This window comes from Actinomycetospora flava (assembly GCF_037400335.1).
GTDB lineage: Bacteria > Actinomycetota > Actinomycetes > Mycobacteriales > Pseudonocardiaceae > Actinomycetospora > Actinomycetospora flava.
This window is the reverse complement of record NZ_JBBEGM010000013.1, coordinates 164,929-222,499: the sequence shown is the minus strand read 5'-3', so window position 1 is coordinate 222,499 and position 57,571 is coordinate 164,929. Positions and strand designations below refer to the sequence as shown.

Here is a 57,571-nt window from a genome sequence, read left to right as displayed (position 1 = left end):
ACCACGTGGGTGGCAGACACGTACGACGACCTGCAGAGGTCGCCACAGAATGAGCAACACTTGACGGGCAGGACTCCGGCCGGAGCCCTGCCCGTTCGCATGTCCACAGGAGGTCCGTGATGTCGTCCGACCCGTCGGAGGGTGCCGGCGCTCGCGGAGGCGACGACGGCCCTCGCCGCGCGAGGACCACAGGTTCCTCCCGTGACGACGAGGGCTCGGGCGGCCGCGGGCCCACCGGTCGCGACCGCGGCGCGCCACGAGGCGGCGGCGACCGTCGCGGCGGCGGGCGCCCGTCGGACCGCAACCCCCGTGACGACCGCGGCGCGGACCGTCCCCGGGGCGGGTCCGACCGCCGCACGGGCGGTGACGGCGAGCGCGGTGACGGCCGCGGCGGACCGGGCCGGGCCGGCGGCAACGACCGTGGTGGCCCCCGTGGTGGTCCGCGGCGCAACGACAGCGGCGCGGGCGGGCGTCCGGGCGGACCTCCCCGCGACCGTGGCGGCGCCGCGGGCTCGCGCGGCGGCCGGTACGAGGATCGCGGCGGCTCGGGTCGTCGCGACGACCGCGGACCCCGTGACTCGCGTCCGCGGGACGGCGACCGGCGCGACGACCGGCCCACCGGCGACCGCCCCCGCGGTGACCGGCACGGCTTCGACCGGTCCCGCGACGACCGGCCCCGCGGCCAGAGCGACCGCCAGGGCGACCGCCGACAGGACGGCCGCCGTCAGGACGACCGGCGTCCCGACGACGGACCCCGAGGCGGCCGGCCCCGCGACGACCAGCGGGGCGGCGACCGCCCCCGCTCGGATCGGCCGCGTGACGACCGGCCCCGCTCCGACCGCCCGCGTGACGACCGGCCCCGAACCGACCGCCCGCGTGACGAGAGGCCGCGCAGCGACCGGCCGACCGGCGACCGCTCCGGAGGCGGCCGTCCCACCGGCGCGCGCCCGCAGGGCGGACGCCCGGGTGCTGGTCGTGACGGCAGCGGACGCGGTGACCGCGGTGACCGTGGTGATCGTGGCCGTCAGGGCCCGCCGCGCGAGGACCGCCCGCGCGACGACCGCCGACCCGACCGGCGTCGCGAGGACGCCGGCGAGCGGGTCGACCACTCGTCGGAGCCGGTCCTGCGTCATCAGGACGCCGCACCGCGCCCGGTGGCCCCGCCGCTGCCCGACGACATCACGCCCGACCTCCTCGACCAGGAGGCGCGCCGCGACCTGCGCGGTCTTCCCAAGGACCTGGCCGACGTGGTCGCGCGGCACCTCGTGGCGGTCGGCGAGCTCGTCGACGACGACCCCGAACAGGCCCTCGCCCACGCCCGCTTCGCCCGCCACCGGGCCAGCCGCGTCGCCATCGTGCGCGAGGCGTCGGGGCTCGCCGCGTACCACGCGGGGGAGTGGGCCGAGGCGCTGTCCGAGCTCCGCGCGAGCCGGCGGATGGGCGGCGACGGGCACCTGCCCGTGATGGCCGATGCCGAACGTGCGCTGGGCCGCCCCGAGCGCGCGATCGAGCTCTCCCGCAGCCCCGAGGCCCGCGACCTCACGACCGAGGACGCCGTCGAGCTCCTCATCGTCGTGTCGGGCGCGCGGCGCGACCTCGGCGAGAACGACGCTGCGGTCGTCGGGCTCCAGGTGCCCGAGCTCGACGCGTCCCGCGAGGACCCGTGGGTGCCGCGGCTCTTCTACGCCTACGCCGAGGCCCTCCAGGCCGCCGGGCGCACCGACGACGCGGTCCGCGCGTTCCTGGAGTCCGCCCGCACGGACCTCGAGGGCGAGACGGACGCCGAGGAGCGCGCGATCATGCTCGGTGTCGGCGACCTCGGCGACCTCGGCGCCGCCGAGGACGACACCGCGGACGACACCGAGGACGACACCGCGGACGAGTCCCAGGACGGGACGGCCGACGAGACCGCCGACCGCGACGTGCTCGACGACGAGATCGAGGCCGCCACCGAGTCGTCCGCCGAGGACGATGCCGCGGACACGTCCCCCGACGAGCCGCGCGAGGACGCGCCGTCGAGCGCCGTCGAGGCCCCGAGGTTCTCCGGGTGAGCGAGCACGACGCCCTGCTCGTCGACCTCGACGGCACGGTCTACCGCGGGCCGGACGCGATCGAGGGCGCGGTCGAGACGCTCGAGGCGGTGCGGGAGCGCGCGACCGTCTCCTACGTCACCAACAACGCCTCGCGCGGGCCCGACGAGGTCGCCGACCACCTGCGCCGGCTCGGGCTCACCCTCGACACCGACGCCGTCGTCACCAGCGCGCAGGCCGGGGCCGCGGTGGTCGCGGAGCACGTCGCGGCGGGGTCGAAGGTGCTGGTCGTGGGCACCGAGGCGCTCGCCGAGGAGATCCGCCTGGTGGGTCTCGAGCCGGTCCGGGCCGAGGACGACGAGCCGGTCGCCGTGGTGCAGGGCCACTCGCCGGAGACCGGCTGGCCGATCCTCGCCGAGGCGACGCTGGCGCTGCACCGGGGCGTGGTGTGGGTCGCCTGCAACGTCGACCCGACCCTGCCGAACGAGCGGGGCCTGCTCCCGGGCAACGGCTCGATGGTGGCCGCCCTCCGCGCGGCATCCGGGCGCGAGCCGCTGGTGGCCGGCAAGCCCGCGGCGCCCCTGCTGGAGCAGGCCATCGCACGGGTGGGCGCCGAGCGTCCGCTGGTCGTCGGCGACCGCCTCGACACCGACATCGCCGGCGCCCACAGCGTCGACGCCGAGAGCCTCCTCGTACTCACGGGCGTGTCGACCCCCACCGGGCTGCTCCCCGCGGAGGAGGGGCAGCGGCCGACCTACCTCGGCGCCGATCTGCGGGTCCTCGGCGGTGACCTCGCCGCGACCGCTGTGGCCGACGGCGACACCGCCGGGTTCACGGCGCGCCACGAGGACGGCCACCTCGTGCTGTCCGGGGACGGCGACGACGCCACGGCCGCCCTGCGCGCCCTCTGCCGCGTCGCGTGGGCGTCCGACGGCTGGCACGGCGTCCGCGGCGACGGCCCCGCGGCCGAGAAGATGATCAGTGCGCTCGGGCTAAGCAGCGGCTGACGGGTTAGCGTGGACGGCGACAGCATCCGGGCCGACGCCGGGGAGGACGCGCCATGACCGAGCACGGCGACGCGCTCGCCGGCCTGCGGGACGCCGTCGCGGCGCTCCCGCACGGCGGCGCCGGGGAGGACGCCGACTTCGACGCCGCCGAGCACGCGACGCGGTTCGAGGCGGTGCACGACGCGCTGGTCGCGGTGCTGGCCGACGTGGACCGGACCTGACCGCGGTGGCCCGGTCCACCGCCCGCCGGCTCCGCCTGGACGCCGAGCTGGTCCGACGCGGCCTCGCCCGCTCGCGCGAGCACGCCGCCGGGCTCATCGCCGAGGGCCGGGTGACGGTCGGGGGCACCGTGGCAAGCAAGCCCGCGACAGCCGTCGAGACCGCCGCCGCCGTGGTCGTGCGCGAGGACGTCGACGACCCCGGCTGGGCGTCGAGGGGTGCGGGCAAGCTGCTCGGCGCGCTCGAGGCCTTCGGCCCGCAGGGCCTCGGCGTCGACGGCCGGCGCTGCCTGGACGCGGGCGCCTCCACCGGCGGGTTCACCGACGTCCTGCTGCGCCGCGGGGCGCGCGAGGTCGTCGCCGTCGACGTCGGCTACGGGCAGCTGGTGTGGGCGCTGCAGACCGACCCGCGCGTCGCGGTGCACGACCGGGTCAACGTCCGCTCCCTGACCCCGGACGACATCGGCGGCCCGGTCGACCTCGTCGTCGCCGACCTGTCGTTCATCTCCCTGGGCCTGGTGCTCGACGCGCTCGTCGCGTGCACGGTCCCGGGCGGGGATCTGGTGCCGATGGTCAAGCCGCAGTTCGAGGTCGGCAAGGACCGGCTCGGCGCGGGCGGGGTCGTGCGCGACACGGCGCTGCGCGCGTCGGCCGTGATCGACGTCGTGGCGTCCGCGCGGGCGCGGGGCCTGGTGCTGCGCGACGTCGTCGCCAGCCCGCTGCCGGGCCCGTCGGGCAACGTCGAGTACTTCTGCTGGCTGCGACGCGCGAGCGGCGACGACGGCCCGCACGATGACGAGACGCTGGTGGCGCGAGCCGTGGAGGAAGGTCCGCAGTGAGGACCAGGGGACAGACAAGGGGACACCGGTGACCGACGGGCTCGTGGAGGCCGACGCGGCGGGCGTCGCGGACGGCGACGACCGCGGCACGCGCGACGCGCTCCTCGTCGTGCACACCGGCCGGGAGGCGACGCGGAAGGTCGCCTCGCAGGCGGCCCGCCGGCTCGCGGACGCCGGCTTCGCGCTGCGGATCCTCCCCGACGAGTACTCGACCGACGAGGGGCTGTTCGACGACCTCCCCGAGGCGCAGCGCCCGCGCACCGTCACGGCCGAGTCGGACGCCGCGCTCGGCATGGAGATCGTCCTCGTGCTCGGCGGCGACGGCACGCTGCTGCGGGCGGCCGAGCTCGCCCGCCACGCGCGGGTGCCGATGCTGGGGGTGAACCTCGGGCGCGTCGGGTTCCTCGCGGAGGCCGACCTCGACGACCTCGACGAGGTCCTCGACGCCGTCGTCGGGCGCACCTACCGCGTCGAGGAACGGATGACGGTCGACGTCGTCGCCCACCAGAACGGCACCGAGCTGGGCCGGACCTGGGCGCTCAACGAGGCGATCGTCGAGAAGATGAACTGGGCGCGGCTGCTCGACGTCGTGCTCGAGGTCGACGGCCGCCCGGTGTCCGAGTTCGCGTGTGACGGGGTGCTGTGCGCGACGCCGACCGGCTCGACGGCCTACGCGTTCTCGGCGGGCGGGCCGGTGGTGTGGCCCGAGGTGCAGGCGATGCTGCTGGTGCCGAGCAACGCGCACGCGCTGTTCGCGAAGCCGCTGGTGATCTCGCCGGACTCCTCGGTGGCGCTCGAGGTGTCGAGCCGCGGGGACGCCGGCGTGCTCGTGTGCGACGGCCGGCGCACCATCGAGCTGCCCCCGGGTTCGCGCGTCGAGGTGGTCCGCGGGCGCAACCCGGTGCTGCTGGCGCGCCTGCGGGTGCAGCCGTTCACCGACCGGCTGGTCCGCAAGTTCGGGCTGCCGGTGCAGGGGTGGCGCGGGCGCCAGCGCTGAGGCGCTCGACGGGTCGAGCTCCGCTTCGCTGCGTCTCCCACCCTCTCCCGTCGACCGCCCGTCACCGACCGTTCGACCATGTGTTCGATCGGATCGGCGTGTTCGGGCCCGGAGCGTCGGACCGGACCGTTACCGTGAGGCCCGTGCTCGCCGAGCTGAGGATCCAGGGTCTCGGGGTGATCGAGGACGCGACCCTCGATCTCCACCCCGGGCTGACGGTGGTCACCGGGGAGACCGGGGCCGGCAAGACGATGGTGGTCACGGGGCTGCACCTGCTGGGTGGCGGCCGCGCCGACTCCTCGCGTGTGCGCCGCGGCGCCACGCGCGCCATGGTCGAGGGCCGGTTCCTGCTGCCGTCCGCCGAGGCCGACGCCGAGACCGACGCCGACACCGACGACCCACCGGAGGCCGAGGACGACGCCGCGCCCCGCTCGGCGCTGCGCCTCGCCGCCGACGCGGGCGCCGCGCTCGACGACGACGGCAGCCTCATCGCCGCGCGCACCGTGTCCGCCGACGGGCGCTCGCGCGCCCACCTGGGCGGACGCTCGGTACCGATGGCCGTGCTGGGCGACGTCACCGACGCCGCGCTCGCCGTGCACGGCCAGCACGAGGCGCTGCGGCTCCTCCGCGCGGCCGAGCAGCGGGCGGTGCTCGACCGGTTCGCCGGCGCCGCGGTCGCCGAGCCGCTCGCCGCCTACCGAAGCACGCGCACGGCCTGGCGACGCGCGGTCACCGAGCTGACCCGCCGCCGTGAGCAGGCGCGCGAGATGAGCCGCGAGGCCGACATGCTGCGCCACGGGCTCACCGAGATCGAGGCCGTCGACCCGCGGCCCGGCGAGGACGCCGAGCTGGTGGCCGAGGCGCGCCGCCTCGCGGACGCCGACGACCTGCGCGCGACGGCGTCGGCCGCCCTCGCCGCGCTCGCGGGCCCACCCGACGGTGCGGGGGAGGACCCGGACGCTGTCGGGCTGCTGGGCGAGGCGCGCCGGCGGCTGCAGGGCAGCTCGGGTAGCCAGGACCCGGCGCTCGCCGGGCTCGACCCCCGCCTCGCCGAGGCCGCGGCCCTGCTCGGTGACGCCGCCGCCGAGCTCACCGACTACCTCGAGCGTCTCGAGGCCGACCCGCAGCGGCTCGAGCAGGTGCTCGAGCGCCAGGCCGCGCTCAAGGGGCTCACCCGCAAGTACGCCGCGGACGTCGACGGCGTGCTCGCGTGGGCCGACGACGCGCGCGAGAAGCTCACCGGTCTCGACACCTCCGACGAGGCGCTCGCCGCGCTGGCGGCCGAGGCCGAGCAGCTCGCGGGCGAGGTCGCCGGGCACGCCGCGGCGGTGTCGGCGGCCCGCCGCGAGGCCGCCGAGCGGTTCGGTGCCGCCGTGTCCGCCGAGCTCGACGGGCTGGCGATGGGGTCGGCGTCGGTCCAGCTCGCCGTGGGTGTGAAGGAGGCGGCCGCAGGCGACGCGGCCGGGCTGGACGTCGACGGCCGCCGGGTCGTCGCCGGCCCCGACGGCGTCGACGAGGTCGAGCTGCTGCTCACCCCGCACGCGGGCGCGCCGGCGCTCCCGGTGCACAAGGGCGCCTCGGGCGGCGAGCTCTCGCGGGTCATGCTCGCGGTCGAGGTCGTGCTCGCCGGCGCGGACACCACGCCGACGCTGGTGTTCGACGAGGTCGACGCCGGGGTCGGCGGGCGCGCCGCCGTCGAGGTCGGGCGCCGGCTCGCGCGCCTCGCCCGCACCCACCAGGTGGTCGTCGTGACCCACCTGGCGCAGGTCGCGGCGTATGCCGATCGTCACCTGGTGGTCGACAAGGGCGGGCTCGCCGACGCCGGCGACACCGACGGCGTCACGCGCAGTGCCGTCCGCACTCTCGGCGACGGCGACCGCACGATCGAGCTGGCGCGCATGCTCGCGGGCACCGAGGAGACCGAGACCGGCCGCGCCCACGCCGAGGAGCTGCTCGCCGCGGCCGCGGCGGACCGGACCGCCGGGGACGACGAGGCGGCGGCGCCGACACCGATCACGCGTGGTGCGACCACGCGGCGTAGCGGTGGCCGCCGGAGTCGCCGGGCCGGGTGACCGCGGCGCGTCGCCTCGGCGCGTCGGCTCCGTCCAGGGCGTCCCTCCGACGACCATCGAGGGCATGGGTACCGGCGGTCGCGGCACGGGTGCGGGGTGGCGGGCATGAAGTGGCCACGGGGACGCACGAAGGAGGCGCCGGCCGGCGTCGTCGGCACGGCACGGCTCGGCGGGCGCTCCGGCGGTGAGGTGTCCCCGGAGCTGCTGCGCCGGCTCGGCCGCGGCGACGTCGCGGTGATCGACCAGGTCGACCTGGACCGCGCGACCGCGCACGCGTTCGTCGACGCGGGCGTCGCCGGGGTCATCAACGTGTCGCCGTCGATCTCGGGGCGCTACCCGAACCTCGGGCCGGAGATCCTCACCGACGCCGGGGTGGCGCTCGTCGACGACGTCGGCGACGGCGTGCTGCGCCGGGTGCGCGACGGCGCCTCGGTCCGCCTCCACGACGGCGGCGTGTACCTCGGCGAGGACGAGGTCGCGCGCGGGTTCGAGCAGAACGCCGAGACCGTCGCCGACCAGCTCGCCGAGGCCCGCTCCGGGCTCGCCGCGCAGCTGGAGGCGTTCTCGGCGAACACCACGGAGTTCATGGGCCGCGAGCGGGCGATGCTGCTCGACGGCGTCGGCGTCCCCGGGCTCGAGACCGCGATGAACGACAGGACGGTGCTGGTCGTCGCCGGCGGGTCCGACCGCGTCGAGGAGCTGCGCCGCCTCAAGCACTTCGTCCGCGAGGAGCGCCCCGTGCTCGTCGGGGTCGGCGGCGGCGCCGCCGCCCTGCGGACCGCGGGGTTCACGCCGGCGGTGGTCGTCGGGACCGCGCTGGAGATCGACCCGGAGCTCGCGCGCAAGGCCGTCGACGTCGTCATCCCGGCGGACACCGACGGGCACATCGCCGGGCTGGCGCGCCTGCAGGACGCCGGCATCGACCCGGTCGGGTTCCCGTCGTCGGCGAACCCCGAGGACATGGCGCTGATCCTCGCGCAGCGTCACGGCGCCTCGCTGGTGGTCGCGTGCGGGTTCGACGCGACGCTGTCGGGGTTCCTCGACCGCGGGCGGTCGGGGAGCAACCCGTCGACGCTGCTCACGCGGCTGCGCCTGGGGCCGACGCTGGTCGACGCCTCGGCGGTGGCCGCGCTGCACCGCCACCGGGTCACCACCGGGGCGGTCCTGCTCCTGCTGCTGGCCGTGATGGCGGTCGGCGCGACGGCGCTGTTCGCGAGCGGACTCGCCGAGGCCATCGTGATGCTCGTGCGCGAGGGGTGGGCGGCCGCGCTGGCCGCCGCCCAGGGGGTCGGGGGATGATGTCGCTGCGTTACCACGTCGTGTCGATCGCGGCGGTGCTGCTGGCGCTCGCCCTGGGCGTCGTGCTGGGGGCCTCGGCCCTGTCCGGCCGGGTGCTCGGCGCCCTGACCTCGGACCGCGACCAGCTCGCCGGCGAGGTCGTCGCGATGCGGGGGGAGCGTGACGCGGCCGGCGCGCAGCTGCTGGCCACCGAGCGCCTCGTCGGCGCCGGCGCGCCGTCGACGATCGCGGGCGTGCTGCCCGACCGGGGTGTCGCGCTCGTCGCCGCCCCCGGCGCGGACCCGGCCGACCTCGACGCCGTGACCGACCTCGTCACCCGCGCGGGCGGGCACGTCACCGGCCAGGTCGCGCTGACCGACGCCGCCGTCGCCCCCGACCGCGCGGAGGCGCTGCGCGCGCTGGTCCCGCGGCTGCTGCCCGCCGGCGCGCAGCTGCCCACCACCACCGACACCGGCACCCTCACCGGCTCGCTGCTCGGGTCGCTGCTGGTCGCGCGGCCGAGCGGCGTGGGCGACCGCACCACGGGCCCCGAGGTCGCGACGGCGCTGCGCGCGCTCTCCGAGGCCGGGTACATCCGCGCGCCCGAGGGGCCGGGCGCGGCGCCGGGCGAGCTCGCGCTCGTCGTCACCGGCAGCGGCGCCGACCCGGCCCGCGACATCGTGCTGGCGCGGATCGCGGGGGAGATGGACCGGGTGGGCGCGGGCGCCGTGCTCGCCGGGCGCGCCGGGTCGGGGGCGGTCACCGCCGTGCGCACGGACCCGGCGCTGCGCACCGGTCTGTCGACGGTCGACGCCGTCGAGGGGCCGGCCTCGCGGGTCGCGACCGTGCTGGCGCTGCGTGAGCAGGCCGACGGGCGGACCGGCGTCTACGGCCCCGCCGCGGGCACGTTCACGCCCCAGCCCACCGCGGGCTGAGGGTCGCCCGGGTGGGTGGGGGGCGCGGTCCGTTACCCTGAAGCCCCGTGAGTGACGGAGTATCGCCGGCGGTGTCCTGATCATGCAGCCGGCGCGGACGACCAAGCACGTGTTCGTCACCGGAGGCGTCGCCTCCTCGCTCGGCAAGGGCCTCACGGCGTCGAGCCTCGGCCAGCTGCTCACCGCGCGCGGTCTGCGCGTGACGATGCAGAAGCTCGACCCGTACCTCAACGTCGACCCCGGGACGATGAACCCGTTCCAGCACGGCGAGGTCTTCGTCACCGAGGACGGCGCCGAGACCGACCTGGACATCGGGCACTACGAGCGGTTCCTCGACCGCGACCTCTCGGCGCGCGCGAACGTGACCACCGGGCAGGTCTACTCGAGCGTCATCGCCAAGGAGCGGCGCGGCGAGTACCTCGGCGACACGGTGCAGGTCATCCCGCACATCACCGACGAGATCAAGTCCCGCGTGCTGGCGATGCGCACGGACGACCCGGCGCCCGACGTGGTGATCACCGAGGTCGGCGGCACCGTCGGCGACATCGAGTCGCTGCCGTTCCTCGAGGCCGCGCGCCAGCTGCGCCACGAGGTCGGCCGGGACAACTGCTTCTTCCTGCACGTCTCGCTGGTGCCGTTCCTCGCGCCCTCGGGCGAGCTGAAGACGAAGCCGACCCAGCACTCGGTGGCCGCGCTGCGCAACATCGGTATCCAGCCCGACGGGCTGGTGCTGCGCGCCGACCGCGACATCCCCGAGGACATGACGCGCAAGATCAGCCTCATGTGCGACGTCGAGGAGGACGGCGTCGTCGCCTGCCCCGACGCGCGGTCGATCTACGACATCCCGAAGGTGCTGCACACCGAGGGCCTCGACGCCTACGTCGTGCGGCGGCTCGGGCTGCCGTTCCGCGACGTCGACTGGACCGTCTGGGGCGACCTGCTCGACCGCGTGCACCATCCCACCGAGACCGTCGAGATCGCGATCGTCGGCAAGTACGTCGACCTTCCCGACGCCTACCTCTCGGTCACCGAGGCCCTGCGCGCCGGCGGCTTCGCCCACCGCGCCCGCGTCGCCGTGCGCTGGGTGGGCTCCGACGAGTGCGAGACGCCCGCCGGCGCGGCCGCCGCGCTCGCGGGCGTCGACGGCATCCTCGTCCCGGGCGGCTTCGGCATCCGGGGCATCGAGGGCAAGGTCGGCGCGCTCGACCACGCGCACCGCCGCGACATCCCGGCGCTCGGGCTCTGCCTGGGCCTGCAGTGCATGGTCATCCACGCCGCGCGGTCCATGGCCGGCCTGGAGGGCGCCAACTCCGCCGAGTTCGACGAGGAGACGCCCCACCCGGTCATCTCGACCATGGCCGACCAGACCGACGTCGTCGCCGGTGAGCGCGACATGGGCGGCACGATGCGACTCGGCGCCTGGCCCGCGGTGCTCGCGCCGGAGACGATCACGCGCGCGGCGTACGGCACGGGCCGGATCACCGAGCGGCACCGCCACCGCTACGAGGTCAACAACGCCTACCGCGACCGTCTCGCCGAGGCGGGCCTGGTGTTCTCCGGGACCTCGCCCGACGGCGCGCTCGTCGAGTTCGTCGAGCTGCCACGCGACCGGCACCCGTTCTTCGTCGGCACCCAGGCGCACCCGGAGCTCAAGAGCCGCCCGACCCGGGCGCACCCGCTGTTCCGCGCGTTCGTCGCCGCGGCGCTGCGGCACGTCTCCTCCCAGCGTCTGGACCTGGAGACGAGCAACGGGACGGACCCGGTGGAGTCGGTGGAGGACGTGCTCGACGAGCCGGCCGGCGCGACCCCGTGACGGCGCCGCGCACGCCGGACTCGCTCGCCGACCCGCACCAGGGGCACCCGCCGCACGACTTCGCCGTCGTCGACACCGAGACCCTCTACGAGGGTCCGATCTTCGCGCTGCGCCGGGACAAGGTGCGGATGCCGGGCGGGCGGATCGCCGGGCGGGAGAAGGTCGAGCACTTCGGTGCCGTCGCGATCGCGGCGCTCGACGAGGACGACCGCCTCGTCATGATCTACCAGTACCGGCCCGCGCTCGGGCGGCGCATCTGGGAGATGCCGGCGGGCCTGCTCGACGAGGCCGGCGAGAACCCGGTGGTCGCGGCACAGCGCGAGCTCGTCGAGGAGGTCGGGATCGAGGCCGACGACTGGTCGACGCTGGTCGACATCGTCGGGTGCCCGGGCTTCGCCGACGAGTCGGTGCGCGTGTACCTCGCCCGCGGGCTGCGGTCGGTGGAGCGCCCGGCGAGCGGTGACGACGAGGAGGCGGACCTCGTCATCCGCCGGATCCCGCTCGACGACCTCATCACCGGCGCCATGTCCGGCGCGCTGGTCAACGGGCCGTGCGTGGCGGGCGTGTTCGCCGCCGCGGCGGTACGCGACGGCCGCTCCGCGGCGCGCCCGGTCGACGCGGAGTGGCTCGACCGCCCCGGCGAGTTCGCCGCGCGCCGGTCCGCGCGCCGCTGAGAGGCCCCTTCGGACCAGCGCGCTGGACCGGGTGCGCCCCAGAGTGACGAACGAACGGCGCTTTCGCTGCTTCGGAAGCAGCGAAAGCGCCTTTCGTTCGTCCGGGGCTGCGGCGTACGGCGGAGCGGACTAAGCGGTCCGGCCGATCAGGTCGGCGAGCAGGTCCAGGCTCGCGTCGACCCCCGGCGCGGCGTACATCGGGTCGACGAACACGTCGGTGAACCCCGTGCGCTCGACGAGGCGCCGGGTGCCGTCGGCGATCTCCGCCGCGCCGACCCCGGCGGCGACGTTGATCCGCAGCGCGGTGCCGACGTCGGCGGGGTCGCGGCCGGCCTCCTTCGCGGCGCCGTCGATGGTGGCGCGGAAGCTCAGCAGGGCGTTCGCCTGCCGGTCGAGGTCGATGCTGGGCAGGCGCCCGACCGGCAGCCAGCCGTCGGCGCGCTGCCCCACTCGGCGCAGCGCGGACTCGGTCCACGCCGAGAGGTAGACCGACGGGCGGGATGCCGGGGTCTCGACGTGCACGGCCGGCAGGGGGAACCGCGGACCCCGCAGCGGCGCCGGCGTGCCCGACCAGAGCGTGTCGAGGCCGTCGAGCAGCTCGTCGAGCCGGGCGCCGCGGGCGTCGAAGCCGAGCCCGGCGCCGGCGTACTCCTCGGGGGACCAGCCGATCCCGAGCCCGGCAAGCAGCCGTCCGGGCGCCAGCGCGCCGATGGTCGTCAGCGAGCGGGCGAGCACGGCGGGCGGGTAGAGCGGGCCGACGAGCACGCTGGTGCCGAGCGTCGCGCGCCTCGTGGCGGTGGCGGCGACGGCGAGCAGCGCGAACGGGTCGAGCGCGCGGCGGAACTCGACGGGGATGGTGTCGGTGCCCCCGTAGCCGACCTGCGGGTCGACGGCGGCGAGCAGCCGGTCGCCGACCCAGAGGCTCGCGGCGCCCGCCTCCTCGGCGCGGGCGGCGAACTCCCCGATCCTGGCCACCTCGTCGGCGGCGTCCCCGAACTGCGGCAGCGTGGTCCCGAGTCGCACGGTGATCAGTCTGTCCCTCCCGCGCGCGGCGGGCCGACGGGGGCGGTGCGCCCGGCTATGGTCCCGCCATGAAGGTGGGGGTGCCGCGGGAGGTCAAGGACCACGAGGACCGGGTCGCGCTGACGCCGATCGGCGTCACCGAGCTGGTCCGCCGGGGCCACGAGGTCCTGGTCGAGACCGGGGCCGGTGTCGGCTCGGCGATCACCGACGACGCGTTCCGCGACGCCGGGGCGACCGTGATCGACGCCGCCGACGAGGTCTGGGCCGCGAGCGACCTGCTGCTCAAGGTCAAGGAACCGGTCCCCGAGGAGTACCACCGCCTGCGTCGCGACCAGGTGCTGTTCACCTACCTGCACCTCGCGGCCTCGCGCGAGTGCACCCAGGCGCTGCTCGACGCGGGCGCCACCGCCGTCGCGTACGAGACCGTGCAGACCGAGGACGGCGCGCTGCCGCTGCTCGCGCCGATGAGCGAGATCGCCGGGCGCATGGCGCCGCAGGTCGGCGCGCACCACCTCGAGAACGCCCAGGGCGGGCGCGGCGTGCTGCTGGGCGGGGTGCCCGGCGTGCGGCCGGGGCGGGTCGCCGTGATCGGCGCGGGGACCTCCGGGCTCGCGGCCACGACGATCGCGGTCGGGCTGCGCGCGTCGGTGGAGGTGCTCGACGTCAACGTGCGCGCCCTGCGCCGGGTCGACGAGATCTTCTCCGGCAGCGTGCGCACGGTGCTGTCGAGCACCCCCGAGGTCGAGCGCGCCTGTCGCGAGGCGGACCTCGTCATCGGCGCCGTGCTCGTCCCGGGCGCGAAGGCGCCGGTGCTGGTGCCGAACGAGCTCGTGGCGCAGATGCGCAGCGGGTCGGTGCTCGTCGACCTGGCCGTCGACCAGGGCGGATGCTTCGCCGACACCCGCCCGACGACCCACGCCGAGCCGACGTACCGGGTGCACGACTCGATCTTCTACTGCGTCGCGAACGTCCCGGGCGCGGTGCCCACGACGTCCACGCGGGCGCTCACCGGCGTGACGCTGCCCTACGTGGTGGCGCTCGCCGACCGGGGGCTCGCGGACGCCGTGGCCGCCGACCCGGCGCTGGCGAAGGGCGTGAACGTCGTCGACGGGGAGCTGACGTCGGCGGCCGTCGGTGAGGCCCACGACCTGCCGGTGCGCCCGTTGGCGGAGGTGCTGCCCGGGTGACGGCGCCGGACGCGGCGGTCACGATCTACCTCGACCACCTGCTCGTGGAGCGGGGGACGGCGGAGAACACGCTCGCGTCCTACCGGCGCGACCTGCGCCGCTACCTCGAGCACCTCGAGGCGGCGGGCGTGCGGGACCTCGCCGACGTCACCGAACGGCACGTCGGCGACTTCCTCATCGGCCTGCGCACCGGCGCCGGCGGGCGCGCGCCGCTGGCGACGGCGTCGGCGACCCGGGCCGTCGTCGCCGTCCGGGGGCTGCACCGGTTCGCGCTGGCCGAGGGCATGGTCGCGGTCGACGTGGCGCGCGAGGTGCACCCGCCGGCCCCGCCGCGCCGGCTGCCCAAGGCGCTGGACGTCGCGACCGTCGGGCGGCTGCTGGAGTCCCGCGGCGGCGAGGCCGACGACCTCGCCGGCGTCCGCGACCGCGCGCTGCTCGAGCTGCTGTACTCCACCGGCGCGCGGATCTCCGAGGCCGTCGGGCTGGACGTCGACGACGTCGACACCACCCAGCGCGCGGTGCGTCTGGCCGGCAAGGGCGGCAAGCAGCGGATCGTGCCGATCGGGCGCCCGGCGCTCGCCGCGCTGGAGGCGTACCGGGTGCGGGGGCGGCCGGGGCTCGCGAGCCGGGGGCGGGGGACGCCGGCGCTGTTCCTCAACGCGCGGGGTGCGCGGCTGTCGCGGCAGAGCGCGTGGGCGTCGCTGCGCGAGGCCGCCGACCGCGCGGGCATTACCGGCGACATCTCCCCGCACACCCTGCGGCACTCGTTCGCGACGCACCTGCTCGACGGCGGCGCGGATCTGCGCGTCGTGCAGGAGCTGCTCGGCCACGCGTCGGTGACGACCACGCAGATCTACACCCAGGTCACCGTCGACACCCTGCGCGAGGTCTTCGCGATGGCCCACCCCCGCGCCCGTTCCCTGTGAGTGCTTTCCTGCCCTATAGGGCAGGAAAGCACTCACGTAGGAAGCGGTTCCAGGTGCAGGGGGAGGCCGTCGGCGGGGACGGGCAGCGAGGTGTTGTCCCAGCGCGGCTCGTAGCCCGGCGCGACGGTGATCCGATGGTTGCGCAGCAGCTCGTGCAGGATCGCCGTGACCTCCAGCGAGCCGAACAGCATGCCCAGGCACTTGTGCACGCCGCCGCCGAACGGGATCCAGGCGTCGCGGTGCGCCTTGTCCTCCCGGCGCGGCTCGGCGAAGCGCTCGGGGTCGAAGACGTCGGGGGCGGTCCAGATCGCCGGGTCGTGGTGGTTGGTCGCGCCGGCGGCCATGACGAGCTGCCCCGCGGGCACGAAGTGGCCCAGCAGCGCGGTGTCCTTCACGGTCCGGCGCATGACCACCGGCACCGGCGCGGCCAGGCGCAGCGACTCCTTGATGACGAGGTCGAGCGTGCCCAGCGACTGGAGGGCGGCGAGGTCCGGCGGGCCGTCCCCGAGCGCGAGGGACTCCGCGCGCGCCTTCTCCTGCCACTCCGGGTTCGCCGCGAGGTAGTAGGCCGCGGCCGCGCTGGTGATCGTCGAGGTGTCGTGGGCGGCCATCATCAGGAAGATCATGTGGTTGACGACGTCGTCGTCGGTGAACGCCTCGCCCTCCGGGGTCCGGGCGCGGCACAGCACCGAGAACAGGTCGTCGCCCTCGCCGGCCCGTTTCGCCGGCAACGCCGCGCGGAAGTAGCGCTCGAGCAGCGCGCGTCCCCGCAGACCCGCGCGGTAGCGGGTGCCGGGCAGGTCGTGGCGGACGATCGAGCTCGCGGCCTGCACGCAGTCCATGAACGCCTGGTTGACCGCCTCGGCCTCGGGCCCCGAGCGGTCGTCCATGAAGACGTGGGTGGCGACGTCGAGGGTCAGGCGCTTGAGCATCGGGTAGATGCGCAGCTGCTGCCCACGGGGCCAGGACGGGATCTCCTCGCGGAGCACGGGCACGGTGCGGTCGACGTAGCCCCGGATGCGCGGCGCGGTGAACGCCTCCTGCATGACGCGGCGGTGCACGCGGTGGTCGTCGCCGTCGAGCAGCATCAGCCCGCGGTGGAAGAAGTCGTCGACGAGGAAGCGCCAGCCGTCCTGGGAGTAGGCCTTGTCGGGGTTGGTCAGCACCTCGTGGGTGGCGTCGGGGCCGGCGGCGATGACGACGTGCTCGCCGACGAACCCGCACCACGACACCGGGCCGAGCGCGGCGTGACGGGCGCGGGTGAAGGCGCTGCCGTAGCGGATGTAGGACAGCGTGTGCCCGATGACCGGGGGACCGGCGTCGCCGGGGACGGGCTCCAGGCCCGACCCGGCGGGCGGAAGGGCCAGGGGCTCGGTCCGGCGCGGGCGGGTCTTCTCGAACAGACGGCGGTCGACGCCGGCCGGCATGGGCGTGAGGACGACGGACGACAGGCGCTCGCCCGTCGCGGTACGGACCAGGGACACGGCCACCTCCAGGACACCGGGACGTGCTGCGTCCGCACGCTAGACACGAATCAGGTTTGTGTCCACATACGAGACAGGGCGATCGGATGCGTCTACGCTCGCCGCGTGCCCGCCCGGACGTTCGCCGACCGCGCCCGCGGCCTCGTGCGCGACGAGGCCCTCGAGCGCGCGGCCGAGCTGCTCGTCGCCGGGGGCTGGCGCGGGCTGCGGCTGCAGGACGTCGCCGACGGCATCGGCGTGAGCCGCCAGACGCTCTACAACGAGTTCGCGAGCAAGCAGGGGCTGGCGGCGGCGCTCGTGCTGCGCCGCACCGAGGAGTTCCTGGCCCGCCTCGAGGCCGCGCTGGACGGCGAGGACGACCTGTACCGGGCCTGGGTCGAGGCCGTGCGCACCACGCTCGACACCGTCGCCCGCGACCCGCTGCTGCGCGTGCTGCTCACGGGCCAGGGCGCCGAGGAGCTGCTGCCCCTGCTGACCAGCGAGGCGGAACCGCTGATCACCGCGGCGCGCGACCGGGCGGCGGCGTTCCTGCAGCGCCGGCGCCCCGAGCTGGACGCGGGCACGGCGAGCGCGGCCGCCGAGATCGCCGCGCGCCTGACGATCAGCCACGTCGTGCTCCCGCTGCACGCGCCCGACGTCGTCGCCGACCAGATCGCGACCACGGTGATCCGCTACCTGGCCTCGCCTACCCCGCCAGGCCGAACGTGAGTGCTTTCCGCCCCCATAGGGGCGGAAAGCACTCACAGAGGGGTCAGGGGGCGCGGCCGACGAGGGCCACGCCGACGGCGCCGAGGGCGGCGACGACCGCGAAGGCGTAGAAGCCCCAGGGGTACGCGACACCGGCCTGGAGCAGGGCGCCGCCGAGGATCGGGCCGGCGATCGCGCCGAGCCGCCCGACGCCGCTGGCCGTCCCGAGCGCCGTGCCCCGGGCCTCCGCGGGGTAGAGCTGCGACACGTACGCGTAGACGAGCACCTGCGCGGAGAACACGAAGATGCCGGCGAGCAGCACGCTCACGTACACCCCGATCCCGGGCAGGCGGATCGACAGCAGCGCGAGGAACAGCGTCGCCGCGGCGAACCACGCGATCGTCGCCGGGCGCACGCCGGTCCGGTTGGCGACGGTGCCGGCGAGCAGGAGCCCGAGGATCGCCCCGATGTTGAGCACGAGCAGCAGGGCCAGCGCGGCACCGAGCTCGTAGCCGGCCGAGCGCATGATCTCGGGCAGCCAGGTGTTCAGGCCGTAGACGAGCAGCAGGCCCATGAACGACGCGATCCAGAACGCGATCGTCGGGCGCGCGAGGCCGTCGCGGAAGAGCGTCGCGAGCGGGTTGCGCCGTTCGCGGCGCCAGCTCGAGTCCTTCGCGCCCCGCCGCTGCAGGAACTGCGCGGACTCGGGCAGGCGCATGACGATCAGCGGCAAGAGGATCACGGCCGGGATCGCGCCGGCGACGAACATGGACTGCCACCCGAGCGACGGGATCAGCAGGATCCCGAGCAGCGCCGTCGCCACCGCGCCGACGTGGTAGCCGGTCATGAGGATCGTGGTGGCGCTGCTGCCCCGGCCCGCGGGGGCGTACTCCGCGACCAGCGCGAGCGCGACCGGCAGCACGCCGCCGAGCCCGAGCCCGGCGAGGAAGCGCAGCACGCCCAGCACCTCGGGGTTGGGTGCGAACGCGCACGCGAGCGTCAGCACCGAGAACCCGGCGACCGTCGCGATCATCGTCGCCCGGCGTCCGATGACATCGGCGATCGGCCCGACGGCCAGCGCGCCGACCATCACGCCGAGCAGCCCGACGGTGACCACCACCGAGGCCCCGGCCGGGTCGAGGTCCCAGCCCGGGTCGCGCAGCAGCACGGGCAGCACCACGCCCAGCACCACGAGGTCGAAGCCCTCCAGGGCCACGGCCGACCAGCACAACGGGCGTACCCAGCCCGCGTGGGCGGCGCGTGGCGTGGTGGCGGTCGAGGATTCGGTCGTCATCGTTCACGTCCTCATCGGTCGACGGGTCGGGTCGACGGTGAGCGCGGAGTATGCGAGTGGTCACACCATGGCGTCGCCACAGCTTCCGTTCACCGGGAGATCGTGACGGAAACGGGCAGCCGCTGTGGCCGTGGGTGACGAGAGCGTCTCGTGACCCACGACGCCCGGCGAGTCGCGCGACGGCGTGCCCGACGCGCCTCCTAGGCTGATCGCACGAGCACACGGCCGGGCACGCGAGGGAGGGACACGCGATGTCGAACCCGCAGCCGGTCCTCTGGTCACACGGCGAGCAGCCTCCCGAGGGCGGCGCGGACGGGGCGGTCGAGCCGTCCGGCGAGGTCCCCCCGGGCCGCCCGCGCCGGCACGTCCCGATCCCCGGGCCTCTCGACGGGCACGGTCCGGCGACGGTCCTCGCGATGTGCAACCAGAAGGGCGGCGTCGGCAAGACGACGTCCACGATCAACCTCGGCGCGGCGCTCGCCGAGTACGGCCGGCGGGTGCTGCTGGTCGACTTCGACCCGCAGGGCGCCCTGTCGGTGGGCCTCGGCGTGCAGCCCCACCAGCTCGAGACCACGATCTACAACCTGATCATGGAGAAGGGCGTCACGATCGACGACGTCATCCGCCCGACCACGGTCGAGGGGATGGACCTGCTCCCGTCGAACATCGACCTCTCGGCCGCCGAGGTCCAGCTGGTCACCGAGGTCGGTCGCGAGCAGACCCTCGGGCGCACGATCGGGCCGGTGCTCGACCGCTACGACTACGTCCTCGTCGACTGCCAGCCCTCGCTCGGTCTGCTGACGGTCAACGCGCTGGCCTGCGCGGACGGCGTGCTGATCCCGCTGGAGTGCGAGTTCTTCAGCCTGCGCGGGGTCGCCCTGCTGATGGACACGATCGAGAAGGTGCAGGACCGGCTGAACCCCAAGCTGGAGATCACCGGCATCCTGGCCACCATGTACGACCCGCGCACGCTGCACACGCGCGAGGTGATGACCCGCGTCGTCGAGGCGTTCGGCGAGCTCGTCTTCGACGCCGTCATCAACCGCACCGTGCGCTTCCCGGAGACCACCGTGGCCGGCGAGCCGATCACCCGGTGGGCCTCGCGCTCCACCGGCGCCGAGGCGTACCGCGCCCTGGCCCGCGAGGTCATCGCCCGGTGACGCTCGCGCCGGAGAGATCCGAGGCCCCGGAACGGTCCCGGTTCCAGGTCAGCCTGGACAACTTCACCGGGCCCTTCGACCTGCTGCTCCAGCTCATCGGCCGTCACGAGCTCGACGTCACGGAAGTGGCCCTGAGCCGGGTCACCGACGACTTCATCGCCTACACCGCCGCGCTGGGCGACGACGCCGACCTCGAGGAGACCACGGGCTTCCTCGTCGTGGCGGCGACCCTGCTCGACCTCAAGGCCGCCCGGCTGCTGCCCCAGGCCGAGGTGGAGGACGAGGACGACCTCGCGCTGCTCGAGGCGCGCGACGTCCTGTTCGCGCGCCTGCTGCAGTACCGCGCGTACCAGCAGGTCGCGGCGCTGTTCCGCGAGCTCGAGGGCGCGGCGCGCATGCGCTACCCGCGGGCGGTCACCCTCGAGCCGCGGTTCGCCGAGATGCTGCCGCCGGTCCAGCTGGGGGTCGACGCGGACGGCTTCGCCGAGCTCGCGGCCGCCGTCTTCCGGCCCAAGCCGCCCCCGACGGTCGGCCTGGACCACCTGCACGCCTCGACGGTGTCGGTGCCCGAGCAGATGACGATCCTTGCCGGGCGGCTCCGGGAGCGGGGCGACGCGACGTTCGCCGAGCTCGTCGCCGACTGCTCCGAGGGCATCGAGGTCGTGGGACGCTTCCTCGCGGTGCTCGAGCTGTACCGGGCCCGCGACGTCGCCCTCGACCAGCCCGAGGCGTTCGCCGAGCTGCGCGTCCGCTGGGCGCCCGGGGGTGACGCGGGCAGCGCCAGTGCGACCGGGGAGGACGAGTGAGCGACGGCGGGACCGACCCCCTCGAGGAGATCGAGGAGTCCCTCGCGTCCGACACCGAGCTCGTCGCGGCGCTCGAGGCGGTGCTGCTGGTGGTCGACGCGCCGGCGCCGACCGACCAGCTCGCCGACGTCCTCGGCCAGCCCGTCGCCCGCGTCAAGGAGGCGCTCGAGGGCCTGGCCGCCGAGTACACCGAGCGCGAGCGCGGCATGGAGCTGCGCGCCGGCGGCGAGGGCTGGCGGCTCTACAGCCGCGACCGCTTCGCCCCGTACGTCGAGCGCTTCGTCCTCGACGGGCAGCGCACCCGCCTGACCCGCGCCGCGCTGGAGACCCTCGCCGTCGTGGCCTACCGCCAGCCGGTGACCCGTTCGCGGGTCGCGGCCGTGCGCGGCGTCAACGTCGACGGCGTCATGCGCACCCTGGCCGCGCGCGGGCTGATCATCGAGGCGGGCACGGACGTCGGCGGCGGCACGCTCTACAGCACCACCGAGCTCTTCCTCGAGCGCCTGGGTCTGCAGTCGATCGACGAGCTCCCGCCGATCGCGCCCCTGCTGCCGGATGTGGACGACATCGATGAGTGAGATCCGCCGGACCACCGGTGGCGCCACCCGGGGCACGGTCGCCGACGGCGTCGCCTCCTTCCTCGGCGTGCCCTACGCCGCCGCACCCGTGGGGGCGCGGCGCTTCGCACGCCCCGAGCCCGCAAGCTGGGACGGCGAGCGTGACGCCACGCGCCACGGCCCGACCGCGCCGCAGCTGCGCCCACGCCCGGGCATGCCGGACATCAGCCCGGTCACCGGACCCGGCTGGGTCGCCGGCGACGACTACCTGACCGCGGACGTGCGCACGCCGGACACCGGCGACGGCCGGCTCCCGATCATGGTCTTCGTCCACGGCGGCGCGTTCACCGCCGGCACGTCCCGGGCCACCGCCTACGACGGCACCCGGCTCGCACAGCAGGGCGCGGTCGTCGTCGCGATCAACTACCGGCTCGGCGTGCCCGGCTTCGCCGCGATCCCCGGGGTCGTCGCCAACCGCGGGCTGCACGACCAGATCGCCGCGCTGCGCTGGGTCCGCGACAACGCCGCGGCGTTCGGCGGCGACCCCGACCGCATCACGGTGTTCGGCGAGTCCGCCGGTGCCCTGAGCATCGCCGACCTGCTCGCCGCCGCCCCGGCCGGCCTGTTCCGGCGCGCGATCGTGCAGAGCGGCGGCGGGTCGCACGTGCTCGCCCCGGCCCAGGCCGCGGTGACGACGCGGGCGCTCGCCGACGGCCTCGGCGTCGACCCGGCCGGGCTGGTCGACGTGCCGGACGACGCGCTCGTCGGCGCGGTGGGCGCGCTCGCGGTGAGCCCGCCGGACCTCGCCGTGCAGGGCCTGCGCGACCCGTTGATGGGTCTCTCCCCGCTGGCGCCGGTGATCGACGGCGACCTGCTCGACGGCCAGCCGGTCGACGCGCTCGCCGCCGGCGCGGCCGCCGACGTCGACCTGCTCGTGGGCGTCAACGCCGAGGAGATGGCGCTGTACTCGATGGTCGGCGCCGCGCTCGGGCTGCCCGCGCCCGGCGAGGACGAGGTCCGCGCCGTGGTCGCGCGCCTGCACCCCGACCCCGACCGGGTGCTCGCCGCGTACCGCGATGCGCAGCGCGGCACGACCCCCGCCGGGCTGCACGACGCGATCCGCACCGACGTCATGTTCGCCGTGCCCACCCGCCGTCTCGCCGACGCCCACACCGGACGGACCTGGCGCTACGAGTTCGCGTGGGGCTCCGGCGACGGCGTCGGGGCCTGCCACGGGCGCGAGCTGCCGTTCGTGTTCGACGCCGTCGACCGCATCGACACCGGCGCGTTCGCCGTCCCCGACACCGAGGAGACCCGCGCGCTCGCCGCGCGAATGCGCACGGCGTGGGTGGCGTTCGCCTGCGACGGCGACCCGGGCTGGCCGTCCTACGCGGCCGCGGCCCCGACGACGCGGCGCTTCGACGCCGTCGACGACCTCGTCGACACCCCGGACGGGCCGGAGCGGGCGCTCTGGGACGGGCTGCGCTAGACGGGCGCCACCTCGCCGAACCGCACCGCGAGCTCGGTCAGGAACGCGTCGGCGAGGCGCTCGACGGCGTCCGCGTCCGGCGAGATGCGCGCACCCGGCGCCAGGCCCAGCACCGAGCGCTCGGGCTCGTACCTGATGACCTTGTTCGGGGTCAGCACCCCGTCGTGGTCGAGCAGCGACTCGGCGAGCAGCTCCAGCTCGGTTACCGGGTTCGTGTCCTTGCCCGACTCCGCGCGGATGCGGTGCACGAAGCGGCGGTCGAGCGCGAGCAGCAGCGCGGTCGCGAGCGCGGGGTCGTCGTGCACCCGCAGCGCCGCGACCTCCGCGCGCACCGCGGTGCGTGCCCGGTCGATCTCCTCGGCGGTGAACGTCTTGCGTCCGAGCATCGTGCGGCCCTCCTCGTTCGGCGTCCTCACCGTGTGGTCGCGCCACGGCCCGCGAATGTGACGAGAAGGCCTGCGTAGGCTGGAGAAGGCGATCGAGCGAGGGAGCGGTGTGAGCGGGTCCGAGGGCGGCGGAGAAGGGGTCCGCCTGCAGAAGGTGCTGGCCGAGGCGGGAGTGGCGTCGCGGCGGCAGGCGGAGATCCTCATGCGGGACGGCCGCGTGGAGGTCGACGGCAAGGTCGTCAAGGAGATGGGCATCCGCGTCGACCCGGACACGGCGGTCATCCGCGTCGACGGGTCCCGGATCGTCACCGACCAGGAGACCGTCCACCTCGCGCTGAACAAGCCCGAGGGGATGCTCTCGACGATGTGGGACGACCAGGGCCGGCGCTGCGTCGGCGACGTCGTCCTCGAGAAGGCCGAGGGGCAGCGGCTGTTCCACGTCGGGCGGCTCGACGCGGCCACCGAGGGACTGCTGCTGCTGACCAACGACGGCGAGCTCGCCAACCGGCTGATGCACCCGTCGTACGAGGTGCCCAAGACCTACCTCGCCGAGATCAGGACCCCGATCGCGAAGGACCTGGGGCGCCGGCTGCGCGAGGGCGTCGAGCTCGACGACGGCCCGGTCGCCGTCGACAGCTTCAAGGTGATCGACCGGTCGGGCGCGCGGGTGATGGTGGAGGTCGTGCTCCACGAGGGCCGCAAGCACATCGTGCGGCGCATGCTCGAGGCCGTCGACAAGCCGGTGCAGCGGCTCGTGCGCACCGCCGTCGGCGACGTCCGGCTCGGCGAGCAGCGTCCGGGCACGCTGCGCAAGCTCGGCCGTGACGAGGTGGCCTCGCTGTACCACGCCGTGGGCCTCTGACCGGCGGTCGAGCCGCGCGAGCGCGTGGCGCTACGGACATCCAGCGTCAGCGACGCCACGTCGCTGACATTTCGCGCGCCGTCCAGGGCACAATGGTCTTCCGAACGCACGATGGTCGACGTTCGGGAGGCACACGGGTCATGGACGGGACGCTGCGCGGGGTGGTCGCCGTCGACGGGCCCTCCGGGACGGGCAAGTCGACCACGGCGCGCGGGCTCGCGATCCGGCTCGGCGCCCGCTACCTCGACACCGGCGCCATGTACCGGGCGGTCACGCTCGCGGTGCTGCGCTCCGGGCTCCCGCTCGACGTCGCCACCACCAGCGCGGACGGCAGCGACGACGTCGCCGCGGTCGCCCTCGGGGCGCGCGTGACCGTGTCGACCGATCCCGCCGAGCCCCGCGTGCGCCTCGACGGCGAGGACGTCGCCGCCGAGATCCGCGGGTCGGCGGTCACCGGCGCGGTGTCCGCGGTGTCGGCGCTGACCGCGGTGCGCCACCACCTCGTCGACGAGCAGCGGCGCATCGCCGCCGAGGCACTCGAGGACGGCGCCGGGATCGTGGTCGAGGGCCGCGACATCGGCACGGTCGTGCTCCCGGACGCCGGGCTGAAGGTGTTCCTCACCGCCTCGGAGCTCGTGCGGGCCGGCCGTCGCGACGCGGAGAACACCGCCGCGGGCCGGGCCGACAGCCCCGACTCCCGCGCCGACCTCGCCCGGCGCGACAAGCTGGACTCCTCCCGCGCGGCCTCGCCGCTGCGGCCGGCGGACGACGCGGTCGAGGTCGACACCTCGACCCTGGACATCGAGGGCGTGCTGGACCGCCTGCAGGACCTCGCCGAGGACCGCGATATGATCGTCGGCTTCGCCGACGCGGGAGTCGGCACTCACAAGGGATAGACATTGAACGAGGAAGGGCCCGCTGTGCTCGCCGAGGGCGACGCAGGAACGGGCAGTTTTTCCGAGGGCGTCGACACGCCCCCCGTACAACCGGTGCTCGCCGTGGTCGGGCGCCCCAACGTCGGCAAGTCGACGCTGGTCAACCGCATCCTGGGCCGCCGCGAGGCCGTGGTCCAGGACGTCTCGGGCGTGACGCGCGACCGCGTCGCCTACGACGCCCTGTGGAACGGGAAGCGGTTCACGCTGCTCGACACCGGTGGCTGGGAGCCCGACGCCAAGGGCATGCAGGCCGCGATCTCGGCGCAGGCCGAGACGGCGATGGCCACGGCGGACGTGATCCTGCTGGTGGTCGACGGCCAGGTCGGCGCGACCGCGGTCGACCAGGCCGTCGCGCGCACCCTGCGCCGCTCCGACCGGCCGGTGATCCTGGCCGCCACCAAGATCGACGACTCGCGCGGCGAGGGCGAGATCGCGGCACTCTGGCGCCTCGGGCTCGGCGAGCCGCACCCGGTCTCGGGCCTGCACGGCCGCGGGTCGGGCGACCTGCTCGACATCGTGCTCGACGCGATGCCCGACAGCCCCCGCGACGACGTCGACCTCGACGCCGGACCGCGCCGCGTCGCGCTGGTCGGCAAGCCCAACGTGGGCAAGTCGAGCCTGCTCAACCAGCTCACGGGCGAGACCCGCTCGGTGGTCGACGCGGTCGCCGGCACCACCACCGACCCCGTCGACTCGCTCGTCGAGATCGACGGCGAGACCTGGAAGATCGTCGACACCGCCGGCCTGCGCCGCAAGGTCGGCCAGGCCTCGGGCACCGAGTACTACGCGTCGCTGCGCACCAAGGCCGCCATCGAGGCCGCCGAGGTCACCGTGCTGCTGCTCGACGCCTCGGAACCGATCAGCGAGCAGGACCTCCGCGTGGCCTCGCAGGTCGCCGAGGCCGGCCGGGCGCTCGTGCTGGCGATGAACAAGTGGGACCTCGTCGACGAGGACCGCCGCCACGCCATGACCCGCGAGCTCGAACGCGCGCTCGTGCGCTTCCCCTGGGTCGAGCGGGTCAACATCTCCGCGCGCACCGGGCGGGCGGTGCAGAAGCTCGCGCCGGCCATGCGCACGGCGCTGGAGAACTGGGACCGGCGCGTGCCGACCGGGCAGCTCAACCAGTGGTTGTCCGACGTCGTCGCCGCGAAGCCGCCGCCCGTGCGCGGCGGGAAGCAGCCGAAGATCCTGTACGCGACGCAGGCGCAGAACCGCCCGCCGACGTTCGTGCTGTTCACCTCGGGCTTCCTCGAGGCCGGCTACCGGCGCTTCCTCGAGCGCATGCTGCGCGAGACGTTCCCGCTGACCGGCACGCCCGTGCAGATCAACGTGCGCGTGCGTGAGAAGGGGAAGCGCGGAGGACGCAAGCGCTGATACATTCCTAGGACTTCACCGTCCTGAGGAGTGATCCCGGTGCTCGATCTCGGCCCCGCCGCGCAGGAGATGGCGCGCGTCGTCGCGCTCGTCGACGACGACCGGCTCGACCGCCCGACCCCGTGCGGCGACTGGCGGGTGCGCGACCTCGTCGGCCACCTCCTGGCCTTCGCGGGGCACTTCATCCGCGTCGCCCGCCACGACGCGGGCGGGGCGGGCGGGGCGCCGGAGGACCTGCCGAGCGACTGGAACGCGGTGCTCCAGGGCCGTCTGACGAGCCTCGCCGAGGCGTGGTCGCAGCCCGAGGCGTGGGAGGGCGAGGGCAGCGCGGGCGGGCTGACCATGCCGAACGCCCAGCTCGGCGTGGTCGCGCTCGAGGAGCTCGTCCTGCACGGCTGGGACCTCGCGCAGTCGATGGGGGCGGAGTTCGCCGTGCGCGACGAGGACCTCGCCGCCGTCGCGGAGTTCGTCACGCAGTTCGAGCACGCGCCGGACGAGCAGCGCCAGGGGCTCTACGGCCCGGTGGTGCACGCGCCCGCGGACTCGGAGCTCGACCGCGTCCTCACCCTCGCGGGCCGGGACCCGGCGCAGCCGGTCGGTTAGCGGGGCACGCCCGGCTCGGCGGCCCGGGCGTCGGCCTGGTGGACGGCCACGAGCGTGTTCTTGAGGGCGCCCATCAGCCGGTCGGCGCCGATGCGGACGACGTCGACGCCGTGCTCGTCGAACGCGGCGAGTCCGTCGCGCAGGGCATCGGCCATCTCGACGGCCAGGCGCCGGTCCTCCGCCTCGAGCGCCGCCGTCCCGTGGTCCCGGCGGGCAGCGTGCGCCGGGAGCGCGCGGATCCACGCCAGGCGCCGCCGGTAGCCGTCGACGTCCATCCCGGGGGCGCACAGCGACGTCGTCGGCGCGGCGATCCGGTCGAGCTCCTCGTCGAGGAACGCCTCGAGCGCCGGGGCGACGGCGTCGTGGGCGGCGTCCCGGGCGATGGCGTCGAGGCGTCGCACGGCCCGTCGCCAGCCGGCGTGGAGCTCGCCCAGCGGCAGGAACCGCAGGCCGGCGTCGTCCAGGACGACACCGCCCGCGCTCCCGAGGTCGGGGCCGGGGTCCTCCGGGACCTCCGGCGTCTCGGGGACCCAGCGCACCGTGTGCGCCCCGACCGTCACGACGTCGTCGGGCCCGAGCGCCCGCCGCGTGACCGGCTCGTCGCCCAGCCAGGTGCCGTTCGCGCTGTCGAGGTCGACGAGCACGACCCGACCGTCGTCCGACTCGAGCCGGGCGTGACGGCGGGAGACCATGCGGTCGGAGAGGACCAGGTCGACGCGGTCGGGGTCCCGGCCCAGGACGACCGGCAGGGTGACGACGTGCTCGGTCTCGGCGCCGTCCTCGGTGATGACGCGCAGCCGCAGCGTCCCGTCGTCAGCCACGGCCGTTCCCTCGTGGGTCGCCGACCTCGACCGCCACCGGGTGGGCGAGCACCGCGCGGCAGACGTCGGTCCGCGACACCGTGCCCACCAGGTGTCCGTCCTCGACCACCGGCAGCCGGCGGATCCCGCGGTCGACCATGATCACGGCGGCCTCGGCGACGTGGCTCCCGGGCCCGACCGTGATCGGGTCGGTGCGCACGAGCGGGTCGACGGGCCCCTCGCCGCGGTCGCCGGTCCTCGCGAGGAACGCCTCGAACGCCGCCGTCACGCTGCCGCCGGCCTGCCGCGCCTCCGCCGCGGTGGGCAGCAGTGCCCGCACGAGATCGCCCTCGGAGAGGACGCCGACGAACCGGCCCGCGGCGTCCACCACCATGAGCTGCCCGACCTCCGAGACCGCGATCAGCTCCGCGGCCCGGTGCAGCGTCGTCCCCGGGCGCACCGTGGCGGGGAAGCGGGTCATGACCTCCGCGACCTGCACGGCGGTCACCGCGACGCCGGGGGCCGCTGCGGCACCCAGGTCGTGTCGGTGGCGGGGGAGGAGGCCCGCCGTTCGGGGACCCAGGTCGCGTCCGTGGCGGGGGAGCTGCGGGCCCGGCGGGGCGCGATCGTCTCCTCGACGCCCGCGGGCGGGGCCGGCGCGGGCGGCTCGGCAGGCTCCTCGGCGGGCACGGCGTTCGCGGGGACGGCCCGGGCCGCGCGCCGCTCCCGTCGTCGGCGCACGAGCGTGCGCACGCGGGGGAACCACACCGGGAAGATGATCAGGGCGATGACGAGGACGACGAGGATCGTCAGCCAGGGCTGGGCGACGTACTCCCGAGCCAGCCCGCCGAGCCGCGAGTTCCAGGTCATGACCGACAGCACGATCATCGCCCAGAGGCAGATCGCCGAGAGCACGCCGAAGACGAGCAGTCCGACCTGCTTCGGGCCCGGGCGGCGGCGGGCCCGGATGTCGCGCAGGAAGCCCCCGGTGAAGTAGGCCTTGGCCTCCTCCTTGAGCCGGGGCATCCGCAGGGCGTCGGCGAGCGCCTGATAGCCGTCGAGGGGGACCAGCGGGATGAGGTTGAACAGGGTGTTCAGGTAGAGCCCGGCCGCGAGGGTGAAGCAGACGCCGGCCGCACGGGGGTCCGGGACGGTGAGCGCGGCGATCGACGCGCCGCCGGCGAGCCCGACCGTCGTCAGCGGCCCGGAGATCGCCACGACGATCCGCGACCAGGACGTCCCGAACCACATGTCCGAGGTGTCCACGAACGCGAACGGCACGCCCATCATCAGCAGGAAGCCGCCGCGGTTCACGCGCCGCCCGTACGACTTCACCGCCAGCGCGTGGGCGAGCTCGTGGATCGTCGTCGCCACCACGTAGCCGGCGAGGGTGGCGACGAGTCCGACGATCCCGGCGCCGCCGAAGTCGAAGAGCAGCTGCTGCGACGAGGCCGCGACGAAGGCGGCGAGCCCGCCGAGCGCGAGCGCCCACAGCAGGATCACCGCGGGCAGCGTGAAGAACCGCCACGCGAAGCCGTGGTAGAGCTTCTCGGCCAGCGGGTCCAGGCGCTTGACCGAGAGCTCCACGCGGATGAGGTTCTTGACCACCGCTCGGCCGAAGCGCTTCCAGAACGTCAGCTCCTCGACGTCCCCGGGCAGGCCGCGGACGAGGCCGGCGTCGTGCAGGGCCCGCACGGTCGACTCGATGCGGGGGAGGGCGAGCTCGCCGTACTCCTCGAGGTAGGCGAAGAGCAGGTCGCGCATCGAGTGCTCGCCGTCGAGGCGGTGCCAGAGGAACACGTCGCGCTCGTCGAGACTCAGGTACGCGTGGGTGCGGGTGTTGCGCAGCACCCAGTGCTCGGCGTCGACCTGCTTGAGCGCCCACCCGCTGCGCCGCCGCGGCACCGCGTCGAGCGGCTCCGTCGCCGGTGGCGGCTCGTCCTCGCCGTCGGCGGTCTTGCCCAGGACGGTGCCCGCGATGTCCTTGACCTGCGTCCGGTCGCCCATCGCCGCCGACCGCGGCTGGTCGAACAGCACCGCGACGTCGCCGACGTGCACGGTGGTGTGGTCGGCGAGCGCGACCGGCGCGCCCGGCGTCAGCTCCTGCTCGGCCCCGGTGAGCGGGGTGACCGTCGTGCCGTTGAAGGAGCCGAGGTCCTCGACGACGTACCCCGCGGCCGTGCGCGTGACGGTCGCGTGGTGGCGCGAGACGCTCGGGTCGTCGAGGACGACGTCGTTGTCGGCGTCGCGTCCCAGGGTCACCGACGCCCCGTCGAGCGTGACCCGCTGCTCGCGCATCCCGGCCGACGCCACCCGGTAGACCAGCGAGGGCGGGGCGAACTCGGCGACGCTCGCGCCGGGGCGCAGGGCGCCGCAGCGCAGGCAGTAGGGGAAGTCGCGGCGGACGTGGACGTGGCAGGAACGGCACAGCATGGTGGTCTCCGGGGGATGCGGGGGATCAGAACCAGTCGCTCCAGACGGCCGAGACGCCGCCGTACTCGACCCTCTGCATGCGGCCGTCCGCGTAGGTGACGGTCTTCTCGTAGTGGTAGGTCCCGACGCCGTCCTGGATCTCGGTGCTCGGGCTCTCGTGGATCACCGTGTTGCGCCAGTCCGCTCCGGCCGGGAACGACATCTCGACGACGTCCTCGCGGCCCTCCCACGACGCGAAGATCTCGATGTGCCCGTCGTGGAAACGGAAGATCTGCAGGTTCCCGCGGTGCAGGGTGACGTTCTCCTCGACGGGGACGTCCGTGGGTGTCGCGGGCTCGGGTGCCGGGGTGCTGACCGGCGGCGCGGTCGGTGCTGCCGGTGCCGTCGGCACGGGCTGCTCGACGATCGCGCCGTCGCCACCGCGGACGATCGGGACGACCCGGCTCGTGTCGTCCGCCAGGTGATGGGTGCGCGTGCCCGTGCCGTCCGGGCGGACGACGGTGTCGCTCGTCCCCACACCGTCCGCGCCGAAGACCGTGGTCGTGACCGTGCCGTCGGGCGAGGTCTGGACGCGCTCCGTGCCGCCGTCAGGGGTCGAGCGCATGACGATGGTGGTGCCGTCGTCGAGGTGGGTGACCGCGTTGCCGTCGGCGTCGTAGAGGACGGTGCCGTCGACCGGGCCGCCGGAGTCGCCGGCCGTCTCGGTGCGCGTCCCGTCCGGGTGGCTGACCACCGAGTACCACGACCCGTCCGACTCGTAGTGGGTCTCCGTGGTGGTCCCGTCGGCCGTGCCGGTCATCTCCCAGTCCAGGCCGCCCTCGCCGTAGGTGGCGCTGCGCCAGGAGCCGTCGGCGTCCCTGGTCGAGACCTGCGTCGTGAGGTCGCCGGTGCCGTAGCTCTCGCCGGTGCCGCCGCGACCGTCCTGCGAGGTGCGCGACCAGCTCCCGTCCGGCGACAGGTCGGTGCGGGTCTCGGCGCCGCCCGGGCCGGTCGTCGTCGTGATCCGGTGGCCGTCGGCGGTGTCGACGACCGTGGTCACGGCACCCGTGGCGGGTGCGTCCGGCGGGATCTCCGGGGGCGCCCAGTTCTGCGCGCTGGCGTCCGCGTGCTGCGAGTCGTGGTGCACGACGCGTCCGGCGACGTCGGTGGTGAAGGCGTCGGTGTCGCCGTCCGGGAAGGTGTAGATCCGCGTCGTCGAGCCGTCGGGGTTGTCCACGTCCCGCACGGTGACCCGCACGGTCTCGACGGATCCGTCCGACGAGGTGATCGTCGCGAGATGACCGCCGGACGCGGTCGGTGTCACGACCGTCTCGACCCGGGTCTCGCCTCCGGGGTGGTCGACGGTGGTGAACAGCGCGGTCGGGTGGGCCGCCGACGGACCCCAGGTGGTCTGGCTCCACGTCCCGTCCGGCCGGGTGGTCTCCGAGCCGAACGGCTCGCCGGCCGCGGTGAGGGTCACCGTGCCGTCGGGCGCGGTCCGCACCGTGACGTCGACACCGTCCGGGCTCGCCGTCCGGATCGCGGTCGTGCCGTCGGCCTCGGTCCAGGTGTCGGTACGCACGCCGGTCGGATCGACCGTGCGGCTGATCTCCGCCGTGGTCCCGTCGCCGTAGCGGACCTGGACGGTCTGCGTGCCGTCGGGATGGGTCGTCGGGGCGGTGCGCACGACCCCGCCGTGGTAGCTCGCGTTGGGGTCGGTGGGCGCGGCCGTCGGCAGCACGGCCGCGGTCGATGTCGTGACCGCGGGGACGGCGACGAGTCCGGCCGCGGCGGCCTCCGTGACCGGACGGTCGGGGGAGCCCGTCTCGGCGCCGCGACCCGTGTCGACGTCATCGCCGCCGACCTCCGGCGGCGTCGACCAGTGCGCCATCCGCGGGGTGCCGTAGCTGTCGTAGCCGTTCTGGCCCCAGACGACGGTCTCCGCGCTCCCGTCGGGGTGGCGCAGGACGACGACCTCGCCCTCCGTGCCCCGGATCACGCCGGGGACCGACTCGACGATGCGGGTGCCGTCGGGGCCCTCGACGGTGACCGACGCCGCGCCGGCGGACCCGCTGCCCCACGTCGTGATCGTGGTGCGGCCCGTGGCGTCGGTGTCCACGCGGCGGTACTCCATCGTCCCGGGCTCACGGTCGTTCGGCGTCGAGGGGTCGCCGTACGAGGTGAACACCGTGCGGGACCCGTCGGGGTGCTGGGTGACCTCGGTGAAGGGGTAGAAGATGCTCACCCGCCCGCCGAGGGACAGCGTGGTGACGGTCCCGTCGGGACGGGTGGTGACGGTCTGGTTCGGTTCCATGGCGCCGTCCGTGCCGGTCGGCAGCCAGCTCTGGCGCACGGTCGTGCCGTCGGGCTCGGTCCAGGAGTCGTAGGTGGCTCCGTGGGTGCGGTCGTACTGCCGCAGCACCTGGGTGGTGCTCCCGTCCTCGTGGTGGACGAGGACGGTCGTGCCGCGGACCGACTCGCTGACGACCTCGTGCCCGGTGACCCGGCCGGGGTAGTCGGCAAGGGCGCGGTCGACGACGTCGACGGGCTCGCCGTCCGGCCCGCCCGCGGGGACGACCACGGCGTCCTGGTCGGTCGGCGTGCCCGCCGCGTCGCCGAACGCGATGTTCCGGTCGGCGTGCTGGGCGCTCTTCGGCGCGCTGGACGAACCCCACGCGCTCTCGCCCCCACCCGGGTTCGGGGTGGAGCCGCCGACGAGGTTCCAGCTCGCGTCGTACTGCCGGGTCGGCCCGTCCGGCTCGGTCATCGTGTAGCCGGTGACCGTGCCGGTCTGGTCGTAGTGCGTCGTCGTGTCCGGGCTCCCGCCCTGGTTGGCCTGGTTGTACCGCACGTCGGCGCTGGACGAGCCCCACGCGCTCTCGCCCCCGCCGGGGAGCGGTGAGGACCCGCCGACGAGGGTCCCCTGCGCGTCGTAGTGCTCGGTGGCGCCGGTGGGGAACGTGACCGTGCGCCCGAGGTACATGCCGTCGGGGTCGTGGTGGGCGGTCGTGAGTCCCGCGATCTGGTTGACGCCGCCGCCGTTCTGATGGATCCCGTCGCCGGTCCCCGGCGGGCTCGACGAGGCCCAGCCGCTCTCGCCCTGACCGCCGGGGCCCGGCCCCGAGCCGCCGACCAGCTGCCCCCGCGCGTCGAACGACAGCGTGCTGCCGTCGACGTAGGTGAAGGTCCGGCCGGTGATCGACCCGTCGGGTGCCCGGTGCTCCGTCACGGTGCCGGAGTGGCCCGGGTCCACCGCCCACGTCGTGGTCCGGGTCTCCGACCAGCCGTGATCCGCGTGCGGAACCCGCTCGACGACCACCTGCCTCATCGATGTACCGAGCTGGTTCACGCTGACGACGTCGGTCGTGGTCGTGATCGTGCGGCCGTCCGGGAAGGTCGCGGTGCGGATGGTCCGGGCGAACCCCTCGTCGTTCTGCTGATGGTGGACGAGCTCGGAGTGACCGTCGGTGTGGTGGGTGACGACGTCGGGCCGGACGCCGTGGTTGACCACCTGTGTCTCCACCCACGAGCCGTCGGGCTGGCGCTCCATGGTCCAACGCCCGAGGACCGTCTCGGTGCCCTCGTACGGGTCCCGCCAGTAGTCGACGCGGGTGCCGGTCCCGTCGGGGGAGACCGCGCGTTCCTGCTGCGTGCCGTCGGGCATGAAGACGAGGGAGTGCTCGACCCCGGCCCCGTCGACGGTCGGGATGAGCGGGTGGGCGTCCGGCAGCGGCGAGAGGTAGGGCCGCGGATACGCGACCCCGGAGCTCCCGCTGTGCGAGCCGTGGGCGTCGGGCGCGGTGGTGGCGGTCGTGGTGGCCGTGCCGTCCGCGGTCGTCTCGGTGCGGCTGCCGTCGACGTGCACCTCGACGAAGCGTCCGCCGGCCGATGTCGACTCGAGGGCGATCCCGGGGACGGCGTCGGTGAAGGCGATGTTCCGGTCGGCGACGAGGCCCTGGGGCGCGGACGCCGGCGCCTGACTCGTGGCGGAGGCGCTCTCGCCACCCTCGCCGCCGCGGGTGTAGTGCCCGGTCACGGCGCCGCCGGCGTCGCGGTAGGTGGTCGTGGTGCCGCGGACGTCGGTGACCGTGGTGGCGGTGGAGCCGTCCGCACGCGTCACCGTCGTCGTCGTGACGACGTTGGTCACCGTGCCGGTGGTCCCCTGGTAGTCGGCCGTGCGCTCGACGACGACCACGTCGCCGTCGGGATCGTGGGTGTCGGTGTCGGTGATGACGATGTGGGCCGGGCTGCCGGGCACGTGTGGGTCCGACCCGAACACGCTCACCTGCGTGTCGTCCGCGTCGATGGGGGGCCAGTTCCGCCAGAGACTGCGGTCGAGCTCGGAGTGCATGAGACCGCCGGCCCCGTACACCGAGGTCCCTTCGGGCCCGCCGATGCGGACCCATCCCTGGCCGGGGCCCTGGAGCAGGGCGTAGCGCTCGGTGACGGTGCCGTCGGGAGCGGTGTTGACCTGCTCCCCGCTGCCGTCGGGGCGGATGATCGTGGTGACGGTGGTGCCGTCGGGCAGCGTGGCGATCGTGCCGTGGGTGCCGTCCTTGCCGCCGATCGCGCCGGTCATCTGCGCGTCGGCGGGGAGGAAGGGGTTGCCGCGGGACTCGGCGAGCATCGCCGGCGGCGCGAAGGGGCCGGGCTCGACGGTCTCGCGGACGACCTGGCCGTAGGCGTCGCGCACGGTCGTGAGGCTGTCGCCGTTCGTGTTGGTGACCGTCGTGGTCGAGCCGCCGTCCGCGGTCGCGGTGTGCTGGACTCCGGGTGGGGGCTTGGCGATGGCCCAGCCGTACTCGCCGTCGCCGGAGGGGCCGCCGCCGCTGACGAGGTTGCCGTGACCGTCGTAGTGCTGGGTCGAGCCGTCCGGGAAGGTCGCCTCGTAGCCGGTGACCGTGCCGTCGAGGGCGTGGTGGGTGATCCGCTCCGTCGGGGCGATCGAGGTCTGGTAGATCTCGGTCGGCGCCCCGGTCTCGGACCAGCGGCCGTCGGCCTGATAGGTGTACGAGACCGGCTCGAACCGGCCGAGGGGTCCGGGTGTCGTCGAGGTCGACGCGCCGCTGACCCGGGTCTCCACCCAGGAGCCGTCGGGCTGGCGGGTGATGGTCCAGACGGTGACGGGGTCGCCCATCGAGGCGATGGTGCTGTCGGTGCGGGTGCCGGTGCCGTCGGGCTCGATGACCCGATTGATGATCAAGCCGTGGTCGAACACGGTGGAGCGCTCGGTGCCGTCCGGCTCGACCTCGACGGGATCGACGAAGACCCCGGGCCGTGTGGAGAGGAAGGGCCGGTCGGCGTAGGACGTCGCCTCGCCTGAGTCCCCCGGTCCGGCGGTGGGCACCGCGGGGACGACCGGCGTCGCCACCGGGCCGGCGCCGACCGCGGTCGCGAGAGGAGCGGCTGCCGGGGCGTCGGCCGACGTCGTCGTGGCCGGGGCGACCTGGGGGTCGGTGGCCGGCGCACCGGTCGTGGCGAGAGGCGCCGGCTCGGACTCTGGTCCTTGCCCGGATGCGGCCTCGTCGTCGGACGGCGTCTCACTGGTACCGGGCTCCGCGGGCGCCGACGACGACGGTGCCGATGCGGCCGCGTCGCTCTCGCTCCCCGCCCGCCCGCTGCCGGCGTCGCCCGTCTCGTCGGTGCTGTCGTCAGTGCTGTCGGCGGTGCTGTCGGGTGTCGTGGCGGAGTCGGAGGTCGAGTCGGCGTCGCTGTCGCTGTCGCTGTCGCTGTCGCTGTCGGTGTCGCTGTCGGAACCGGAGGAGCCCGAGTCGTCGTCCGCTGTGGAGTCCGCACTCGAGTCGTCGCCGGAGTCGGAACCCGAGTCGGAGTCGGAACCCGAGTCGGACTCCGACTCCGAGTCGGAGTCGGAGCTGGAGTCGGAGCTGCCCGGGTCGCCGCCCGAGTCACTCCCGGAGTCGCCGCCCGAGTCACCGCCCGAGTCACCCCCGGAGTCGCCGCTGTGCAGGTCGCCGCCGAAGAACAGCGCCGACCGGGACAGGCGTTCCTCGAGACGTTGCGGCGAGCGCCGGGTGTCGTCGACGACGAGTGCGGACAGGGTGGTCATGTCCTCGGCGGACAGCCCGTGGTCGGCGGCGACGCGGTCGGGGAGCTCGCGGACCGCGCGGGCGAACTCGCCGTCGGTGGCGAGGCGGGCGATCGCGCTGCGCAGGGGTGTCTCGGTCACGGGAGGCTCCGGATCAGGAACAGGTGTAGGTGAAACGGCCGACGCCCTCGGAGGGCGCGGGGTCGAGGACACGGAGCGTGGCGCGGGCGTCGAGCCAGCCCTGGCCGGTGACGGTCCACTGCAGTCGCACCTGCGTGGAGGTGACACCCGACGCCACCGTCTGGGCGAGGACCTCGCTGGTCTGCCCGTCGCTGCGGATCCACTGGTAGCGGAGGGTGCCGGGGGAGCCGTCGGTGACGATCGTCCCGATGACGTCGACGGTGGCGTCGCACGACGCCGCGGCGGGATCGGCGCGCACGTCGATCGACCGCACCGTCGGCGCGTCCCCGCCGCGCAGGAACAGGTAGAGCACGACGCCGACGACGATGGCGAGGGTCAGGAACGCGCCGACCCAGCGCCCCGGACGACTTCGCCTGCGTCCTCCGGCAGTCGGCGGCGTCCAGGACGGCGACTGCGGCTCGCCCGGCACGCCGGGCCCGAACCGCACGATCTCGTCGGCGCCGGACGGCTCGGGACGGCCGGTGACACCGGGTGCCGCGGCGCTCGTCTCGGCCCGTCGGCGGCCGACGCGCGTGGCGGACGGGTCCTCGCCGGGCTGTGCTGGCTCCGGGGTGTCGGCTCCGTCGCCCTGCGGTGCCGGGGCGCGTCGCCGACCGATGTGGGTGGAGCCGTCCTCGACGCTCACTTCGGGTCCGTGAAGGTCGGGGTCGGGCAGCTGCACCCGCCGTAGTCGATGTTGTCGTCGGGCCCGGACGACCCCGTCGCGCTCGTGCTCGGGTCCGAGGTCGGATCCGGTGGGTCGGACGTCGGCTGGGGCGCGTTGCTCGTGGTGGTCGTGCTCGCCGGGGCGTTGCTCGTGGTCGTCGTGCTCGCCGGCGCGTTGCTCGTCGTGGTGGTGGTCGTGCTCGCCGGCGGGACCGAGGTGGTCGTGGTCGTGGTCGGGGGCAGCACGGTGGTGGTCGTGGTCGTCGGCAGGACCACAGGGGGTTCGGGTTCCGGCTCCGGCCCGCCCGGCGGCGTCCCGGTTCCGGTTCCACCGCCTGCTCCGCCGCCGTCGGTCGGCGGCAGCGCCGAGCCACCACCCGCGGCCCCGCCCCCCGCGGCGCCGCCGCCCGCACCGCCGAATCGGGCCGCCGATCCACCGCCGCCACCGGCACCGCCGTCGGCGAGACCGCCCCCGCCGACGAGCCCGGCGAGGATCGGATCGGGATCGTCGGAGCCGCCCCGCACACCGAGGCGGACCACCCCGCCACCTCCACCGGCGCCGCCACCACCGGCCGCGGGCCCGGGGAGAGGGACGAGATCGTCGACGGCTCCGCCGCTCCCGCCGTTGCCCGGGAGCGTGAGTCCGGTCCCGGCGTCGGCGACGACCGTGCGCCCGGCCTGCCCCGCCGTCACCGCGATGATCGGCCCGGCGATGAGCAGCGCCGCCGCCGCGACGCCCAGACCGACGCGCGCACGAGCGCCGAGCCGGGCGGCCGCAGCCGGCGGGCCCAGGGGAGGCGTCACCCCGGGCGAGCTCGGTCCGAGGTTCGTGGCGCCTCCGGCCGTGCCCGCACCGCCGAGCACGGTCGTCGCGACCGCCGACCCCCCGATCAACCCCGCGGCGAGCGGGAACAGCAGCGCGAGCAGCGCCGCGCGCTCGGCGAGGCCGCGCCGGCCGCGCTCCTCCCAGTCCTCGCCGAAGCCGGCGGTCGCGGCGGCGTCGAGCGCCACGAGGAACTGCTCGGCGTTCGCCGGACGGTCGGCCGGGTCCTTCGCCAGGCCCCAGGCGGCGAGCTCGCGCACGGGGGCCGGCAGGTCGTCGAGCGGCGGCGGGGCGTGCTCGTGCTGGCGCCGCAGCTGCGTGACCTCGGTCGACGTGAAGGGCGGGCGGCCCAGGAGGCACTCCACGAACACGGCCGTCGCGGCGTAGACGTCGCCGCGCGGGCTGGCCGGGCCGTCGTTCCACTGCTCCGGGGCCATGTAGACGGGCGTGCCGCTCATCTGCGCGGTCGCACCGTGGCGGGCGGCGACGCCGAAGTCGGTGAGCACGCTGCCGCCGTCGGCGGTCACCACGACGTTCGCGGGCTTGTAGTCGCGGTGGACCACGCCCGTGCGGTGCGCGGCCCCGAGCCCGACCAGCGAGCCCTGCAGCACGACGAGCGCGGACTCGGGGGTGGTCGCGCCGCGCTCGTCGAGCATGCGACGCAGGGTCACGCCGTCGACGAGCTCCATGACGATCGCCGCGCCCCGGGCGGACTCGACGTACTCGTAGAGGCGCACGACGTGCGGGTCGGCCACGTCGGCGAGGACCCGTGCCTCGCCGCGGAAGTCCTCCAGGAACCCGGGCTCTCCGCGCAGCTCGTCGTCGAGGTACTTGATCGCCACCGCGCGGCCGGTCGCCCCGTGGACCGCGAGCACCACGACGCCCGTCGCGCCACGGCCGAGCTCCCGCACCTCGTCGTACCCCGGAACCGACCACTGTTCGCGTGCCATCGACGCAGTCCCCCCTCGAACGGTCGCGGAGATCGTGCGGGCGAGGGCACTCCGGTGTCTGCCGTAGTGCACTACGGCATCATTCGGATGAGTACTGCTGACTAGGGCGTCGAGGACGTCCGTACGGGGGCGACGGCGGCCGCGAGGGTGGCGCGGTCCGGCAGCCCGAGTCGGGTGCAGGCGCGATAGATGTGGCTCTCGACGGTCCGGACCGACACGTGGAGCCGGGCCGCGATCTGCCGGTTGGTCAGTCCCTCGGCGGCCAGGATCGCGACCTCGCGCTCCCGGCTGCTCACGGGCAGCGGCGCGCGGGCCAGCTCGAGGGCGGGCGTCGACGCGTCCTCGCACCGCCGGCTCGCGATGCCGACGGCCCGCTCCGCGGCGGCGGTGGCGTCGCCGAGCCGTCCCCGGTCACGGGCGGCGACGGCGGCGTGGGCGGCGGCGTCGGCGGCGGCGAGGAACTGCCCGGCGGCCTCGAGGTCGTCGGCGGCGCCGAGGAGGGCGTCCGGGTCGCGCGCGGCCAGCCCCGCGGCGTGACGCGCGGCCGCCCGGGCGCGAGGGGTGTCGAGCACGCGGGCGAGCTCGGTGAGCGGTTCCGCCTGGTCGCGGTCGCCGAAGCGCACGGCGGCGTGGCGCGCGGTCATCTCGACCACCCGCTGCCCGCACGCCCGCGCGTCCACCGCGAGGCGCCGCGCCGCGGCCACGGCGTCGTGCAGGGCCCCGCGCGACGCCGCGATCCAGGCCCGGCCGAGGTCGACGTCGATGTCACCGATCCGGATCACGGGGTGGCGCGCGTTCTCGGCGGCCTCGAGCGCCGCCAGCGCGCCCGCCGGGTCGCCCCGCGCCGCCAGCGCCTGCGCGATCATCCCGTGGAACCACGCGGTCCACCCGCCGCCGTGCCCCGGGAACGACGGCAGGATGCTCACGAACAGGCGCGCCGCCGTGGCCATCTGGCCGGCCTCGAGGGCGAGCCGCCCGTGGTACAGCGCCGACCAGGTGGCCCCGTGCCCGCCCGGCAGGGCCTCGACCCAGTCGAGCCGGGCCCGCGCGTCGTCGGGGGTCCCGCGGAACCCCGCCTCGAGGATGTCCGCGAAGCCGAGGTTGCCCAGCATCGCCACCGTCTCCGGGGCCTGCCGGGCGGCGTCCATCCCGCGCGCGACGAGCTCCCGGACCCGCCCACCGCCGCGGTACGCCGTCCCGTACGCCGCCGCCCACGCCGCCCAGGTCGTCGCCTGCGAGGAGACCCCGGGCCGGTGCAGCACGGACGCCGCCGTGGCGAGCCCGGTGACGACGTCGTTGCCCCCGACCTCGAGCGCCGCGCTCAGGCCCGTCGTCTCGGGGAACGGCTCGCCCGTCTCGTCGACGCCCTCGCGCGCGAGCACCGCGCGACCGTCCTCGGGCCGGTCGAGGATGAACGCCAGGACGTGGAACCGCGCCAGCAGCGCCCGCGCCCGGTCGGCCTGCGTGGTCGCCACCTCGGACGCCGCGGCGAGCTCGGTCTCGGCCTCGTCGGGGCGCATGAGCCAGCCGAGCAGGAAGCCCAGCCCGAGCCGCGCCTCGAAGCCGCCGTCCGCCGCGACGGCCGCCCGCAGGAGCCGCTCGGCGAGGACGAAGTCGGTCATGTTCATCGCCTGCTCGGCCGCGAGGACCAGCAACGTCGCGTCTGGCGGGCTGTCGCTGCCGAGGTCGAGCACGGCGCGCCGCAGGTCGTCGCCAGCCCGGCGGCTCCCCGCCGTCCGCAGCGCCGCCGACAGCTCGCCACGTCGTCGGCGGGCACGCGGCGAGCTCATGCGGGCGCGCGTCACCTCGCCGTAGAGCGGGTGCCCGAGGTGCACCTCCTCGCGCGCGCCGTCCTCGACGAGGCGGACCAGCCCGCGTTCGGCGAGCCGCTCGACGGCCGACTCGGACGCCAGCCCCATGAGCAGGCCCAGGCCGACCGGCTCGCCGAGCGCGACGAGCTCGAGCGCGTGCGCCTCGTCGCCGTCGAGGGTGCCGATCCGCTCGGCGAGCAGGTGCTCGAGGGCGGGGGAGAGGCTGGCCGGCCCGTGCCATTCCCAGCGTCCGTCGACGAGCACGAGCCGCCCGGCCGCGCGCTCGCCGTCCACGAGGTGCCGCAGCCAGAGGACGTTGCCGCGCGTGGTGTCGTGCAGGCGCCGCAGGGCCTGCGCGTCGACCGGCCCGCCCAGCACCGCGCCGAGCAGCGTGCCGCCCGCGTCGGGACCCAGCGGCTCGATCTCGACGCGCTCGCCGATCCCGTCCTTCCACACCGCCGTGATCGCCTCGGGGCACGGCTCGCCGGTCCGCACGGTCAGCACCAGGCGCAACGCGTGCTCGAGCGCGAGCTGGTGGACGAGCGTCGCCGAGACGGTGTCGAGCTGGTGCGCGTCGTCGACCAGCAGCAGCGCGTTCGGCCCGGCGGCCCGCAGCGCCGTGCCCACCTGCGCGAGCGCCGTGACCGGTTCGTCGCCGTTCACGCGCAGCCACGGAGCGAAGGCGCCCAGCGGGATGTCGGCGGAGGAGGCCGACGCCGTCACCACACCGGCGGCGGGTCCGCTGCGGGCGGCGAACTCGCGCGCGAGTCGGCTCTTGCCGACACCGGCCGGCCCGGCGATCACCACCACACCGTCGCGGGCCAGCCCCGCCGCAACGGCCCGGAGCTCGACGTCGCGGCCCGTGAACGGCCACGACCGCACCGGTCCGGGACTCGGGTCGGGCACCGCGGTCCTCCGGGGACGGAGATGTTGAGCCCGAAAGTCTGCCGTAGCAGGCCCGAACGTGTGAAGTCAGGGTCTGCTCAACGGGGGAGTCGCGACTCGACGTCGGTGACGGTGGCCCGCGCGCCCTGCTCGTGGAGCGCGTCGAGGTGGGCGCGGTAGGCCGCGGTGAACCGCTCGTCGTCGATCAGGTCGCCGAACAGGTCGCGGTCGGCGAGGAACGCCAGCGGCTCGCCGGGGTAGCGGCGGGCGGCCGCGATGCGGTCGTCGGCGCGGCCGGTGTCGACGACCTCGATCGGCTCGCCGTCCTCGTCGACGCCCTCGGCGTAGCGCGCCCAGGAGGCGACGACCAGGGCCGAGCGGTCGATCTCTCCGCCGTTCTCCAGGTTGGTGCGGATGACCGGCACCAGCCACGTCGGGATGCGGTCGGAGCTCTCGGCGGCGAGGCGGGCGAGGGTGTCGCGGATCGCCGGGTTGGCGAACCGCTCGATCAGCGTCGCCTTGTAGTCGTCGAGGTCGACGCCGGGCACCGGCTGGAGCGTCGGCGTGCCCTCGCGGTCCATGTAGGCGCGGGTGAAGCCGGCGAACAGCTCGTCGCCCGCGACCTCGTGGGCGTAGCGGTAGCCGGCCAGGTAGCCGAGGTAGGCGATCGCCTGGTGGCTGGCGTTGAGCAGGCGCAGCTTCATCAGCTCGTAGGGCTCGACGTCCGCGACGACCTGCACGCCGACGTCCTCGAACGGCGGGCGCCCGGCGGCGAACCTGTCCTCGAGCACCCACTGCGTGAACGGCTCGCAGACGACCGGCCAGGCGTCGACGACGCCGGTGTTGGCCTCGAGCTCCTCGCGGTCGGAGTCGGTCGTGCGCGGGGTGATCCGGTCGACCATCGAGTTGGGGAACGGGACGTTCGCCTCGATCCAGTCGGCGAGCTCGGGGTCGCGACGGCGGGCGTACGCCGTGATCATCGCGTGGGCGACGTGCCCGTTGCCCTGGATGTTGTCGCAGGACATGACCGTGAACGGGCCGGTGCCGTCGTCGCGGCGCCGGCGCAGCGCCTCGACGATGTAGCCGAACGTGGTGGTCGGCGCGGTGCCCACGGGGGCGTCGATGTCCGCGCGGATCGCCGGGTCGCGGTCGTCGAACTCCCCGGTGCTCGCGTTCTTGTGGTAGCCGCCCTCGGTGACCGTGAGGCTGACGATCCGCGTGGCCGGGTCGGTCATGCGGTCCAGGACGGCGCCGGGATCCTCGGGGGCGAAGAGGAAGTCGACGATCGACCCGATGACCCGCGCCTCCCGTCGGCCGTCGGCGTGCTTGAGCACGAGCGTGTAGAGGTCGTCCTGGGCCTCGGTGACCTCGGCCATCCGCCGGTCGGCCTCGAGCACGCCGACCCCGCAGATGCCCCAGTCCAGCGCCTTGCCCTGGTTCATGAGCTCGTCGAGGTACATGGCCTGGTGTGCCCGGTGGAAGCCGCCGACCCCGAAGTGCACGATGCCGACGGACACCGCGCTCCGGTCGTACGTCGGCCCCGGGACCTCCGCGGGCAGGTGCGTCAGGTTTGCCGCCGTCAGCGTCGTCGCAGCCACGAGGTCCACTATGGCGCGGACCACGGGGGCGACGCAGCAGGCTCGACGGCGAAGATCGCTCCGGGTGCTCCTCTCGCCTGCTCAGGTGAGGTGGACGGAGCAGCGGGAGCGATCATGGGAGGGAGCCCTCCCCGGGCACCGCGCGGCCGACCCCGTCGGGTACCGTGGTCACGTCGCGGGCACGAGGCGACGGTGCGGGACGTGGCGCAGCTTGGTAGCGCACTTGACTGGGGGTCAAGGGGTCGCAGGTTCAAATCCTGTCGTCCCGACGCACTTCACGGGCCGATGGATCTCCATCGGCCCGTTTTGCGTTCCTCGGCGACGCGGTGGGCGTGCCGGGGTGGGCGGGCGCGCCCTCCACGCCGCCCGGCGACGAACTCCGGCTCCGAGTACGGCACCGCGCGGAACGCGTCCTCGCGCGGCCGGTGCTCGAGCCAGGTCCTCAGTCGGAGCGGAGCGCCCCGCGGCGACGCTGGCGGTAGTCGGCGACCTTGACCTGGTTGCCGCAGCGCTGCATCGAGCACCAGCGCCGCCGGTTGCCCTGGGTGTGGTCGAGGAACAGCAGGGAACAGTCCGGGTGCTCGCACTCACGCACCCGATCGGCCGGTGCGGTCGCGATGAGGTCGATGGCGTCGCGGGCCACGGTGCTGGTCACCGCGGCGACCGTCGACTCGTTCGCGTCGCGGTGGCTGACCCCGCTCGCATCGAGGCGCGGCCCGAGGTCGGCTTCGGCGGCGGAGCCGTTGACGATCACGAGATCCGTCGGCCCGAGTTGCCCGCCGTCCATGTGGGCTCGGACGAGTCGGTTCAGCGCCTCGCGCAGCTCCCGGACCCTGGCCATCCCGTCGTCGTCGACGGTGGCCGGCACGGGGAGGCCGGCCCCATCGAGCCAGCGCCCGAACGCGGCCGCATCGGGCAGTCGCTCGAGCGGCTCGGTGCGGTGCCGGCGCCCGAGCGTGGCGACGAAGTCCAGACACCACCGCCCACCCGGGCGGGGGAACTCCTCGTCGATCACGACCGACACCCTACCTCTTGACACCGGTTCAATCGGTGTCACAGTGACACCGGTTCAGCAGGTGTCGGAGAGGATGCACAGTGCGAGCCGTACAGGTCGAGGTGTTCGGAGCGCCGGAGGCGTTGGTCTGCCGGGAGTTGCCCGACCCCGAGCCCGGTCCGGGGCAGGTCGTCGTGGCCGTGGAGGCGGCGGCGGTGAACCGGCTCGACGTGCTCTTCCGCGCCGGTCGGTACCACCGCGGCGCGTCCTTGCCGGCCACGCCGGGGGTGGAGGGCGCCGGCCGAGTGGTCGCGCTCGGCGCCGGGGTCGAGGCGTTCGGCGTCGGCGACCGCGTGCTGGGGTGGGGCGCCACCGGGGCGCCCGGCTTCTACGCCGAGCGCGCGGTGCTGCCGGTCGACTCGCTCGTGCCGGTCCCCACGAGCGTCGAGCTCGCCGACGCGGCCGGGCTGCCCACCGCGTGGCTCTCGGCCTACTACTGCCTGGTCCACCTCGGCGCTGTGCAGGCCGGGCAGACCGTCCTGGTCCATGCCGCGGCCAGCGGGGTCGGCAGCGCGGCCGTCCAGATCGCCGCCGGTCTCGGTGCCCGCGTGCTGGGGTCCGCCGGGTCACCGGCCAAGGCCGACTGGCTCACCGAACACGGCGTCGACGTCGTGCACACGGGGAGCAGCGAGGCGGACCTCGATGCCGTCGTGGCCGCGGTCAGCGAGCGCACCGAGGGACGCGGCGCAGACGTGGTGCTCGACCTGGTCGGCGGTACGACGTTCGCCGCCAGCCTGAAGTCCGTGGCCCGTGCCGGGCGGGTCGTCGCCATGGCCAACGTCGAGACCGCACCGTCGACGATCGACACCCGCGACTTCTACCCCCGCAACGTCAGCATCCACGGCTTCCAGATCAACGATCTGCGCGACCACGGCTGGGACTCCCGTCCCGACCTGGAGGTGCTGCTCGACGGCGTGGCCGCCGGACGTTTCGTCGTGCCGCGCGACTCCACGTTCGCGCTCACCGACGCGGCCGCCGCGCACCGGCGGCTGGAGTCCCGCGAAGCCATCGGCAAGATCGCGCTCACCACGACCGACGGAGACCCAGGATGAGCCCCGCCGCCGCCTCGCACGCCCCACCACCGACCGTCGCCGGGGTCCGGACCCGCACCGTGCTCGTGCCGTTCGCGCGACCGCTGGCGACCAAGGTCGGCTACTTCGAGCGCTGGCCCCTGGTGCTGATCGACCTCGACACCGTCGACGGACCCACGGGCCACGCCTACCTCGCCCCCTACCGACCCGAGGCCGCCGCCGCGCTGAGGGTGCTCGTCGACGACCTCGGCGACAAGCTGACCGGAGCACCTGCCACACCCCGGGCGGTCGCCACGGTCGCCGGTGGCCTCCGCGCCCTCGCCGGCGAACAGGGCCTCGCCCTCGCCGCCCAAGCCGGGCTGGACATGGCCGCGTGGGACGTCGTCGCCAAGGACGCCGGACGACCGCTGGCCCACGTGCTCGGCGGCGAGCTCGCCCCCGTTCCCGCCTACAACAGCAACGGCCTCGGGCTCAACGACCCCGACACCCTCGCGACCGAGACCGCCGAGCTCATCGCCGAGGGCGGGTTCAGCGCACTCAAGGTCCGCGTCGGGCGCGACCGTCCCGACGACGACCTCCGCGCGATCCGCACGGTCCGCGAGGCGGCCGGCCCCGACGCCACCCTGGTCGCCGACTACAACCAGGGCCTCGACCTCGCCGCGGCGATCCCGCGTTGCGCCCAGCTCGACGGCGAGGGCCTGGCCTGGATCGAGGAGCCCCTGCGCTACGACGACCTCGACGGGCACGCCCGGCTCGCCCGGGACACCACCACGCCGATCATGCTCGGCGAGAACTTCTACGGCCCCAAGACCCTCCTCGAGGCCGTGCACCACGGCGCCTGCGACCTGGTCATGCCCGACCTCATGCGCATCGGCGGGGTGACCGGCTGGCTCGCCGCCGCCGCGATGGCCGACGCCACCCGCGTCCCGATGTCCTCACACCTCTACCCCGAGATCAGCAGCCACCTCATGGCCGTCACCCCCACCGGCGCGTGGCTCGAATGGCAGGACTGGGCCCACCCGATCCTCGCCGACCCGTTCCCGGTCCGCGACGGTCACGTCCACCCCCCGAACGTGCCCGGCAACGGGCTGGCCTGGGACGAGGCCGCCGTCGCCCGGCACCTCGTCGCCCCCTGAGCCGGACCGGGCCGTCCGGCCGCGCAGCGTCCGTCGCGCGCCCTGTGCCGTCGAGGTCGGTTCGACGGGCGAGGGCGTCCGCACCGAAGGTCACCGGGAGGAAGGAACCGTCCCGGCGTGTGCGGATCGATACGCCCGACCAAGAGGGCAGGCCGACCGCGGACGGGAATCGTCGACGTGCTCGAGCAAGACCGTCGGGCGGTGACGTCCAAGCCGTCGTCCCGCTGGTCCAAGCCGACGGCAGCGGTCCCCGGTGAGGCTCGAGCCGGTCAGGAACCCGAAAGCGGTGTTCTCCGATGCCCACGATCGACCGCCGGCCATGCGTCACCCGCATGTCAGCTGTGCGGAATCATCGTTGGCGCGCATCGCTCGACGGGGCAACCCTGGAGACATGAGCAATTCCGTCGAATCTGTCGAACCGGTGTTCTTGCTCAGCCGGTTCGTCGCCACCGATGAGATCGCCGCCGGTCACCTCCTGGCCGACCTGCGCGAGACCTCTCGGGCGGTGACCGGTGAGCCGGGCCATCTGACCTACGAGGTCTTCCTCGATCACGCCGACCCCAGGGCGCTGTTCGTCGTCGAGTCCTGGGTGAGCGGCGAGGACGCGGAACGCCACGAGCGAGCGGTCGTCACCAGTGGCGGCGTCGCCCGGGTGGCGCCGTTGCTGGGCGAGCCGATCTCGACACGCACCCTGCGTCGGGCGGTCGTCACGGCCCGAGGGGGTGCTCGGGCATGAAGCTCACCGGACGCGTCGCCCTCGTGACCGGTGCCGGCACCGGGATGGGTCTCGAGGCAGCGAAGCAGTTCACCGAGCGAGGGGGCCGGGTCCTCATGGTCGCTCGCCAGGCCGAACGGTTGCGGGCCGAGGCGGAGCGCCTCCCCGGGGCGGTGGCACTGCCGTGCGACATCAGCGACGCCGACGACGTCCGGAGGTTGCTGGACGCCGTCGTCGCCGACCACCCGGAGCTCGACACCGTCCTGCTCAACGCGGGCGTCACCCACACCTACCGACTCTTCGGACATGAGGACGCCTACGCCCACGCCGACGAGGAGATGCACGTCAACTACCTCTCGGCCGTCCGCCTCATCCACGCCCTCGTGCCGATCATCGAGCCCCGCACCGAGCCCGCGCTGATCGTCACCACCTCCGGCACGGCCTTCGCCCCCGACCTCACCAACCCGACCTACAGCGCGACCAAGGCCGCGCTGCACTCGCTGACCCAGGCGGTGCGCCTCCAGCTCGAGCGCAACGGCTCCGCTGTGAAGGTCTTCGAGTTCATGGCGCCGCTCGTCGACTCGCCGTTCGCGTCCGGCGTGATCTCCGATCAGAAGGTCTCGCCCGAGGCCGCCGTCGCCGACCTGTTCGCCGGCCTGGAGCGCGACGAGCGGGAGCTGCGCGTGGGCGGGAGCGAGGCCGTCTACCAGGCGTTGCGCCGGTCGTCCGACGCCGCCGTCCGCACCCTGAACGCCGCCACCGGCGGCTGACTCCCGCGGGAGTGAGGAGAAGACCATGACCACCTGGTTCATCACCGGTGCCTCCCGAGGCCTCGGCCGGGAGCTGACCGAGCAGGCCCTCGCGCAGGGCGACCGGGTCGCGGCCACCCTGCGCCGCCCCGAGCAACTGGACGACCTCGCCGCCGAGTACGGCGACCGTCTCTGGCGTCGAGCCCTCGACGTGACCGACGTGGCGCAGATGGAGAAGGTGATCGCAGAGGCGTTCGCCGACCACGAGCGGATCGACGTGATGATGTCCAACGCCGGGTACGGCGTGTTCGGGGCCGCCGAGGACCTCTCGGACGCCGAGGTGGAGGCCTCCATCGCGACGAACCTGACGGGCTCCATCCAGTTCGCCCGCCGCGCCGTGCCCCATCTGCGCGCGCAGGGCGGGGGAGTCCTCGTCCAGGTCTCGAGCATGGGCGGCCACATCACCTTCCCCGGGATGGCGATCTACCACGCCGCCAAGTGGGGCATCGAGGGCTATCTCGAGACGATGGCCGCCGAGATCGCCCCGTTCGGGATCCGGACCGTGCTCGTCGAGCCGGGCATGGTGCGCACGAGCTTCTTCGACTCCGCGCCGAAGGTGCCGGCGAGCGCGCCCTATCGGGGAGGTCCCACGGACCGCGCGCCCATCCCGGTCGAGGAGATGCCGGGCAGCCCGTCCGGGCTGGCGCATGCCGTCATCACCGCGGTGACGTCGCCGGAGCCGCCGCTGCGGCTCCTGCTCAACTCCGATGGCTACCAACTGGTCACCGCGGCGGTGCGGGACCGGCTCGAGGGGCTGGAGGCGCAGCGGGAGAGCGCGTACGCCGCCGACGCCGAGTACCGCGGCTGAGCGGGGCCGGGCACGCCGCTGGCCTATCTTCCCGCTCATGTCGGAGTTGACCCTGGTCGGTCTGCGCGTGACGGTGGAGGTCGCCCGGTGGGGATCGTTCACCGCGGCGGCGGCGGCGCTCGGCTACACCCAGTCCGCGGTGTCGCGGCAGATCAGCGCCACGGAGGCCGCGGTCGGTAGCCCGGTGTTCAAGCGCGAGGCCCGAGGTGTGCGGCCCACGCGGGCGGGAACGGTGCTGTTGGCCCACGCGCGCAAGGTCATCGCCCAGGTGGAGGCCACCGAGTCCGAGCTGGCCGGCCTGCAGGATCGGCTGGCCGGCCGGCTCACCGTCAGTGCCTACCCCACCGCGTCCGCATCGTTGGTGCCGCGGGCGATGGTCCGACTGCAGGCCGACCACCCGGGACTCGCGGTGACGCTGTGGGAGGGCAGCAGCCCAGCGCAGGTGCGACGCCTGCGATCGGGCCGGACCGAGGTCGCCGTGGTCGCCATCGGGGAAGGGCTCCCCGATCACGACCTCGACGGGCTCCGGCGGGAGGTCGTGCCGATCCGGCGAGGCCTGGGGATCGCGGTGCACGCCGCGCATCCGCTCGCCGGCCGGGACGAGGTCGACGTCGTCGAGATCGCCGACGCGCGCTGGATCGTCGGGGTGGGCGGCGAGGGCGACCCGCAGTTCGGGCCGTGGCCCACGATCGACCGACCGACGGTGGCGTACGAGGCCCGCGGCTGGTCGTCCCGCCTCGGAATGGTCGCCGCGGGTCTCGGTGTCACCGTCGTGCCCCAGCTCGCCGCCGACATCGTGCCGACCGGTGTGCGGTGGCTCCACGTCACCGATCCCGCGCTCGTGCACCGGCGGGAGACCGTGATCCTCACCGCGCGGGACCGGTCACCCGCCGCGTCCGCGATGGTCACCGCGCTGCACGACGAGCTGGCCCGCTACGCCGCCTGACCATCGCGCACGCACGGGTCGGCCCCTGTGCGGCGCGGTCACTTTCGGGTGTCGACACCTTGCCGTTCGCCGTTCCTCGTGAAGAGTCCGGGCCACCAGCGATCATCCCGGCCCGACGACCACGAGGCACACACCATGACCGCCACCGACACGCCACCGACGTCACCACCTCGCCGCGCCGGCACCGCGTCCCGCGTCTGGCACCTGCTGATCGCCGTGGACGTCGCCGCTGCCTTGGTCATCCAGGTGGGGCTCATCCTCACCGGCGGCCCCGATCCCAACACCGGCGAGGCCGTCGCCTCGGTCGGGATCGGTACCCGCGTGATCCAGACGCTGAGCTACTTCACCATCCAGAGCAACATCCTCGTGCTGATCGCGGCGATCACCCTGGTGGTCGACCCCGCCCGGGACGGTCGGATCTGGCGCATCCTCCGGCTCGACGCACTGCTGGGCATCACGATCACCGGGCTGGTCTTCGACCTGGTCCTCATCCGCTACGTCCACCCCACCGGGTGGCAGCTCGCCGCGACGATCGGCTTCCACTACATCGCCCCGTGGGCGACCCTGCTCGGTTGGCTGCTCTTCGGCCCGCGCCCCCGCATCGACCGCAGCACCGTGGCCTGGGCGTTCCTCTGGCCGATGCTCTGGATCGCCTACACCTTCATCCGTGGCGCGCTGGTCGGCTGGTACCCCTACCCGTTCCTGGACGTCGACGAGATCGGGTACTGGGCCTCGATCCGGAACACCGCGTTCGTCCTCGTGGTGGCCGTCGTCCTGGTGGCGGTCTTCGCCGGACTCGACCGGTTCCGCACCATCGGCTCGGCTCCGCGGCGAGATCACGGAGCGGACGGACCTCGTTCGGCGGCCGCGAGCGCGCGTCCATGAGCACATGGACCGGCCGTCAGGCGATGGTGCGGACCGCGCCGAGTGCTGCCGGGGTCACCGGGTCCAGCACGTCGTCGACGTCGTGGTGCTTCCGCACCCACCGGGCGACGTACGGGCAGACGGGGACGATGCGTCGACCGGCGGCGCGCGTGTCGGTGAGGGCGTGGGCGACCAGGACGTCGGCGAGGCCACGTCCGGCGAACTCGTCGGCGATCTCCGTGTGGTAGAAGATCCGTTGCTCGCCACGGTCGAGGTAGGCGGCCAGTCCGGCGAGCTCGCCGCCCACACGGACCTCGTAGCGACTCGACTCCGGAGCCCGGGAGACCTCGGGCGATGAGGAACTGCTCGTCTCCGTTTCATCCATGGTCGGCCTTCCCGAAGTGTGCGGTCGAACGGCGGATGATCAGCACGCTAGGGCGGCCGGCTCCACCGTGGATCGGGCACGCAATCGGTCGCCCGCGGAAAGCACCTGGTCGTCGACCTGGGCGGCCACGACGCGCCCACCGTGACCGACGGATTCATCGGCCGGCGGCGTACCGACGACGATCACGCCGGGACCGGGCAGACTCCTCCGTCGAGGTCGACGGCGTGGCCGTTCCGGAATCGACACCGACAGGGAGCACGGATGCTCTTCCACCAGGTCGACGTCTTCGCCGACGAGCTGACGCGGGGCAACGCCGTCGCGGTCGTCCACGACGCCGACGGGCTCTCCGAGGAGACGATGGCGGGGTTCGCGCGGTGGACGAACCTGGCCGAGACGACGTTCCTGCTCGCGCCGACGACGCCCGCGGCGGACTACCGGGTCCGCATCTTCACCCCGGTCCGGGAGCTGCCGTTCGCCGGGCATCCCACCCTGGGGTCGGCGCGTGCCTGGCTCGAGGCGGGCGGGCAGCCGGCGAGGGATCGCGTGGTCCAGGAGTGCGGGGTCGGCCTGGTCGAGGTCCGGCGGGAGGGGGCCCGGCTGGCGTTCGCCGCCCCGCCGCTGGTCCGCGGCGGGCCGGTCGACGGCGCGGACGTGGCGCACCTGGCGCGGGCCCTGGGGGTGGGGCTCGAGGCGGTCGTGGACGCGCAGTGGGTGGACAACGGTCCGGGGTGGGTGGCGCTGCTGCTGCGCGACGCGGCTGCGGTGCTCGCGCTCGAGCCCGACCGGACGGCGTTCGCCCCGTTCGGCTCGATCGGCGTCGCCGGCCCGTACGAGCCGGGAGCTCCGGTCGCCCTCGAGGTGCGGGCGTTCGTGCCGCAGAACGGGCTGGGGGAGGACCCGGTGACGGGCAGCCTGAACGCCTCCCTGGCCCAGTGGCTGATCGGCGCCGGGCGGCTGCCGCGCCGCTACGTCGCGGCCCAGGGGACCCGGCTCCACCGACGGGGTCGCATCCACGTGGCCGAGGTCGACGGAGAGGTGTGGGTGGGCGGGGACACCGTCGTCGGGATCGCCGGCACCGCCGACCTGCGCCCCTCAGCCGGCTGACGACGTCGGTCGTGCGTCGCCGTGGGGCACCGGCGCGTCGCGCTCGGCCCACAGACGCTCGCCCGGCGTGCCCGCTCCCGGGGGGCGCATCCCCTGGATCAGCCAGAGGTCGCGCGAGGTCTCGTCGATGTGCAGCTCCCAGTCGAGGGAGCGATCGGCCATGAAGGGTGTCAGGTAGTCGCCCACCTTCTCGATCCACCGGTCGCGCGCGGCCGCGTCGGGCAGGGTCCGCGCGATCTGGTCGACCGCGAGCCGGACGAAGCGCGCGCGGGCCGTGCCGCCGATGAACAACGAACCCGGGGCGGCCTCGCTGAACACGACACCGACGTAGAACGCCGGGAGGATGCCGTAGAGCTCCGTGATGCCGGAGGCCAGGGCCTGCCGGTCGTCGAGGTCGAGACATCCCGCGCTGTGGTGGATGGTCCAGAGGGGCACGAGGACCGCCTTTCGTCGGCGCCGGCGACGAACCCTAACGGACCAGACGGTCCGGGACCAGTCGGTCCGGCTGCGGTCGCGGGCGTGCACGGCGACGTTCGGGCGTCCTCAGGCTCGACCGGAGGTCAGGTCGGACGCCGCGGCGCGGAGCATCTCGCGGAGCCAGGAGTTCATCGGGTCGGCGTCGAGCCGGGGATGCCAGACCATGCCGTACGGGATCGCATCGAACCGTTCCGGGGCTTCGACGAGCCGGAGGCGTGGATCGTTCTGGGCCAGCTTCTCGGCCATCCGCCGCGGGATGGTCGCGACGAGCGGGGTGCCCGGCAGGGCCCCGAGCGCCGAGGTGAAGTGCGCGACCCGCAGCGCGATCGTTCTCGTGTGGCCGACCCCCTCTAGCCAGCGCTCGATCATGGGCTGGTCGTCGTTGACGAGGGTGACCGCGACGTGGCGCGCCGCGAGATATTCGTCGAGAGAGAATCGCTCGTCGTTCACCGCGTGGTCGTCGGCGACCACGCAGACCACGTCGTCGGTGAAGACCTGCTCCCATCTCAGTGAATGGGCGGGCCGCATCACCGACAGGGCGACATCGGCGCGTCCGCGTTCGAGATCGGTGTAACTGTCGTGGTCGCGCTGCTCGATCCGGAACTCCAGCAATGGCGCGGACTCCAGGATGCGGGGCAGGAGGTGTGGTCCGAGTGTGGCGAGGGTGTAGTCGGTGCCGATGATGCGCACGATTCCCGTGGCGGTGGACGGATCGAAGGTGCGGCCCGCGACGAGGTTCTCCAGGCGCGGCAGGAGGACGGCGAGCTCGCGCTGCATGTGCCGCGCTCGCGGGGTCAGCTCGTAGTCGCTCCCCGCCCTGACCAGCAGCTCGTCGCCGAACAGCGAGCGGAGGCGCTGCAGCGTCCGGCTCATCGACGACTGGCTGAGGTGGAATCGCAGCGCGGCCCGCGTGACGTTGCGCTCCTCGAGCAGGAGGGCGAGGGCGCGCAGTTCGTGCACGAGACCGAGGTCGGCATGCGTCACGTGCATAGCCTACATCCGCAGTTCGCGTTGGCGCCGTCTGTCCGGATCGACAGAATCGTCCCGGTCGGTAGGACAGGAACTGGGTGGGAGGAGATCGATCTCATGACCGGCTCCGTGAGGATGGTGACGGCGCCTGCGGACGACGATCAGGCGGAGAATCACACCATTCGTGAGTCGAATGGCCGGGTCCACGATTCTCCCGTCGTGATGCTCCACTTCCGTGGTGCCGGGACCGCGGCACCGCCGCCGTTCGCGCCGTGATCCCCGAGCGGTCCCGTGCCGTCGGGCCTTTCGTCGCCGTGGTCATGTTCCTCGCCGCGCTGGTCCTCTTCGTCTTCGTGCTCGTCCCGCGGGTGGTCAGCGCCGACCCGCCCCCCGTGTCGCCGTCGCCGTCGCCACCGCCGGACGACTGCGCGGCGCGCGCGTCGTCGGTTCTCCCCGCCCGTCTCATGGTCGACGCCGCGCAGCGGGTCTCGACCGGGCGGATCGACGCCGTGACGGGGATCGCCGTGCTCGACCGCTGTGACGGCGAGATCGCGCTCGGGGACCGGGGCGTCGCGGTGATGCGGTCGGCGTCGCTGGCCAAGCTGGTGACGGCGGTCGACGTCCTCACGCGCCGCGACCACGACGAGATCGAGCTGACCGCCGCCGACGTCGAGCTGCTGCGTCGCGCCCTCGGACCGAGCGACGACGACGCTATGAACGACCTATGGACCCGCTTCGACGGACCCGGGGGAGTCGTGAGGGTGGCGCGACTCGTGGGGCTCCGGGAGACCGTGCCGCCCGCCGACGAGTCACGGTGGGGCGACACCGGGACCTCCGCCCGCGACGTGGCGGCGCTCTACGGCTACATCCTCGACCGGCTCGAGCCGGCCGACCGGGATCTGGTCCTCGGCGACCTGGCGGCCGCCCCCCGCATCGCCGCCGACGGCTTCGACCAGGGCTTCGGGCTCCTCGAGCCCGCGCGCCGCGGCAGCGCCCAGGCGAAGCAGGGGTGGGCCTGCCGCCGGGGTGGCGCCCTCGACCTGCACTCCGCGGGGCTCCTCGAGGCCGGCGGGCGCTACGTGCTCGCCGTCCTCTCCACCCAACCCCCCGACGAGCGCTCCGCCCGGGCGTCGCTCGACGCCGCCGCCGCGGCGGCCCGTGACGTGGGGACCGGCCCCGCCCCGGCGGACACGCGTACCAGGAACCGCGACGAGCTCGTCGGCTCCTGGGCCGGGCCCGGCCCCGCCACCTGACGCCGCCGTCCGCGTTCCGCTCCCCCCACGGAACGCGGCGGCGGGGCGGGTGGCGGGGTCCGGGTGCAAAGGATCGGCCTGTCCGCACGAGCTGACCGAGGAGCGTCCCGTGACCGTCCCGATGCCGTGGCGATGGACCATGGCCCGCACCGCGCGGTTGCTCGCCCTCGCCCTCGCCTCGGTCCTCGCGGTCGGGGCGTGCTCGTCGGCGCCCTCGTCCTCGGGGCCGGGGCCGGGATCGAGCGCGCCCGCCGCTACTGCCCCCGCGCCCGGTGCGGCTGCCGTGAACGGCGACGGGTCGGTGGACGGGGAGGAGGCCGCCAACGCCACCTCCGTCGCGGACTGCGGCACGCCGCCGGCCGCGTCGACGACCCCGGGTGCTGCCGCCGCCGTGCTCGAGGCGACGCAGAGCTTCCTCGCTCTCCTCGACGCGTCGCAGCGCGCCGCCGTCTCCGGCGAGCGGACCCCGCAAAATCTCGGGCAGTGGTCCAACCTGCCCGACGACCTGTTCGATCGTCAGGGGCTGCGGGTCGACGCCCTCGACGCCGGGCAGCAGGCCGCGGCCTTCGGTGTCCTGCGCGCCGCGCTGAGTCCCGAGGGCTACGAGCAGGTCCGCCAGATCACGACCGGTGACGGGGTGCTCGCGTCGACGACCGGGTCGGACCAGGGCTTCGGGGCCACCCACTACTGGTTCCGGATCCTCGGCACGCCGGGGCCGTCGGGGCCGTGGACCGTCCAGTACGGCGGCCACCACCTGGCCCTGAACATCACCGTCGACGGCGGGGCCATGACCCTCGCCCCGACGTTCTGGGGTGCTCAGCCGTCGTCGTACACCGCGGCGGGGACGAGCGCCGAGCCCCTGTGCGGCGAGACGACCCGGGCGTTCGCCATGATGGGAGCCCTCGACGCGACCCAGCAACAACAGGCCCTCCTCGACACCCCCGTCACCGATCTCGTCCTCGGCGCCGGCCGCGACGGCCGCACCCTCGCCCCCGAGGGCGTCAGCGCCGCCACCTTCACCCCGGAGCAGCAGCGCCTGCTCCTCGACCTGGTCGGTGAGTGGATCCGGCCCCTCCACGGCGAGCAGGCGGCTCCGAAGCTCGCCGCGGTGGAGCAGAACCTGGCGAGCACGACGTTCGCCTGGTCCGGCGCCACGACGATCGGCGAGCCCGTCTACTACCGGGTGCAGGGCCCGACGTTCGTGATCGAGTTCGCCCACCAGCAGGGCGGCGGCTTCGCGTCGGGCGGCATCACCCACATCCACGCGGTCTACCGCGAGCCCGGGAGCGACTACGTCGCACGACCCGGCCGATGAGGGCGCTCCTGGTGCTCGTCGGGTCGCTGCTCGGCGCGGTCCTCCTCGCGGCGCCGGCGGCCGCGCATCCGCTGGACGAGACCGTGCAGCAGCTCTTCGTCACCCCGGCCCGGTCCGGGCTGACCGTGCAGCTCGACATCTCGCCGAACGTCCTCGTCGCCCCGGCCTTCGTGTCCGCCGTCGACGTCGACGGCGACGGCGTGCTCTCGCCGTCCGAGACGGGCGCGCACGCCGAGCTCGTGCGGCACCACCTCGTCGTCGAGGCGGACGGGGTCCGCCTCCCGCTGCGCCTCACCGACCAGCGCTACCCGCCGGCGCCCCTGCTCGCCGCCGGGGGCGGCACCATCACGCTCACCTGGGCCGCGGACCTCCCCGGTGGCGCGCGGCGCTTGGCGGTGCACGACGCCTACGACCCGGCCCCGACCGTCGTCCAGGCCGGCGTCCTCGTGCCGTCCGACCCGGTCCCGGTCGGCGACATCGCCCACGCCGACGGCGGGCGCACCCTGACCGCCCGGCTGAACGACGCCGCGACCGCGGCGCCGGCTCCCGCGGCGCCGGCCGGGTCGTCGGGGAACCCGATGCTCGAGGCGCTGCGCCGGCCGCTCGCCGGCCCGTGGGCGCTGGTCGCGCTCCTGGCGGTCTGCACGCTGCTCGGCGCGCTGCACGCCCTGGGCCCCGGACACGGCAAGGCGCTGCTCGCGGCGCACCTCGTGGGGACGGGCGCCACGCCGTGGCGGGCGGTGCACCTCGGGGCGGTCCTCACCGTCACGCACACGGCGACGGTGCTCGCGCTCGGGCTGGTGCTGCTGGCGGCGGCGCCGTGGGTGATCCCGGACGCCGTCACCCCGGTCCTCGCGACGGTCGCAGGCGTCGTCGTCCTCGTCGTCGGACTCCGCCGGCTCGTGCGACGACGACCGCCGACGGGACACGGACATGGGCACCGGCACGGACATCGGCGGCCGCGCGGGTCGCTCGCCCTGGGCGTCGCCGCCGGGCTGATCCCGTGCCCCGAGGCGCTCGGGGTCCTGCTGCTCGCCGTCGGCGTCGGGCGGACGGCTCTCGGGCTCGGGATGCTCGTGGCCTTCAGCGCCGGCCTCGCCGCGGTGCTCGTCGGGCTGGGCCTGGTCCTGGTCGTCGCCGGGACGCGCCTCGCCCGCGGGACCGGCTCGCGTCTCCGTCGCGCGGCGGTGTGCCTTCCCCTCGCGTCCGCGGTCGTCGTGGCCGTGGTCGGTGCCGGCATGGTCGTCTCCGGCCTCTCCACGCTCGTCCGCTGGTGATCGGTCACCACGGCGCGCATGCGTCCGGCGCATGGGTCCGACCCACGATCTGCGTTGGTCCCGACCAGCGGCCGCGTGAACCGTTGACCCATGCCTCACAGCACGGAGATCAGCGGGCGGGTCGCGCCGCCCGCGACCACGACGGCGTCCACCGGTCCCTCCGCCGACCCGGGCGCGGCGGTCGACGCGCGACGCCGGTGGGTGGTCCTGGCGATCTGCTGTCTGAGCCTGTTCGTGGTCGCGATGGACACGACGATCGTCAATCTGGCGTTGCCCTCGATCGCCCGCACCTTCTCGACGGGCGTCTCGGAGCTGCAGTGGGTCGTCGACGCCTACGCGCTCGTGCTGGCCGGCCTGCTGATGCTCTCCGGCTCGATCGCCGACCGTGTGGGTCGGCGGCGCGTCTTCCAGGTGGGACTGGCGCTGTTCACGCTCGGGTCGCTGCTGTGCAGCCTCGCGCCGGGCGTCGGATGGCTCGTCGCGTTCCGGATGGTGCAGGCCGTCGGCGGCTCGATGCTCAACCCGGTCGCCATGTCGATCATCGCGAACACCTTCGTCGACCCCCGGGAACGGGCGCGCGCGATCGGGGCCTGGGGTGCGGTGGTCGGGCTGGCGATGGCC

49 protein-coding genes and 1 tRNA gene (1 of these 50 cut by a window edge) are annotated in these 57,571 nt (G+C 74.7%); 34 read left to right on the top strand and 16 right to left on the bottom strand.

Annotated features, from left to right (window positions below; translation table 11 throughout):
* Window positions 1-1,154 precede the first annotated feature (1,154 nt).
* The 10 genes from WCD58_RS26955 to WCD58_RS26910 all read left to right on the top strand — a co-directional run bounded on the left by WCD58_RS26955 (window position 1,155) and on the right by WCD58_RS26910 (window position 11,863).
* Window positions 1,155-2,051 carry a hypothetical protein gene (locus WCD58_RS26955; protein WP_337706189.1) on the top strand — a complete coding sequence of 299 codons (897 nt, stop codon included), beginning with the start codon at window positions 1,155-1,157 and terminating at the stop codon, window positions 2,049-2,051.
* Window positions 2,048-3,037, top strand: coding sequence for an HAD-IIA family hydrolase (locus WCD58_RS26950; RefSeq protein WP_337706188.1), 990 nt, complete (start codon window positions 2,048-2,050; stop codon window positions 3,035-3,037). Before WCD58_RS26955 ends, WCD58_RS26950 begins: the two co-directional genes overlap by 4 nt.
* 53 nt (window positions 3,038-3,090) lie before the next feature.
* Window positions 3,091-3,258, top strand: coding sequence for a hypothetical protein (locus WCD58_RS26945; protein WP_337706187.1), 168 nt, complete (start codon window positions 3,091-3,093; stop codon window positions 3,256-3,258).
* Between the two features lie 5 nt (window positions 3,259-3,263).
* Window positions 3,264-4,094: a TlyA family RNA methyltransferase gene (locus WCD58_RS26940; RefSeq protein ID WP_337706186.1), complete on the top strand. Its 831-nt coding sequence runs from the start codon at window positions 3,264-3,266 to the stop codon at window positions 4,092-4,094.
* A 43-nt stretch (window positions 4,095-4,137) separates the two neighbouring features.
* Window positions 4,138-5,091 (top strand): NAD kinase, encoded by a 954-nt coding sequence (locus WCD58_RS26935; RefSeq protein ID WP_337706197.1) that lies wholly within the window; start codon window positions 4,138-4,140, stop codon window positions 5,089-5,091.
* 143 nt (window positions 5,092-5,234) lie between these two features.
* Window positions 5,235-7,163, top strand: coding sequence for a DNA repair protein RecN (gene recN, locus WCD58_RS26930; RefSeq protein WP_337706185.1), 1,929 nt, complete (start codon window positions 5,235-5,237; stop codon window positions 7,161-7,163).
* A 105-nt stretch (window positions 7,164-7,268) separates the two neighbouring features.
* On the top strand, window positions 7,269-8,462 hold the full coding sequence (gene steA, locus WCD58_RS26925; protein ID WP_337706184.1) for a putative cytokinetic ring protein SteA: 1,194 nt from the start codon (window positions 7,269-7,271) through the stop codon (window positions 8,460-8,462).
* Window positions 8,459-9,376, top strand: a complete 918-nt coding sequence (locus WCD58_RS26920; protein ID WP_337706183.1) for a copper transporter — start codon at window positions 8,459-8,461, stop codon at window positions 9,374-9,376. The genes steA and WCD58_RS26920 overlap by 4 nt, the downstream gene beginning before the upstream one ends.
* A gap of 82 nt (window positions 9,377-9,458) precedes the next feature.
* Entirely contained in the window at window positions 9,459-11,189 is a 1,731-nt protein-coding gene (gene pyrG, locus WCD58_RS26915; RefSeq protein ID WP_373696290.1) for a CTP synthase, read from the top strand.
* On the top strand, window positions 11,186-11,863 hold the full coding sequence (locus WCD58_RS26910; RefSeq protein ID WP_337706182.1) for an NUDIX domain-containing protein: 678 nt from the start codon (window positions 11,186-11,188) through the stop codon (window positions 11,861-11,863). The genes pyrG and WCD58_RS26910 overlap by 4 nt, the downstream gene beginning before the upstream one ends.
* A gap of 129 nt (window positions 11,864-11,992) precedes the next feature.
* Here WCD58_RS26910 and WCD58_RS26905 read toward each other — a convergent pair whose 3' ends face one another.
* Entirely contained in the window at window positions 11,993-12,886 is an 894-nt protein-coding gene (locus WCD58_RS26905; protein ID WP_337706181.1) for an LLM class flavin-dependent oxidoreductase, read from the bottom strand.
* A gap of 68 nt (window positions 12,887-12,954) precedes the next feature.
* Between WCD58_RS26905 and ald the strand changes: the two genes are divergently transcribed.
* On the top strand, window positions 12,955-14,073 hold the full coding sequence (gene ald / locus WCD58_RS26900; protein ID WP_337706180.1) for an alanine dehydrogenase: 1,119 nt from the start codon (window positions 12,955-12,957) through the stop codon (window positions 14,071-14,073).
* Complete coding sequence (locus WCD58_RS26895; protein WP_337706179.1) at window positions 14,070-14,999, top strand: site-specific tyrosine recombinase XerD; 930 nt, start codon at window positions 14,070-14,072, stop codon at window positions 14,997-14,999. Before ald ends, WCD58_RS26895 begins: the two co-directional genes overlap by 4 nt.
* A gap of 32 nt (window positions 15,000-15,031) precedes the next feature.
* On the opposite strand, the gene WCD58_RS26890 is transcribed toward WCD58_RS26895, so the two are convergent.
* Window positions 15,032-16,426: a cytochrome P450 gene (locus WCD58_RS26890; RefSeq protein WP_373696294.1), complete on the bottom strand. Its 1,395-nt coding sequence runs from the start codon at window positions 16,424-16,426 to the stop codon at window positions 15,032-15,034.
* A 162-nt stretch (window positions 16,427-16,588) separates the two neighbouring features.
* Between WCD58_RS26890 and WCD58_RS26885 the strand changes: the two genes are divergently transcribed.
* Complete coding sequence (locus WCD58_RS26885; protein ID WP_337706177.1) at window positions 16,589-17,191, top strand: TetR/AcrR family transcriptional regulator; 603 nt, start codon at window positions 16,589-16,591, stop codon at window positions 17,189-17,191.
* 43 nt (window positions 17,192-17,234) lie between these two features.
* Here the strand turns inward: WCD58_RS26885 and WCD58_RS26880 are convergent, their stop codons facing one another.
* Window positions 17,235-18,464: an MFS transporter gene (locus WCD58_RS26880; RefSeq protein ID WP_337706176.1), complete on the bottom strand. Its 1,230-nt coding sequence runs from the start codon at window positions 18,462-18,464 to the stop codon at window positions 17,235-17,237.
* A gap of 251 nt (window positions 18,465-18,715) precedes the next feature.
* Between WCD58_RS26880 and WCD58_RS26875 the strand changes: the two genes are divergently transcribed.
* Genes WCD58_RS26875 through WCD58_RS26860 form a run of 4 tightly spaced genes read left to right on the top strand, consistent with a single transcriptional unit; the run spans window position 18,716 to window position 22,476 of the window.
* Entirely contained in the window at window positions 18,716-19,624 is a 909-nt protein-coding gene (locus WCD58_RS26875) for a ParA family protein (RefSeq protein ID WP_337706175.1), read from the top strand.
* A complete protein-coding gene (locus WCD58_RS26870) occupies window positions 19,621-20,430 on the top strand; it encodes a segregation and condensation protein A (protein WP_337706174.1) in 810 nt (269 codons plus the stop codon). Before WCD58_RS26875 ends, WCD58_RS26870 begins: the two co-directional genes overlap by 4 nt.
* Window positions 20,427-21,008, top strand: coding sequence for an SMC-Scp complex subunit ScpB (gene scpB / locus WCD58_RS26865; protein WP_337706173.1), 582 nt, complete (start codon window positions 20,427-20,429; stop codon window positions 21,006-21,008). The genes WCD58_RS26870 and scpB overlap by 4 nt, the downstream gene beginning before the upstream one ends.
* Entirely contained in the window at window positions 21,001-22,476 is a 1,476-nt protein-coding gene (locus tag WCD58_RS26860) for a carboxylesterase/lipase family protein (RefSeq protein WP_337706172.1), read from the top strand. The genes scpB and WCD58_RS26860 overlap by 8 nt, the downstream gene beginning before the upstream one ends.
* On the opposite strand, the gene WCD58_RS26855 is transcribed toward WCD58_RS26860, so the two are convergent.
* Window positions 22,473-22,862, bottom strand: a complete 390-nt coding sequence (locus WCD58_RS26855; protein WP_337706171.1) for a hypothetical protein — start codon at window positions 22,860-22,862, stop codon at window positions 22,473-22,475. The two genes, WCD58_RS26860 and WCD58_RS26855, sit on opposite strands and share 4 nt — an antisense overlap.
* Before the next feature lie 109 nt (window positions 22,863-22,971).
* On the opposite strand from WCD58_RS26855, the gene WCD58_RS26850 reads away from it, so the two are divergent.
* From WCD58_RS26850 to WCD58_RS26835, 4 genes are all read left to right on the top strand, one after another.
* A complete protein-coding gene (locus tag WCD58_RS26850) occupies window positions 22,972-23,724 on the top strand; it encodes a pseudouridine synthase (RefSeq protein ID WP_337706170.1) in 753 nt (250 codons plus the stop codon).
* Window positions 23,725-23,864: 140 nt separating this feature from the next.
* Window positions 23,865-24,620, top strand: a complete 756-nt coding sequence (gene cmk, locus WCD58_RS26845; protein WP_337706169.1) for a (d)CMP kinase — start codon at window positions 23,865-23,867, stop codon at window positions 24,618-24,620.
* A 24-nt stretch (window positions 24,621-24,644) separates the two neighbouring features.
* Window positions 24,645-26,033: a ribosome biogenesis GTPase Der gene (gene der, locus WCD58_RS26840; protein ID WP_373696293.1), complete on the top strand. Its 1,389-nt coding sequence runs from the start codon at window positions 24,645-24,647 to the stop codon at window positions 26,031-26,033.
* 39 nt (window positions 26,034-26,072) lie between these two features.
* A complete protein-coding gene (locus WCD58_RS26835) occupies window positions 26,073-26,636 on the top strand; it encodes a TIGR03086 family metal-binding protein (protein ID WP_337706167.1) in 564 nt (187 codons plus the stop codon).
* On the opposite strand, the gene WCD58_RS26830 is transcribed toward WCD58_RS26835, so the two are convergent.
* From WCD58_RS26830 to WCD58_RS26795, 8 genes are all read right to left on the bottom strand, one after another.
* Window positions 26,633-27,457 (bottom strand): FHA domain-containing protein, encoded by an 825-nt coding sequence (locus WCD58_RS26830; RefSeq protein WP_337706166.1) that lies wholly within the window; start codon window positions 27,455-27,457, stop codon window positions 26,633-26,635. The genes WCD58_RS26835 and WCD58_RS26830 overlap by 4 nt on opposite strands.
* Entirely contained in the window at window positions 27,450-27,935 is a 486-nt protein-coding gene (locus WCD58_RS26825; RefSeq protein WP_337706165.1) for a CBS domain-containing protein, read from the bottom strand. Before WCD58_RS26825 ends, WCD58_RS26830 begins: the two co-directional genes overlap by 8 nt.
* A gap of 5 nt (window positions 27,936-27,940) precedes the next feature.
* Window positions 27,941-29,869, bottom strand: coding sequence for an FHA domain-containing protein (locus WCD58_RS26820; protein ID WP_337706164.1), 1,929 nt, complete (start codon window positions 29,867-29,869; stop codon window positions 27,941-27,943).
* A gap of 25 nt (window positions 29,870-29,894) precedes the next feature.
* Window positions 29,895-36,035: a hypothetical protein gene (locus WCD58_RS26815; protein ID WP_337706163.1), complete on the bottom strand. Its 6,141-nt coding sequence runs from the start codon at window positions 36,033-36,035 to the stop codon at window positions 29,895-29,897.
* Between the two features lie 13 nt (window positions 36,036-36,048).
* The gene (locus tag WCD58_RS26810; RefSeq protein ID WP_337706162.1) at window positions 36,049-36,720 is read right to left on the bottom strand and encodes a hypothetical protein; all 672 of its coding nucleotides are present in this window, start codon (window positions 36,718-36,720) and stop codon (window positions 36,049-36,051) included.
* Entirely contained in the window at window positions 36,717-38,513 is a 1,797-nt protein-coding gene (locus WCD58_RS26805; protein ID WP_337706161.1) for a serine/threonine-protein kinase, read from the bottom strand. Before WCD58_RS26805 ends, WCD58_RS26810 begins: the two co-directional genes overlap by 4 nt.
* Window positions 38,514-38,614: 101 nt before the next feature.
* Window positions 38,615-41,230, bottom strand: a complete 2,616-nt coding sequence (locus tag WCD58_RS26800; RefSeq protein ID WP_337706160.1) for a helix-turn-helix transcriptional regulator — start codon at window positions 41,228-41,230, stop codon at window positions 38,615-38,617.
* A gap of 77 nt (window positions 41,231-41,307) precedes the next feature.
* A complete protein-coding gene (locus WCD58_RS26795) occupies window positions 41,308-42,807 on the bottom strand; it encodes a mannitol dehydrogenase family protein (protein ID WP_337706159.1) in 1,500 nt (499 codons plus the stop codon).
* Between the two features lie 195 nt (window positions 42,808-43,002).
* On the opposite strand from WCD58_RS26795, the gene WCD58_RS26790 reads away from it, so the two are divergent.
* Window positions 43,003-43,076, top strand: a tRNA-Pro gene (locus tag WCD58_RS26790).
* A gap of 173 nt (window positions 43,077-43,249) precedes the next feature.
* Here WCD58_RS26790 and WCD58_RS26785 read toward each other — a convergent pair.
* A complete protein-coding gene (locus WCD58_RS26785) occupies window positions 43,250-43,822 on the bottom strand; it encodes a CGNR zinc finger domain-containing protein (protein WP_337706158.1) in 573 nt (190 codons plus the stop codon).
* Between the two features lie 80 nt (window positions 43,823-43,902).
* Here WCD58_RS26785 and WCD58_RS26780 point away from each other — a divergent pair, with 80 nt between their 5' ends.
* From WCD58_RS26780 to WCD58_RS26750, 7 genes are all read left to right on the top strand, one after another.
* Complete coding sequence (locus WCD58_RS26780) at window positions 43,903-44,913, top strand: quinone oxidoreductase family protein (protein WP_337706157.1); 1,011 nt, start codon at window positions 43,903-43,905, stop codon at window positions 44,911-44,913.
* Window positions 44,910-46,028, top strand: coding sequence for an enolase C-terminal domain-like protein (locus WCD58_RS26775; RefSeq protein ID WP_337706156.1), 1,119 nt, complete (start codon window positions 44,910-44,912; stop codon window positions 46,026-46,028). Before WCD58_RS26780 ends, WCD58_RS26775 begins: the two co-directional genes overlap by 4 nt.
* A gap of 391 nt (window positions 46,029-46,419) precedes the next feature.
* Entirely contained in the window at window positions 46,420-46,764 is a 345-nt protein-coding gene (locus WCD58_RS26770; protein WP_337706155.1) for a putative quinol monooxygenase, read from the top strand.
* Complete coding sequence (locus WCD58_RS26765) at window positions 46,761-47,513, top strand: SDR family oxidoreductase (RefSeq protein WP_337706154.1); 753 nt, start codon at window positions 46,761-46,763, stop codon at window positions 47,511-47,513. Before WCD58_RS26770 ends, WCD58_RS26765 begins: the two co-directional genes overlap by 4 nt.
* Before the next feature lie 25 nt (window positions 47,514-47,538).
* Complete coding sequence (locus WCD58_RS26760) at window positions 47,539-48,360, top strand: SDR family oxidoreductase (protein WP_337706153.1); 822 nt, start codon at window positions 47,539-47,541, stop codon at window positions 48,358-48,360.
* Window positions 48,361-48,397: 37 nt separating this feature from the next.
* On the top strand, window positions 48,398-49,306 hold the full coding sequence (locus WCD58_RS26755) for a LysR family transcriptional regulator (RefSeq protein ID WP_337706152.1): 909 nt from the start codon (window positions 48,398-48,400) through the stop codon (window positions 49,304-49,306).
* A gap of 135 nt (window positions 49,307-49,441) precedes the next feature.
* Window positions 49,442-50,191 carry a Pr6Pr family membrane protein gene (locus WCD58_RS26750; RefSeq protein WP_337706151.1) on the top strand — a complete coding sequence of 250 codons (750 nt, stop codon included), beginning with the start codon at window positions 49,442-49,444 and terminating at the stop codon, window positions 50,189-50,191.
* Between the two features lie 16 nt (window positions 50,192-50,207).
* On the opposite strand, the gene WCD58_RS26745 is transcribed toward WCD58_RS26750, so the two are convergent.
* Complete coding sequence (locus WCD58_RS26745) at window positions 50,208-50,555, bottom strand: GNAT family N-acetyltransferase (protein ID WP_337706150.1); 348 nt, start codon at window positions 50,553-50,555, stop codon at window positions 50,208-50,210.
* Window positions 50,556-50,816: 261 nt separating this feature from the next.
* Here WCD58_RS26745 and WCD58_RS26740 point away from each other — a divergent pair, with 261 nt between their 5' ends.
* On the top strand, window positions 50,817-51,659 hold the full coding sequence (locus WCD58_RS26740) for a PhzF family phenazine biosynthesis protein (protein ID WP_337706149.1): 843 nt from the start codon (window positions 50,817-50,819) through the stop codon (window positions 51,657-51,659).
* On the opposite strand, the gene WCD58_RS26735 is transcribed toward WCD58_RS26740, so the two are convergent.
* Both WCD58_RS26735 and WCD58_RS26730 read right to left on the bottom strand, forming a co-directional pair.
* The gene (locus tag WCD58_RS26735; protein ID WP_337706148.1) at window positions 51,648-52,094 is read right to left on the bottom strand and encodes a tautomerase family protein; all 447 of its coding nucleotides are present in this window, start codon (window positions 52,092-52,094) and stop codon (window positions 51,648-51,650) included. The two genes, WCD58_RS26740 and WCD58_RS26735, sit on opposite strands and share 12 nt — an antisense overlap.
* A 108-nt stretch (window positions 52,095-52,202) precedes the next feature.
* Window positions 52,203-53,096, bottom strand: coding sequence for a LysR family transcriptional regulator (locus WCD58_RS26730; protein WP_337706147.1), 894 nt, complete (start codon window positions 53,094-53,096; stop codon window positions 52,203-52,205).
* Window positions 53,097-53,377: 281 nt separating this feature from the next.
* Between WCD58_RS26730 and WCD58_RS26725 the strand changes: the two genes are divergently transcribed.
* The 4 genes from WCD58_RS26725 to WCD58_RS26710 form a co-directional block, all read left to right on the top strand.
* On the top strand, window positions 53,378-54,358 hold the full coding sequence (locus WCD58_RS26725) for a hypothetical protein (protein ID WP_337706146.1): 981 nt from the start codon (window positions 53,378-53,380) through the stop codon (window positions 54,356-54,358).
* Between the two features lie 109 nt (window positions 54,359-54,467).
* Complete coding sequence (locus WCD58_RS26720) at window positions 54,468-55,673, top strand: DUF3500 domain-containing protein (protein ID WP_337706145.1); 1,206 nt, start codon at window positions 54,468-54,470, stop codon at window positions 55,671-55,673.
* A complete protein-coding gene (locus WCD58_RS26715; RefSeq protein ID WP_337706144.1) occupies window positions 55,670-56,950 on the top strand; it encodes a hypothetical protein in 1,281 nt (426 codons plus the stop codon). Before WCD58_RS26720 ends, WCD58_RS26715 begins: the two co-directional genes overlap by 4 nt.
* A gap of 243 nt (window positions 56,951-57,193) precedes the next feature.
* On the top strand, window positions 57,194-57,571 hold the 5' end (the start) of the coding sequence (locus WCD58_RS26710) for a DHA2 family efflux MFS transporter permease subunit (protein ID WP_373696292.1). Its footprint extends 996 nt past the window's final position; only the first 378 of its 1,374 coding nucleotides appear in the window; it begins with the start codon at window positions 57,194-57,196; its stop codon lies off the right edge, out of view.

Coding starts and splice junctions, on each gene's coding strand:
- WCD58_RS26945 (WP_337706187.1), top strand. CDS start 3,091: ATGACCGAGCACGGCGACGCGCTCGCCGGCCTGCGGGACGCCGTCGCG.
- steA (WP_337706184.1), top strand. CDS start 7,269: ATGAAGTGGCCACGGGGACGCACGAAGGAGGCGCCGGCCGGCGTCGTC.
- WCD58_RS26920 (WP_337706183.1), top strand. CDS start 8,459: ATGATGTCGCTGCGTTACCACGTCGTGTCGATCGCGGCGGTGCTGCTG.
- pyrG (WP_373696290.1), top strand. CDS start 9,459: ATGCAGCCGGCGCGGACGACCAAGCACGTGTTCGTCACCGGAGGCGTC.
- ald (WP_337706180.1), top strand. CDS start 12,955: ATGAAGGTGGGGGTGCCGCGGGAGGTCAAGGACCACGAGGACCGGGTC.
- WCD58_RS26890 (WP_373696294.1), bottom strand. CDS start 16,426: ATGCCGGCCGGCGTCGACCGCCGTCTGTTCGAGAAGACCCGCCCGCGC.
- WCD58_RS26880 (WP_337706176.1), bottom strand. CDS start 18,464: ATGACGACCGAATCCTCGACCGCCACCACGCCACGCGCCGCCCACGCG.
- WCD58_RS26875 (WP_337706175.1), top strand. CDS start 18,716: ATGTCGAACCCGCAGCCGGTCCTCTGGTCACACGGCGAGCAGCCTCCC.
- WCD58_RS26860 (WP_337706172.1), top strand. CDS start 21,001: ATGAGTGAGATCCGCCGGACCACCGGTGGCGCCACCCGGGGCACGGTC.
- WCD58_RS26855 (WP_337706171.1), bottom strand. CDS start 22,862: ATGCTCGGACGCAAGACGTTCACCGCCGAGGAGATCGACCGGGCACGC.
- cmk (WP_337706169.1), top strand. CDS start 23,865: ATGGACGGGACGCTGCGCGGGGTGGTCGCCGTCGACGGGCCCTCCGGG.
- WCD58_RS26820 (WP_337706164.1), bottom strand. CDS start 29,869: ATGCTGTGCCGTTCCTGCCACGTCCACGTCCGCCGCGACTTCCCCTAC.
- WCD58_RS26805 (WP_337706161.1), bottom strand. CDS start 38,513: ATGGCACGCGAACAGTGGTCGGTTCCGGGGTACGACGAGGTGCGGGAG.
- WCD58_RS26775 (WP_337706156.1), top strand. CDS start 44,910: ATGAGCCCCGCCGCCGCCTCGCACGCCCCACCACCGACCGTCGCCGGG.
- WCD58_RS26770 (WP_337706155.1), top strand. CDS start 46,420: ATGAGCAATTCCGTCGAATCTGTCGAACCGGTGTTCTTGCTCAGCCGG.
- WCD58_RS26765 (WP_337706154.1), top strand. CDS start 46,761: ATGAAGCTCACCGGACGCGTCGCCCTCGTGACCGGTGCCGGCACCGGG.
- WCD58_RS26760 (WP_337706153.1), top strand. CDS start 47,539: ATGACCACCTGGTTCATCACCGGTGCCTCCCGAGGCCTCGGCCGGGAG.
- WCD58_RS26755 (WP_337706152.1), top strand. CDS start 48,398: ATGTCGGAGTTGACCCTGGTCGGTCTGCGCGTGACGGTGGAGGTCGCC.
- WCD58_RS26750 (WP_337706151.1), top strand. CDS start 49,442: ATGACCGCCACCGACACGCCACCGACGTCACCACCTCGCCGCGCCGGC.
- WCD58_RS26745 (WP_337706150.1), bottom strand. CDS start 50,555: ATGGATGAAACGGAGACGAGCAGTTCCTCATCGCCCGAGGTCTCCCGG.
- WCD58_RS26740 (WP_337706149.1), top strand. CDS start 50,817: ATGCTCTTCCACCAGGTCGACGTCTTCGCCGACGAGCTGACGCGGGGC.
- WCD58_RS26715 (WP_337706144.1), top strand. CDS start 55,670: ATGAGGGCGCTCCTGGTGCTCGTCGGGTCGCTGCTCGGCGCGGTCCTC.